36 protein-coding genes, 1 pseudogene and 1 riboswitch are annotated in these 50,080 nt (G+C 49.6%); of the genes and pseudogenes, 8 read left to right on the top strand and 29 right to left on the bottom strand.

Going from position 1 to position 50,080, the window contains the following annotated elements; all coding sequences use genetic code 11:
* Positions 1–118: 118 nt before the first annotated feature.
* The 3 genes from OIN60_RS09810 to OIN60_RS09800 form a co-directional block, all read right to left on the bottom strand.
* Positions 119–3,073 (bottom strand): DUF5704 domain-containing protein, encoded by a 2,955-nt coding sequence (locus OIN60_RS09810; protein ID WP_305754696.1) that lies wholly within the window; start codon positions 3,071–3,073, stop codon positions 119–121.
* Positions 3,074–3,077: 4 nt separating this feature from the next.
* Positions 3,078–4,010 carry a copper amine oxidase N-terminal domain-containing protein gene (locus tag OIN60_RS09805; RefSeq protein ID WP_305754695.1) on the bottom strand — a complete coding sequence of 311 codons (933 nt, stop codon included), beginning with the start codon at positions 4,008–4,010 and terminating at the stop codon, positions 3,078–3,080.
* An 82-nt stretch (positions 4,011–4,092) separates the two neighbouring features.
* Positions 4,093–4,335, bottom strand: a complete 243-nt coding sequence (locus tag OIN60_RS09800) for a hypothetical protein (protein WP_305754694.1) — start codon at positions 4,333–4,335, stop codon at positions 4,093–4,095.
* A 294-nt stretch (positions 4,336–4,629) separates the two neighbouring features.
* On the opposite strand from OIN60_RS09800, the gene OIN60_RS09795 reads away from it, so the two are divergent.
* Positions 4,630–4,935 (top strand): hypothetical protein, encoded by a 306-nt coding sequence (locus OIN60_RS09795; RefSeq protein ID WP_305754693.1) that lies wholly within the window; start codon positions 4,630–4,632, stop codon positions 4,933–4,935.
* 303 nt (positions 4,936–5,238) lie between these two features.
* On the opposite strand, the gene OIN60_RS09790 is transcribed toward OIN60_RS09795, so the two are convergent.
* From OIN60_RS09790 to OIN60_RS09705, 18 genes and pseudogenes are all read right to left on the bottom strand, one after another.
* On the bottom strand, positions 5,239–5,799 hold the full coding sequence (locus OIN60_RS09790; RefSeq protein ID WP_305754692.1) for a pyridoxamine 5'-phosphate oxidase family protein: 561 nt from the start codon (positions 5,797–5,799) through the stop codon (positions 5,239–5,241).
* A gap of 187 nt (positions 5,800–5,986) precedes the next feature.
* Positions 5,987–6,940: an EamA family transporter gene (locus OIN60_RS09785; protein WP_305754691.1), complete on the bottom strand. Its 954-nt coding sequence runs from the start codon at positions 6,938–6,940 to the stop codon at positions 5,987–5,989.
* A gap of 120 nt (positions 6,941–7,060) precedes the next feature.
* Positions 7,061–7,171, bottom strand: a riboswitch (purine riboswitch).
* A gap of 127 nt (positions 7,172–7,298) precedes the next feature.
* A complete protein-coding gene (locus OIN60_RS09780; protein ID WP_305754690.1) occupies positions 7,299–7,763 on the bottom strand; it encodes a DoxX family protein in 465 nt (154 codons plus the stop codon).
* Positions 7,764–7,794: 31 nt separating this feature from the next.
* The gene (locus OIN60_RS09775) at positions 7,795–8,397 is read right to left on the bottom strand and encodes a TetR/AcrR family transcriptional regulator (RefSeq protein WP_305754689.1); all 603 of its coding nucleotides are present in this window, start codon (positions 8,395–8,397) and stop codon (positions 7,795–7,797) included.
* A 173-nt stretch (positions 8,398–8,570) separates the two neighbouring features.
* Positions 8,571–9,290, bottom strand: a complete 720-nt coding sequence (locus OIN60_RS09770) for a GntR family transcriptional regulator (RefSeq protein ID WP_305754688.1) — start codon at positions 9,288–9,290, stop codon at positions 8,571–8,573.
* 9 nt (positions 9,291–9,299) lie between these two features.
* Positions 9,300–10,316, bottom strand: a complete 1,017-nt coding sequence (locus OIN60_RS09765) for a sugar kinase (protein WP_305754687.1) — start codon at positions 10,314–10,316, stop codon at positions 9,300–9,302.
* A complete protein-coding gene (gene dagF, locus OIN60_RS09760) occupies positions 10,309–11,064 on the bottom strand; it encodes a 2-dehydro-3-deoxy-phosphogluconate aldolase (RefSeq protein ID WP_305754686.1) in 756 nt (251 codons plus the stop codon). Before dagF ends, OIN60_RS09765 begins: the two co-directional genes overlap by 8 nt.
* A gap of 1 nt (position 11,065) precedes the next feature.
* On the bottom strand, positions 11,066–12,169 hold the full coding sequence (locus OIN60_RS09755; RefSeq protein ID WP_305754685.1) for a DgaE family pyridoxal phosphate-dependent ammonia lyase: 1,104 nt from the start codon (positions 12,167–12,169) through the stop codon (positions 11,066–11,068).
* On the bottom strand, positions 12,147–13,247 hold the full coding sequence (locus tag OIN60_RS09750; protein ID WP_305754684.1) for an amidohydrolase/deacetylase family metallohydrolase: 1,101 nt from the start codon (positions 13,245–13,247) through the stop codon (positions 12,147–12,149). Before OIN60_RS09750 ends, OIN60_RS09755 begins: the two co-directional genes overlap by 23 nt.
* Before the next feature lie 696 nt (positions 13,248–13,943).
* Positions 13,944–15,368, bottom strand: coding sequence for a glycoside hydrolase family 32 protein (locus OIN60_RS09745; RefSeq protein ID WP_305754683.1), 1,425 nt, complete (start codon positions 15,366–15,368; stop codon positions 13,944–13,946).
* Between the two features lie 61 nt (positions 15,369–15,429).
* The gene (locus tag OIN60_RS09740) at positions 15,430–19,362 is read right to left on the bottom strand and encodes a GH32 C-terminal domain-containing protein (RefSeq protein WP_305754682.1); all 3,933 of its coding nucleotides are present in this window, start codon (positions 19,360–19,362) and stop codon (positions 15,430–15,432) included.
* 154 nt (positions 19,363–19,516) lie between these two features.
* Entirely contained in the window at positions 19,517–21,766 is a 2,250-nt protein-coding gene (locus OIN60_RS09735) for a GH32 C-terminal domain-containing protein (protein ID WP_370872456.1), read from the bottom strand.
* Between the two features lie 26 nt (positions 21,767–21,792).
* Positions 21,793–23,289: pseudogene (locus OIN60_RS09730) on the bottom strand (glycoside hydrolase family 32 protein); the annotation flags it as partial.
* 47 nt (positions 23,290–23,336) lie between these two features.
* A complete protein-coding gene (locus OIN60_RS09725; RefSeq protein WP_305754680.1) occupies positions 23,337–24,959 on the bottom strand; it encodes an ABC transporter substrate-binding protein in 1,623 nt (540 codons plus the stop codon).
* Positions 24,960–25,080: 121 nt separating this feature from the next.
* Positions 25,081–25,977 carry a carbohydrate ABC transporter permease gene (locus OIN60_RS09720; RefSeq protein ID WP_305754679.1) on the bottom strand — a complete coding sequence of 299 codons (897 nt, stop codon included), beginning with the start codon at positions 25,975–25,977 and terminating at the stop codon, positions 25,081–25,083.
* A gap of 12 nt (positions 25,978–25,989) precedes the next feature.
* Complete coding sequence (locus tag OIN60_RS09715) at positions 25,990–26,940, bottom strand: ABC transporter permease (protein WP_305754678.1); 951 nt, start codon at positions 26,938–26,940, stop codon at positions 25,990–25,992.
* A gap of 145 nt (positions 26,941–27,085) precedes the next feature.
* The gene (locus OIN60_RS09710) at positions 27,086–28,054 is read right to left on the bottom strand and encodes a LacI family DNA-binding transcriptional regulator (RefSeq protein WP_305754677.1); all 969 of its coding nucleotides are present in this window, start codon (positions 28,052–28,054) and stop codon (positions 27,086–27,088) included.
* 127 nt (positions 28,055–28,181) lie between these two features.
* Entirely contained in the window at positions 28,182–29,078 is an 897-nt protein-coding gene (locus OIN60_RS09705) for a LysR family transcriptional regulator (RefSeq protein ID WP_305754676.1), read from the bottom strand.
* A 130-nt stretch (positions 29,079–29,208) separates the two neighbouring features.
* Here OIN60_RS09705 and OIN60_RS09700 point away from each other — a divergent pair, with 130 nt between their 5' ends.
* On the top strand, positions 29,209–29,895 hold the full coding sequence (locus OIN60_RS09700; RefSeq protein WP_305754675.1) for an O-methyltransferase: 687 nt from the start codon (positions 29,209–29,211) through the stop codon (positions 29,893–29,895).
* A gap of 171 nt (positions 29,896–30,066) precedes the next feature.
* Here the strand turns inward: OIN60_RS09700 and OIN60_RS09695 are convergent, their stop codons facing one another.
* The gene (locus tag OIN60_RS09695) at positions 30,067–30,912 is read right to left on the bottom strand and encodes an aldo/keto reductase (protein WP_305754674.1); all 846 of its coding nucleotides are present in this window, start codon (positions 30,910–30,912) and stop codon (positions 30,067–30,069) included.
* A gap of 191 nt (positions 30,913–31,103) precedes the next feature.
* On the opposite strand from OIN60_RS09695, the gene OIN60_RS09690 reads away from it, so the two are divergent.
* Positions 31,104–31,553 carry a MerR family transcriptional regulator gene (locus OIN60_RS09690; RefSeq protein ID WP_305754673.1) on the top strand — a complete coding sequence of 150 codons (450 nt, stop codon included), beginning with the start codon at positions 31,104–31,106 and terminating at the stop codon, positions 31,551–31,553.
* 132 nt (positions 31,554–31,685) lie between these two features.
* Positions 31,686–32,423: an SDR family oxidoreductase gene (locus OIN60_RS09685; protein WP_305754672.1), complete on the top strand. Its 738-nt coding sequence runs from the start codon at positions 31,686–31,688 to the stop codon at positions 32,421–32,423.
* 177 nt (positions 32,424–32,600) lie between these two features.
* On the opposite strand, the gene OIN60_RS09680 is transcribed toward OIN60_RS09685, so the two are convergent.
* From OIN60_RS09680 to OIN60_RS09670, 3 genes are all read right to left on the bottom strand, one after another.
* Positions 32,601–33,650, bottom strand: coding sequence for a hypothetical protein (locus OIN60_RS09680; protein WP_305754671.1), 1,050 nt, complete (start codon positions 33,648–33,650; stop codon positions 32,601–32,603).
* Positions 33,647–35,488 (bottom strand): HSP90 family protein, encoded by a 1,842-nt coding sequence (locus OIN60_RS09675; RefSeq protein WP_305754670.1) that lies wholly within the window; start codon positions 35,486–35,488, stop codon positions 33,647–33,649. Before OIN60_RS09675 ends, OIN60_RS09680 begins: the two co-directional genes overlap by 4 nt.
* A gap of 407 nt (positions 35,489–35,895) precedes the next feature.
* Positions 35,896–36,663: an exodeoxyribonuclease III gene (locus tag OIN60_RS09670; RefSeq protein WP_305754669.1), complete on the bottom strand. Its 768-nt coding sequence runs from the start codon at positions 36,661–36,663 to the stop codon at positions 35,896–35,898.
* A 150-nt stretch (positions 36,664–36,813) separates the two neighbouring features.
* Here OIN60_RS09670 and OIN60_RS09665 point away from each other — a divergent pair, with 150 nt between their 5' ends.
* Positions 36,814–37,137, top strand: coding sequence for a DUF3817 domain-containing protein (locus OIN60_RS09665; RefSeq protein ID WP_305754668.1), 324 nt, complete (start codon positions 36,814–36,816; stop codon positions 37,135–37,137).
* A 524-nt stretch (positions 37,138–37,661) separates the two neighbouring features.
* Here OIN60_RS09665 and thrC read toward each other — a convergent pair.
* A complete protein-coding gene (gene thrC, locus OIN60_RS09660; RefSeq protein ID WP_305754667.1) occupies positions 37,662–39,056 on the bottom strand; it encodes a threonine synthase in 1,395 nt (464 codons plus the stop codon).
* 238 nt (positions 39,057–39,294) lie between these two features.
* Here thrC and OIN60_RS09655 point away from each other — a divergent pair, with 238 nt between their 5' ends.
* Both OIN60_RS09655 and OIN60_RS09650 read left to right on the top strand, forming a co-directional pair.
* Complete coding sequence (locus OIN60_RS09655) at positions 39,295–40,458, top strand: MFS transporter (RefSeq protein ID WP_305754666.1); 1,164 nt, start codon at positions 39,295–39,297, stop codon at positions 40,456–40,458.
* A 103-nt stretch (positions 40,459–40,561) separates the two neighbouring features.
* Positions 40,562–40,804, top strand: a complete 243-nt coding sequence (locus OIN60_RS09650; protein WP_305754665.1) for a hypothetical protein — start codon at positions 40,562–40,564, stop codon at positions 40,802–40,804.
* A 24-nt stretch (positions 40,805–40,828) separates the two neighbouring features.
* Here the strand turns inward: OIN60_RS09650 and fhuB are convergent, their stop codons facing one another.
* The 3 genes from fhuB to OIN60_RS09635 form a co-directional block, all read right to left on the bottom strand.
* On the bottom strand, positions 40,829–42,883 hold the full coding sequence (gene fhuB, locus OIN60_RS09645; RefSeq protein ID WP_305754664.1) for a Fe(3+)-hydroxamate ABC transporter permease FhuB: 2,055 nt from the start codon (positions 42,881–42,883) through the stop codon (positions 40,829–40,831).
* 32 nt (positions 42,884–42,915) lie between these two features.
* Positions 42,916–43,926, bottom strand: a complete 1,011-nt coding sequence (locus tag OIN60_RS09640; protein WP_305754663.1) for an ABC transporter substrate-binding protein — start codon at positions 43,924–43,926, stop codon at positions 42,916–42,918.
* 204 nt (positions 43,927–44,130) lie between these two features.
* Entirely contained in the window at positions 44,131–47,277 is a 3,147-nt protein-coding gene (locus OIN60_RS09635; RefSeq protein ID WP_305754662.1) for an alpha-amylase family protein, read from the bottom strand.
* Between the two features lie 175 nt (positions 47,278–47,452).
* Here OIN60_RS09635 and OIN60_RS09630 point away from each other — a divergent pair, with 175 nt between their 5' ends.
* The gene (locus tag OIN60_RS09630; RefSeq protein ID WP_305754661.1) at positions 47,453–49,822 is read left to right on the top strand and encodes a helix-turn-helix domain-containing protein; all 2,370 of its coding nucleotides are present in this window, start codon (positions 47,453–47,455) and stop codon (positions 49,820–49,822) included.
* Positions 49,823–50,080: the final 258 nt, after the last annotated feature.

The raw sequence follows: 50,080 nt of genomic DNA, 5'->3' as shown, positions 1-50,080 counted from the left end.
CAACCTTCAATTCAGACAGGAACTTCCCCTGTCAACTTGGATGTAAAGTTAGACATCGATTGTACTGATGTCCTCCGGCTTTGTCAGACGTTACCGCCTGGGTTGAGCCGGAAACAAGTCACACTTCCCCATACCACTTTTGAATGGAGGCCGCCGCTCTGCCTGGATCAACTGTTTTCGGAATATTGGATGTTGGTCCGATTAAAGTCCGTACCCGCTGCGTGAGATCCAGCAAACCGTATGAGCCGATAGTATTCTTCTTTCCTGCTTGTTTCATGAAATCGGTAAAACCATATGTCGCCACATATTCCGCTGTATTGGTCAGTTCAGTCAAAGGTATGTTCCGCATCCTGCTATTCAGAACCATACTGCGGGTTACGGTGTCCAGGCTCGAACCGATCTTCACAAATTTTTGCCCTGTCGTCTGATTGTGATAATACAGATCGACTTTCTGACGCTTGGTTCCGTCCTTATCCACGAAGTAGAATGTCGGCACAATTTTCACGTGGTCTTTCGGACCGAAATTATTCCCTTTCGTCTTAAAGTCAAATTTAAAGGAGTAGCCAGTCTTGATAGCCACATTCTTATAACCGCTGTTCGGGTGGCTGCCCGGCAGGATCGGAAGCATAAATGGCGGCTTATTCCCACGAGGCGTACCGTCTATAGAGTTCGGCCCAACCCAATAAGCTGCACCGGTAGGCTCTGAGCTGCCTTTCTTCGTGCGGAAGACCGTCTCCCAATCATAGTCCATAATGTCCGTGACCTTGAAGTCATACAAGCGTCCGATCACTTCCACCGGCACCGTGTTGATGGCCACATGGTTGGACAAATCGAAGTTGGCCATCTTCTCCCAGGTGAAATTTTCAGGTGCATTCTCCGCTATCGAGCGGAAGTGAACCGTGTACTTCCCTTCATCGACCCATACCGGCATCCGGAACGTGGTCTGAAGCTGTGTCACTGGAATATCGATCCAGGTTTTGGCCGGAATGTATTTGCCCATATCTTCGTTGTAAACATCGAACTCGAACAGTACCTGCTTGTATGCCGTGTATTTCGCATAGTCCCGGTTGCCGTATCCTCTAATATCCCGGTGCTGCCCGCTCGTCGGAATGGTAACGGTGAAAGGTCTGTCCAGAACCAGGGCCGCGGTGCCTGCAGTCGGGTACACCTTCTGGTTATGCTCCTTGTCATTACTCACGCTTGGATACATGACCACCGGCGTATGGACCGTTACACTGTTCAAGTCATCGACCGGCTGCCGCTCGTTTGCCGGATTGCCCAGGCTGCCGTCGAGCGGAGAATACTCAATCGTGCCCGAGCTCTCGTTATCCGCCTTGTTGGTCTTGCTGATCGGAATGACATTGCCCGGACGGTACAGGGCGTTTTCGTCAATACTGAGCGGCGTTTTGATGGCTCCAGGATCCTTGGTCTTGGTTTTGACGATGGAACCGTCCATCACGGTTTCTCCGTTGAAGATGAGCTTGTCGTTACGTACATCCAGCTCCGGCGTCTCTTCCTCCGCATAGCTTTCAAGATCCTCATCCGGAACATCCGGCTCGCTGCTGCCGCCGTTAATCGTCTCATTTGGAGCGGAAGCCGATACCGGTGACGGCTCCAGCAGATTCTCCACTTCCGTTTCCACATCCATCGTCGGCACGTTGTAGGAGCTGCCTGGCTCGATGACGATGCCGTTGCCCTGGAAAGCGTAATTATAGAGCTTGGCATTGTCGATTTTAAACACCTGCAGGCCAGGAATCGTCCAGTAGGAATAATTACGGACGATATCATACGACTTGACGACCTCAACGTTTTTGGACTGATTTCTTGGTACCGTATACGAGGTGCCGTCTGGCCTCTCTCTTTCTTCTTGCTCGATCCATTTCAGTCTGTATGTTTTGCTCACGGGAACCGTAAACGTACACGTGCCGGTGAACTTCTCGAATTTGTTGTTGTACAGGTATTCCTTCGCCCAGACGTTGCCGTATAAGCTTTCCGAGGTCGGAATGCCCTTGGCCACTTCAAACTTTTCGGATCCCCGCGCATCCGCCTTGATCTTCCCGACCGCGCTGCTGTTCATCAGGCTGCCGGTTTTGACGGCTGCAGACTGCGGCGGCGTACAGACCACCGATGGCTCCGCTGGTTCCGGCTCCGGAAGCGGAGGACACTGCGGACCCGTTTCGGTGCCGGTTCCTTGGCCTGGCTCCATGCATGCCGTCTTGTAATACAGATAAGCAGTGTAGCTCTCGAATGAAGCATCATATGTGAAGCTCGGGGCATTTCCCTGCTGAATGGTGCCTCCTGGGGCTGACCCGGTCGTACTTTTCTTATACCCGACGTATGTAAAGGCCGGATTGGTTGGCGGCGTGAAGTCGTAGGCTTGGCCAACCACCATGGACTCTTGCCGTGGCGGGAAAATGCTAGCCAGGGATTTTCCATCCTCCGTGAAGTATTTCACGGTCAGGCTGGTATCCAACTCGATTTTGAACAGGATCGGAACGTATATCCTGTACGCTACCGTACTTTCAGCACAGGTAGGGCATTGTTCATCTTTTACATTCTTAGGTTCTGGAGCATCTAAAAGCATATTGACCGTGATCGGAATGGTTGTAGTATTTGTACCAACCCCTTGCTTTTGAAATGGCCTAATATCGGCATCGGTTGTCCCGCTGCTAATATGATTTCTGAATTCTTCAAACGTATCTGAACGGGATTCTTCAAAATACTCTACCGGATCTCCAGGATAGTTATAGATCCGTGCCTCTACGTTTTTAATTGTCCGGTTCGGGAATTGAAACTTATAGGTGAACTTGGCATCGCCGCGCATTCCCTTGTTCGGCTGCCGCCCTCCGTCCGTCCAGACCAACTCCCCGCCCTGTCCGTCCGTACTCCCCCACATTTCGTAGGACATCATCCCGACAAAGTATCTGTAATTTTTGTCCTTATAGTATTTCAGTGGCGTGATCTCCGTCGCCGCCTGCACTACATCGTTCTGGAAAAGGGGCAACTGCAGAAAGAATAGCAGCCCCACCAATGATGCGGTAACAATGCGTTTCAGCTTGCGTGTCGCTCCCATGAGCTTAGTTTCCTTTCCATGGGTTAGTCATGAGAGGAATGTAGTCTGTAGATGCTCCATCGAATCCGATATACTCAATATCTTGTATAGTCAGATTCTTTTGATCCACAATTCCATGAAGGATTTTATCTGCACTAGACCTTATTTGATAAAAACAATACTTCGTACCATCACCATTATTCACGGTCATAGAATCCATTGGATTCCGGTAACGAATGTCCTTTTTCTTTGTCAGGTAGTACAAATTCCCTGCTCCCGAAGTAGTCTTTGCTCTAACTTTGAGGTACGTATTCGTTGTTTTCGGGTCTGTATACAGTTCAATACTGTAAACATCACGAACGAACGTAGCTGGTAGGTCACTTTGCTTAAAAACAATGGCCTTTTCATAAGGCTTCTCTTCCATATTTTCAAGTAAATATGGTTTGTCCGTGAACCATTTCCGGTACGGATCAAGGCTCACCGGCTTTAATCCGGATTCCTCCAGCGTCGGAACATCCTTCGAGCCAATCCAGACCCACCGGCTAAGCTTGTCCCATTCTACCGGCTGGCCAAGTCCTTCGCTGACCAGGCGCAGCGGTACGAACGTCCGGTTCTGCTTCAGAAGAATCTGCGTGTCATACGTCTTCGTCTCACCATCAATGGTGGCCGTGTTCTGCCCTACGGTCATGTTCACCGTATGAGCATTATTTTTGATGGACACGGACAACCTGCCGCCGGATTTGGTCCAGCCTACTTTTGCGCCCAGGGCTTCACTGACGAAGCGGATCGGGACCATCACCCGGTCACTGTCATCCTGGAACGGCTTCGCATCCGGAAATGAAATCTTTCTGGCGTTCCACAGCACTTCAATGTCTTGTTTGCTGCTTACGGCCTGGATTGGTGTGGCCATTCCAAACAACAAAGCGGCTGCCGTCATGGATAATAGAATTTTTTTCATAGATTACTTCCCCTTTTCTCAATTATTAAACAGGTTGAACTATCGTTCTTAGGAGTAATTACACCTAAAGAATGACAATTCTTCAAAGTATATCGGTTTTCTGTTTGTGATTTGTGATCTCAGACTGTATAAGAAGCTTTTTCTTCTCTATGTGCATATCAACCATCATCTGCAGCAGCTCTGCCCGGTCTTGTTCAAGCAGTTCCATAAGAAATCGATTCGGACGCTCCTCCTGGATCTCAATAAGTGTATTCAGCACTTTCGTAATCTCGGTTTCAATTTGCCCAATCTCCCGCATCGTGTGATCCAACAAAGCTTTCATCATGTGAAATCCACTCTTTCAGTGAGACAGATCCGTACTCCAGGTATCTGCGGACTGAGATCAGCGACACTTAACGCTTTTATGTCACTCCTGCCCTGCCCAGAAACACAAAAAACACCGTTCATCAGCCATTGATATAAGCTGGTTGAACGGTGCCTCCGTCACATCACATATTTTTACAGTTAGAATACCATAGTGCTGTGAATCAGACAAGCTGTTTCTGCAGAATCATGCGCTCTAAGGTTTCATACGTATTCTTTTTGTTATCATTCAGCATTTTTGAGAAAGAAGCTTCCATTGAGCGAAAGCACTCCAAATGCGTCAGTTACGGTGGTGGCGGAAAAAATCCTCAAGCTTCAAAACATCAATTCAGGAGCCGAATATTTAGAAGCGTCCAAAAAAATACTGATGAAGTCAGAGCATCCCTATGAGTTTGAGCCTACTACGCCTGTAACTGTAGGGGGCAGGACTTTCGACGTGATGAAGGCGTCTATTGATTTGGGGGCAATGAAAGCCTTACGCAATATTATTACAGCATCCTTTTGGATAATTATACTTTTAATATCATCACTACCTCTTATGATGACGAAAGTCAGGCAGTAGTCCAAAAGATTATCGACTCGGTTACATTTAAATAGAAAAGCTGCAGAGCTCAAAAAAACAGGTCCTTCTGGCAAAGACCTGTCTTTAGCTTTATACGATTATTGAGGACTGGAAAATGGGTATAAGTGACACACAACCTGCCGTTCCGGAGCCGCTTCGGCAAATACAGGCTGCACCCTGCTGCAAATATCCATCGCCGCTTCCGGAAAATCGCGTCTATGTCAGTCATATAATTATGGCCATGCAAGCTAGACCCGAATGGAGGTGATTCTTTGAAAAAGACAATGGCTGCAGTGCCGTTTGTTATGTTCCTATACGTTTCCCTAGAGACGTCGGCAATTGGTCGAGGCTGCTCATGTTCTTTTCCTGCCTGTAACTGCGCAAGCCTTCTTCGCCTTTTTGCTCCGCCCACCGCCTAAGCGTGTCCCTCTCTTTTTCGAACGACATGAACGGAACTGAATAACCGCAGGATGTCTGGACTTGGTGAATATCGACCGCAATGATCTGCCGGACTCCAGGCAGCGGATCAAACATTCCGTAAAACTCCTCCCACTCGCTGTCCTCCGGGAGAATTACTGTTCCGGTTCCGTACAGGCGCAAGATATTCGGTGGCCCCTGAAATGCGCAAAACATGATTGTGATTCGACCGTTCTCTTCAAGATGGGCGCTGGTCTCATTACCGCTGCCGGTCAAATCCAAATACGCAACTTTAGACTCGGACAAAATCCGAAAACTGTCATATCCCTTCGGCGACAGACTGACATGCCCATCCCGCGACAGGGGTGCCGTTCCGACAAAGAACAGGTGCTGATTTCGGATAAAGGCCATGTGGTCTGGAAGCATGGCCGGGAATTGTTTTCCCAATTGAATCCCCTCCACAAAAATTTGTATTTTGATTCGAATGACGCGTGAACACCACTTCGGCAGCGCAAACTATGGCATTCGGGACGGATCACTTGTGGCGGCGATTTCGCGCTTAGCTATACGATCATTGTATTCGAAGCCGCTGCATTAATTAAATATATTCTTAACTTGCATAGATACACTCAGGTTATGAATAAATCGTCTTTGACCGCGAAAGCCGGTATTTGTACAGCTCGGGCAGAGCTACTCCCATAAGCACGATGATCACGCCGATCCATTGCAGTCCGCTTACATGCTCGTGAAGCACGATGGCGGACATTAGCACCGCCACTGGAAGCTCGGCCGCGCCGATGATGCCTGCCATGTCCCCGCCGATATGAGGTACGCCGATCGTAAACAGCACGGGAGGAATGAATGCTCCGAAGAAGCCAAGCAACAGGCCAAATACGAGCAGTTGGCTCCAAATCAATCCGTTAAAGAGGAACGTTGGCGGAAACAAAATGCACAGCAGGATCAAGCCACCCGTTACCATCCAGGCGCTTCTGTATGCCGGGTGCGCAGCCGGTACGGCTTTGCCGCTAAACAGGACGAACAGCGAATAGCTTACCGCCGACATGAGACCCAGCGCGATGCCCCATACGCTGAATTCGCTAAGTCCATGCTCCAGGAAACCTGCGGCAAGCAGCGTACCGCCGAACAGGACTAGCAGCGTCAGCAACGTTACTTTATCAGGCCGCTGTCGCTTGCCCACCGCCTGGATCAGTACGCTGATCCAGGTAAACTGGAACAACAAAATGATGGCAAGTGATGCCGGAATGTATCGGAGTGATTGATAATACACGAGTCCGGTGATGACAGTTGGCGTGCCCGCAGCCATCAGGAGCAGGCGGTGTTTCCATGTCAGCCGCTGGATGGCTTGAATCGGGGCGGCCGCGCCTTGACCTTTGCCTGCTTCGTGCGCTTTGCGGCGCTGTTGGAATTTGGTATATAGGGCAAGCATCCATGACAGGATAAATCCCGTCAGGAGCTGGCTGCCAACAACCTCGCCCAGCTGATAGCCCTGCCCGTAAGCCAGAACCACGATTGTCGATAATATGCCGTAACTCATGGCTCCCGTGAGAACGGCCACATAATATTTCATTGCTGTAATAACCTCCTGCTAATCAAGAATTCGTTGACATGTCGTACATATCGTCTATGCCTCGGTCACATGACGAACCGAACGCAAAAAATCCTAACTCCGTCACCTGATACGAGCATAAAGCTCGTTTCACGGCTCCGTAGTTAGGAAGTTAAGGCTCCCTGTAGAAACCCTCGCCCTTGTACACGCATTTGCCTGCGAGGTTATACGAATGGATTATAGAATAGTGCGTTTCCGCAGCGTAATGTTCATGGACAACGCTTCATATATTACATGGCAGGTAAGATGCTGTCAACTCTCTTTTTTAGCATAGTGAGTATAAAAATAATATTTATCATCCGATAATCTACCGCCCTTTTTATTTTTGCCATACAGATCGATGACGGAGATAAAAAATCAGGATGGCAAGGGTTGCGGACACAAAAACGATTTGCATCAAGGTTCGGGGAAATAAAGCATCTTCCGGTTTCGTCGCAAGGCCTGAAAGGGCATAGTGAACGTTAGCCGGGAACATGAGGATCAACAGAAGCGTCAGCCCTCCGGCTGCCCAAGGAACAGTGAGCCGAAACAGCAAACCTGCGGCTCCTGCCAGCTCCAGGAGACCTGTGAGCGTCACGATGAAACCGGGATATGGCAAGAAAGGTGGTACCATGTCAATCATTTGTTCCCGCATATAGACGAAATGAACCGTGCCTGTCAACAAAAACATAGCTGCAACTCCGCCCCGGAGCGCAACGGGCCAGGAACGTAAACGCTGAACTCCAAAGCGCCCCGCCACAAGAATGATAATCGTGACACCAATAAGAACAATTAATGGTTCCATTGTGTGACCTCCGTTAAGCAGCGCATCACCGTTAAGAGCAGCTGCCTTGATTTAAAATTTGGCGAATAACCCCCGATAAATCTTGCGCATTAAAACTCGTCTGTGTGTGCGGAATACTTGAACGCATTCTTAATCCGAAGGTCATAAGCGTGAACATGTCTGCTTTTCTGTTCGCATTCACCGTTTCAGGAATAACTCCGTACTTCTGGCCTGTTTCAATCCACATCCTGGATAAATGCACGGAACGCTCGTAATACTGCTTCAATGCTTCCGCGACCAAGGGGTCTTCTTCTCTTCCAAGTAAGTACAGCAATACCTTATTCGTTACGTCATTCGGATTTTCATATGCAATGATGCTTTCCTGAATCTTCTGCATCGGCTCGTCGAAATTTCGGCGACCATGCTCGACCGCATCCATGAAATTTTCGTTTGTTTCTTCGAGACGTTCCTGCAGCACCCAGACAAAAATTTCATTTTTGCTTTTTACATAATGAAAAATGGCACCTTTGGACAGCCCAGACCTATTCACGATGTCCTTCATTGTGATGGAATTACAGCCCTTTTCCGTTATTAATTCTTTGGTCGTATCCATCAACCTTCTTACCGTTTGCTGCCTGCGTTCCTCTTGTTTCAAAGCGTCCCTCCATGTGGATTTGATATTTGTATTTTTCTATTATAAATACCGACCATCGGTTTGTAAATGATTATAACTGCATTCAAGCACGAAAAGACGGCTCCCCTGGTTTATAACCAAGGAGGCCGCCTTTTCACAGGCTTTGCCAAATCAGAAAAACAAACTGCCGATCATCAAGGGGCATCATAGCTCACAAGATAAGGCTGGAGCTCTGTATTGTAATGACCAATGCTGTATTCAATGACACTACCGTCCGCACTATAGGAATACCGGACACGCCTAAGTGTAGCGGCCCCTTCCGGGAGGCCAAGCAGACGTCCGGTTTCGGCACTTGCCGTGCCAACGGTAAACGCATCGCGAAATCGGTCCAGACTGATATCATTTTCTTCGATCAAATCGTACAGTGATTGCATATCCGCACTTTCATCCCCTGTTACAGCAACAGCCGAGGGAATGAGGTAATGCACATAATGAATATACGGCTTACCATCAAGCAGGTACAGCCGCTCGATCCGCAGGCAGCGCTCCCCGAACAACTGAAAAGGCTCGGATAACGCATCATTATTCACCATTTCCGAACCAAGCAGCTTCTTCTCAATCCGATGGCCTTCGTCGACCAGAATTTCCGTAAACCGTTTCCCTTTGGACAACCGGGACAAGGAACGATTGCGGAGAACTGTCGTGCCTACACCGCTTCGTTTTTCCAGATAACCTTCCTGACATAATTCCTGCACCGCATTGCGGACGGTCACTTTGCTGACGCCGAACTCTTTTTCAAGCTGCGGCTCGGACGGAATAATCGTGCCCAAGGGATAAATGCCGTGCAATATCCGGTCTTTCAGAATTTTTTTGATTTGCAAATATAACGGCCCATTTTTGCGCGTAATGGACAATCCGCGTCACTACCTTTCTACATCAGGCATCATTTGGGTCATGGCCTTCATCACTTCGGCCTCGGATGCATTCGGCGTATCGCCAGACACGGTATGCGCCAGCGCCGCGGCCGCAGCGGCAAAATCAACCGTCCGCTTCGCGGAAAAATTCCAGATTTCGCCGTGAATAATGCCGCTCGCATATGCATCTCCCGCTCCTATACGATCATACACCATAAAGTTAAGCGTGTCCGAAAATTCAAATTGTCCTTTTTTATAGATATACCCCTGCAGCGAATGGCTGTTATCCCGATTGATGGACCGATGCGTCCCGGCAACCACCGCAATGCCAAACTTGCTGGCAACCTGCGGGATCAAGTCCAGCAACTGCTCCTTCCGCTCTGTGGCCTGTGTTTCCAACCCGAGAATATGCAGCGCATCCTTTTCATTCATCATGACGATATCGGCAAGGTCCAACATTTCCTCATAATGCGGTTTGGCCACTGCATATCCGCCGTCTCCCCACAGAGCAGGCCGGAAATTGCAGTCGAACACGACCTTGCCACCCGCCTGCTTCACTGCTGCGGCCAGCCTTTTCATATGCCCGCGCACCGTGTCGTTCATCGCTAGTGTAATTCCGCAGAAGTGCATGATATCCACATTACCCGCAATCTCTACAGGATCGTAGCTGTCCAGCGGAGCCTGGTTAAAGCTGCTGCCCAGCCGATCCGTATAGGTAACCCTACTGGGACGCATGCCAAATCCGTTCTCCAGAAAATACATACCAACAAACCGTCCGCCCCGCTGGATGAACGTGGTGGATATACCTAACTTGCGCAAATATGCTATTGCGGCTTCGCCCAGTGGATTGTCAGGCAGCATTGTTACCAGGTATCCGGTATGGCCAAAACGTGCCAGGGCAGATACAATATTCACTCCTGTTCCCGAAAAGGTATACCGGAGCGTATCCGCCTGTGCCAGCGTGTCGTAGCCGGGTACCTGCAGCCGCATCATCACTTCGCCAAATGCGGCCACATGTTTATGCATATTGATCCACCAGCTTTTTCATCGTTTCGTACAGCACCTGTACGTCCTTGACGTTCGTGCTGCCCGTGTCCTTATCGATAATGGAAGAATACACATGCGGGATCACCTGTGGAACACCCGCTTCAAGCGTTATGCGCAGAATGGCTTCGAAATTGTCCAAATCAATGCCGCCTGTTGGTTCCAGAGCAAAGCCTTCCTCACCACATGCCCGTGCCACCGCCCGAAATTCATCCTCAAGCTGAAGTCCTTGCATCGGGAAATATTTCAGTGCATTTCCGCCCATATCGCGCACCAGCGCAATCGCTGCTTTTACAGGTACAATAGCATGCTCAGACAAAGCCGCACTGAACGGACCTGTCGAAATGTTCACGTAACCGGGACGGCCGCATGGAGACACGAGGCTGTTAATCCAGCTATCGCGGGTGTCCAGATTGGCGCAGGTCGCTCCGACGGCTGTGAACACCTGGTTGATATGGGTGCCGCCATAGCTTTTCGCGATTTCCGCCACGACAGCCGCCTGCCGGTTGTCTCCCGCGCCCAGGCCGATGGACACGGCGTCTTCGATAGCCGCTCCATATTCCTTCATGGCAGCGACAGCCGTTGCTGCATCCGGATAATTTTTGGACAATACCCCGACAATGACATGGCCTTCAGCGGCCTCATATACCTCACGGGCGTTCTCGATGCTGCCTGCCAGCACATTCAGCGCCGCACGTTTTTTGTAAAGTCGTTTTTCCATTATCGACATGTTATTTTCCTCCTACTATTTCCTGAATTCTGGATACGATCACCTGGATGTCATCCCCTTGAAAAGAACGCGCATCCAGATCGAAATATCCTTGCCGCACTCCGTAATCGCGTGTATAGATGGCAATCTGCCCTTCGCGTAACTGGTCATTTACCTGTTTGGCATCCATGCCTGCTTCTGCTGCGTTAACCTGGATACGGCCGCGGAAAATCGCTCTGCCCGCCTCATCCTGCACGATGCTCACCCGGACGCCCGGCAGGTCATTCAGTGCCATGAGCGCCTGCAGTGATTCCTTCTCCTGCTCGCTTTTGTCCGCTTTGCGGGTATATTCGTCGAGCGCCTGCAGCAAGCCAAAGGTCGATTCCTTGCCAACCTTCATACTGCGCCCGATGCCGTGCAATTGCACCTTGAGCCATTCAATATATTGACGTTTGCCAGCGACAATGCCGGAGGTCGGTCCTTCAATCGCTTTGGAACCGCTGTAAATGGCCAGGTCGGACACTTTCACATATTTATAAATATCCTCTTCCGCCGCCGCATCAACAATGAGCGGCACCTCGCGCCGCTGGGCAATTTCCCAAGCTTCCTCTACGGAGATCATGTTCTTCTGCACACTGTGATGGGATTTTACATACAAAATAGCCGCCGTCTGCTCGTTTATGGCGTCCTCGACATGTTCTTTTTTGCCCTCATTGGCATAGCCTACCTCGACGAGCTTGCCTCCGCCCAAATACACCATGGTCTCTACAGGAGCACCGTACTGCACGTTATGTCCCTTCAGGATAATAATCTCGTTCTTGGCAATCGGGTCCTGATGAAGCCGCTCGCTCAGGCGCTTGTTGCCCTGGGTCACGATCGCTGCTACCGACAGGGCAATGCCGCTGGAAGCCGAGTTGACAACAACCGCAGCCTCCGAGCCCATTATACCTGCAATATGGTCGCCGGCTTTATTCACCAGGTCAGCAATCTCCACATACTGCTGCCCGCCAGTTTTCATCGCCTCCATCACCGTATCGGTAGGCGCAGAGACGCCCAGGATGCTCATGCGGCCGCTGGCGTTAATCACCCGCTTCAATCCGTATTTAGCAAGTAAAGAATGATCCATGAATGACAGCTCCTTTAGCTTCGATATATTGATCCGCAGTCCGTTCCTCGCCCTCGGAATCGACAAACACAATCGGCTCCTGCTTGACGGCAAACAGCGTCAGGTTGGCATCGTCTCCCACCTGAATCCGGCCGAGCTCAGGCTTGCCAAGCCAGTCCGCAGCTTTGACGGTGACTGCCTGAATAACCTCTTCCAGGCTGTAGCCCAGGTATAAAAACTTGGACAACACGTTCGCCATGCTGTAGACTGGTCCGTTCAGACGGTTGCCCCGGTAAATGTCGGTGCTGATCGTGTCAGGCTGAATGCCGTTTCGCTTGGCATGCTCGGCAACCTTGAATGAGAAGCTCGCCGAACCGTGGCCGACATCCAGATGCACTCCTCTATTGACCGCATCGACCAGCACGGGCAGCGGTTTACCTGTTTCATCGAACAAATTGTTCGGCTTGCCGTTCAGATAGTGGGTCACCACGTCCCCTTTGGCGAGCAAAGGGATCACCTCTTCGATTTGCGGAGGAGCCGAGCCGATATGCACCATCAGCGGCAGACCGGTATCCTCCGACAGCTCACGTGCAAGCTGCAACGGCCGTATCCCGCTCTCCTTCACCACGCTGCGGCTGATACGCGCCTTCAGGCCGACAATGAAATCCGGATACAGAGTGACAGCCTCCTTGACCCGATCCTTATCAATCCACTCCAACTGTGACAGCTCATCCACCCGCTGCAAGCCGATATGCGATATGTTCAGAAATGCATAACAACGAGTATTCGCGCTAGCCGCACTTGTTTTCAGATCCCCGATCCGGTCGGCGCCACAGCTTCCTGCATCAATGATCGTTGTAACCCCTTGCTTGACGCCAATCTCGTCGATCTCATCTCCATACGGGTCAAACTCCGGAAAAGCATGCACATGCATATCGATCCAGCCGCTGGATACGTACAGCCCGGTTCCATCAAAACCATCGCTTCCCGGCAGTGAACCGGCTTGAGCAATCTCTGCAATTTTCCCGTTCTCGACAGCAATGTCGGCAGACTGTCCATCGACGAATTTCACATTGCGTATGACCAAGCGTTCAGACATGTACTCCTTCCTTCCCGAACGGCGTTCCATCCTTCCTAAGCGATAGCTTGTTTCGCTCCCTCTCTTACCGGAGCAGCCGCTCTTTATAAGATCACAATACCACATCTTGAGCAATAAAAGAATATAACGTTATAATGTTTTAGTGAAAAAATTATTATATGGTTATTGAGCTGTTTCTCTTTAATCTTCGAACAAGCAGCAGTTAAAGTCCTTGGGATATAAAATCATCCTGCTGGACTTTGAAGAAATTTTCATGAATATCCAAATGGTCGACGGGATTATCGTCAAAGCAACGATGGACTGAGGCAGCTTCCAAGCTGATGATCGAATCCATTGAATCCGACAGCCAGCGCACCAGTTAATTTCCAAATAAACTTCAGACTCCCAGACTGAGGTGGCTGTCTATTGGGTTCGTGTCTTGATGCCCCTGCACGCTGCTTTGTACGATTATCCCTCTCGCTCAGGGAATAGGTGGGGCTAGGATAGGCATTCGTCTGTTTCTCTGTTTCTCTGTTTCTGATCAAACGGGATAATCATGCAAAGCGTCCGGACTTGCGAGTGTTGATTCATCTACCGCCCAACCCACCAGCCTGCCAAGCCGTCAAGAATTGATTTCTAGGTTGAGCCAAACTTCAAACAGATCATTCAAAAAAATCGAGCAGGGGATTCATTGATCCCCTACTCATTTTTTTTGTTTTATCCTCTGCCCTCGATTCGCACATCGCTAAACTCAGCATAGCCTTGACTGACAAACAAACCAAGTTTCCCATGCGGGATATCATACATTCTGGCACTCATCGCTATGTTCGCATCCACGTAAATCTCACAAATCGATCCGTCCATAAACACTTTGATTTCGTAAGGACGATCGGGAAATAGATCAATCGGACGTTCCAGCTCCACCTCATAAGGGAACGTCTTCCCGCCCTCTTCCGACTGCATGATCTTTCCGCGGAAGGTAAGGCGATTCCGCTGCGGTTCCAGGGTAAAGTAATAGGCCTCATCTAACGTATCTTCCGTACGCAGCATGAACCCGACCCCTTGCGTTTGCTCGGAAAATGAGACGCTGGCGGAAATCTTGCACTGATCAGGCAGCTCCTCCCGGCTCGTGCAGCCGGCAAAAGCATGCGGCGACATACAGGAGAACGTGTGATCCGTAATGAGCCAATTTCCCGTAATGCCCTGGTAATGTACGGGCTGCGGCTGCGAAAATGCCGCATCAACCGTATCCGGCACTTTTACGCCGAGCGTGCCATCAGGACGCTGAACGATTTCATGGACGATCAGATTCCCTCCCCAATCCCAGGTATTGTAGTCCTTGCCTCGGGATTTCGGCGGATTCCAACCGAATAAATCGTCGTTTTTCGTGGGATTCCAACCGAACAGATAACGTCCTCGCCCGTCTGACGCGGATTTGGCCGCATAGAAAGCCCGCCCGTCGAAGGTATCCTCTTTCGGGGTAAGCCAAGGGCCAATCAGGCTGCGGCTCATTCGGTAAAAGGTCGCAAAACGTTCCGTATAGGAGGAATAGATCAAATACCACCAATCCCCGATCCGGAACAAGTCGGGACATTCATGGGCCCCCACGTGCAAATTCGGCGCGTACAACGGCTCGCGGTACTCCCAGGTTTTAAGGTCTTTGGATGACAGCAGCGCGGTGCACCCTTTTCGCTTGGTTGGCCCTTTCGCCATCGCGGCAAGCAACATCCAGTATTGGCCTTCCTCTTCATTCCAGAACACGAAAGGATCGCGCCAATCAGACAGCTCATAGATGCGGTCGTCAGCGGCAAAGGTATCTTCAGGAATAGGCTCCCAGGTCTTCAAGTCACTGCTGATCGCATGGCAGACGAGCTGCTTGCCTGGAGGAAATATGCAGTAGAACATATGATAGATACCGTCCACTTTCAGAATATGGCCGGTGCCGCCTTCGATTTTGCAGGCTCCTTCTGCCTGGTAATTCACGAAATCCTTCGTTCCGACCAGATGCCAGCCATGGTCAAGATCATCCCGGTAGTTCTCCCGCCAGCCGTGCAGATAGAATAGTTTAAATTCCCCGTCTTCATAATAGGGAATCACATCCCCTACCCAGGCGTTCTCCGGCCGATAGAAAAATTCCCTCATCCTGATTCCCCCTAAAGATTTACGTGGCTTAGCGTTCATTCAACAAAACAGTTGGAACGTTCTACTTCTTGACCTGTACCGGTACGTTAAAATCATCGACGTTAAGATGTCCGAAACCGCCTGTAGACTTGTCAACCACCTTAATGAAAAGCTCCTCGCCGATATAATCCGAAGCATCCCAAATTTTCCGCTGGTATTCCTCATAATTGGTCGCTGTCTCTTTAAACAACTCTTTGCCGTCTGACGCCCGGGCCAACGCTACATACAAGCGGTCTATATCCCGGCCGCCGCTGATCAGAAAGTCGACCCTGCCGTTCCCCCCGAGGACGAAATTTTGCGATCTCAGCGTCCCCGTCAAGCTGTCGCCCCCGGCTTGCTCGTTGAAGCCCCACAAATGATAGCCCCCTGGAATTTTTTGCGACGGGTTAAAGTAAATGTTACCCCAGAAGAACTTGGTGTCGGTCACGTGGACATCTTGGAAAGCGTCTCCTTCCGTAATCCAGCCGGTTAAGTCGCCCGTAGCAAAGTCATGGTTAGGCAGATTCGTAGTATCGGTATACACAGAATCATCCCAGTTCTCAGGCACATCGACCGGAGCAGCCGGTTCACCGCTTAAAGCATTCATCTCCCATACCTTCATCGACTTGATGGTAATATCGTTGTCGGCCCAGACTTGCAAGCCCAAGGAATCGTATCTGCCTACGTAAACTCGGGTTGTCAGCTTTTTCTTGTAATTAGCAAAAGCTTCAATGACCGAGCGATCGAGGAAAATATGGAGTTTCAGATTCTCTCCGTTTAGATCAACGTATCCGCCTTGAATGCCGTCCACGCGCACATCCGGGTCGATACTGCTCTTGGTGCGATCCACATTAAAGGTACCGTTTGTTTTGTCGTAGTAAATCAGTGTTTCCTCCTGTCCATTGTCGGAGCGCCGCACCTTGATTCCGAATTTCTGAGCCTCACGCGGATCCATTTCCATCACAATTTCCAACATGTCGCCTTTGACATTCCGGATCAATTGATTAGCGGACTCCATATTTTTCTCTGAAAAATCAACCAGTTTATTTCCTCGCAGACTCTGCAATTCTTGAATCGGCTCAACGCGCAATTCATCATGCTCATCCAGGCTTAGTGAAACTGGCAGAGCCAGATTATGAGCCCATCCGGATTGATATTCTGCTTGCGGTGTTCTTACATTTTGTACCATGGAGAATACGACCGTTCTGCCGTCAGGCGTGACCAGACCGCTCTCTGCGGTTAGATAACCATCACCTACATCCATTTTGGAGGGGGCCTCTTGATCAGGGATAAACTTGAAATTCTCCCGATCCCAGGTCCCAATCCAATAAAAGACCTCAACATCTCTTTGTACATCGTTCCCCGGCGGTACATGCTCCGGTTTTTCATGCGGATTAATCATGAATATATGTTTTTGTTGGCCCTTGCTATCCTTGCCTAACGGCAATAATACCGGCAGTTCCCAGACCGTGCCCAACTCCGGATAGAGGGTTCTGTTGCTAACATATAAAGGCCCCTTATACTCCCAGTTGTACATATCGTCGGATACATACACTAATGCCGTGCCGCTGCTGAAGTCCTGAAGGCCGGAAGTCACTAATTGATACCACTTATCCGTCTCTTCATCGTACCAAACGAACGGATCGCGAAACTCGTTATGGATGCCGATCCCGTTCTGTTCCGTCACCGGTTCGGGATATTTCACCCATTGCTCCAAATCGGGATCGGATAAATCGGCTGGAGTTGCAACTGCTGTTCGTTGGTTCGGCGACTCGGAGTCGTTGCCGGCGGTATAGAACAGTACGGGATTGCCGTTTCGATCATACGCCGCGCCACCTGACCACGCGCCGTCCGGGTCAAGAGTGCCCGCTTCGGGCGCAAGGGCCGGCCTTACATTTTCCCAGTGCACCATATCGTCGCTTACCCAATGCCCCCAATGGATTTGATGCCAGTATGGCCCCTGCGGGTTATGCTGATAAAACAAATGGTATTTGCCGTTATAATAAATGGGCGCATGCGCTTCATTCATCCAGTTTTGTGGGGGCATTGCATGATACTGGGGACGGTGCTGATCTCCGTCAAACACACTTGGGTCCTCATCAATATCCCCATTCGGAATTTCCGGAACCGAACCGCCGTGGAGCGCCTTTACGCTCTCATACTCAGCTAGTACCTCTTCGCTCGTAAGGGCTTTGTTGTGCAGCTTCACTTCATCGATGAGTCCACTGAACATATTGAAGGAAAACAGTCCTGCCAGCTCAACCGGTTTATTATTTTTTCCGATGATCAGGCTTTCCGTGGATGGTGTGATTGGGACATTAACGGGGGTAGCTTGGGAAGCCACTTCCTCACCATTTAGATATAACTTGATCATTCCATCTTTTTTATCGAAAGTAGCGGTAACATAATTCCACTTGTATTTTTCCAATGGGTGATCCTTTACCCACACCTGAATCCACTGCCCGCCAATCCCGGCCTGCATCGACCATGTACCGTGCCGGTACATTCCAAGAGCGAAGCCTTCCACTTTATCCTGATCGGATTGGTTCACAATGGCGGACAGTTTGTTTCCGTCCCCCCATTCATAGCTGCGAGGAGCGACCCAGGCTTCGATGGTTAACGCATCGTTTACAGGCACGGTATCCTTGGCGTTGACCTCAATATAGTTCGAATATCCATCGAACAACAAGGCCCCGCCTTTCACCCCGCGGGGAGTCCATCTCGGATCCCTGGAGTCCATATATCTGGCGTTGTTAAATACATAGTTCACATCATGCTCAAGCTTGCGTACTTCATCCGATGTTTTCTTTCCTGCGCCTTCATTAAGATCCAAGTAAAATATAGTACCCGCACCACGTACTTGGAAACCGTCAACGGAAATGCCGGCTTGATCAGACTGATCAACGACCTTTACATAGAGTTCCTTGTTGTAGTACTCCGGCACAGTCCATGTGATTTTCTCATTTGCACTGACATTCCCCGTTTTCTTAAGCAACGTATTGCTGACGGCATCGTAAAGTTCGACGTAGGCGTCCTCCGGTTTTAAAATGTCCAAAATAGTAAAGTTAATGGTTCCACTTCCCTGGAGTGTGAAAGTATTGGAGGTGATGGAGCCCTGAGCTTCCAAGACAGATTTAGCATAGAAGTTTCCGTCTTTGCTTGCATGAGCTTCATCGGTTACTTGAAAAGCATCTCCCTCAACCGTCCAGCCATCGAAATTTCCCGTTTCAAAACTGGCATTCGTGATTTCAGCTGGGATAATGTTTTCAGCCACGACCCCTTCCACCGGTACAATCTCATTAAACGTGCTGAAGGCATCCGCAAAAATCAGGCCCCAATCCGAGGTTGCATGATCGACGATCTCAAGATAGAGTTTTTTGCCGATGTGCTTGGACAGATCAGCTTTATACTGCACCATATTAGCCAATCTCAAGCCCTGTGCGGGATCCGGGAACCCGGACTCGTTAAATTCGCTATTGCCGTACCGAGCAATCATCTTTCCCGTATCTGCTTCGATAACGCTCACATAAACTTGATCCGTATGTTTGCCTCCGCCCAGTCTAAAGGTAATCCACCCCGTTCCCCCCAGCTCAAAAGTGCTGGAACGAAGAATGCCTGTCGCAGATTCCGCATATTTCCACCCATTTAGATGATAAGTACCTTCCTGATTATAGGGGATTTCTTCCGCCCACCAGGTTGTTTCGTCCGAGACGCTATCCGGACCGAACGCTTCGCCTTCGACAATGGTCCATCCCGTCAAATCTCCGGTTTCAAATCCCGAATTCTCGATTTGATATACTGCTTGATATACTGCATCCGTAACCGTCGTATTCACTTCAGCCAAAGACGCGGGCGTTTCCACCCCATTGGAATCGGAATAGGCCGCGGCCGGAATCACGGGAGCAATAAGCTGAAGAACCAGAGTCCATATAATCGCCTTGCCAAACACGTGTCCTCTCTTTTTTTCTTTTCTCATTCACGATCCTCCTTCGTGATTTCCCAATTTAGAAAAACATCGCTATCTGACTTCGCAATGCTCCCTTTGTACAAGGATGATAATCATGATGAAAAAGGAGAATAATAGAGCGTTTTCACAATGTAAGGCGATAGGGAGTGCCTAAGCGCTCACTTTACCAAATGGCTTGCATCTCCCATATATCCAGGGATTTAACCGTTAGTTCCCCGTCTCCCCAAATCTCAAGCCCTAAAGCATCCTTACGGCTCGGGTATACCCGGGTCGTCAGGCTTTTCAAACCGTTGGCATAAGCTTCGACCATGGAGCGGTCCAAATAAAGGTGAAGCTTCAGATTCTCGTCTGGCAGCTCCAGCTTGCCGCCCTGGATCCCTCCGCATCTTTCTCCCGGATGCAGCGTCGTTTTCGTCCGGTCGACCAAGAGCATCGATTGAATCGCATCATAATACAGCAGCGTTTCTTCTTTCCCGTCCGGTGTACACCGGACCTTGATTCCGAATTGTCGGGCGCTGCCCGGCTCGATTTCCAATTGAATCTCAAGCATGTCGCCTTGAACCTCCCGGAGCCGTACATTCGTCTCGGCCAGTGACTTGTTCCGAAGCGATAGCCGCTTCTCCCCCCGCAGCGATTGCAGTTCCTCAATTGGTTCGATTCCCAGTCGTCCGTCATCCCGCAAATAGACGCTTAGCGGCAAGCCGCCGTTATGGGCCCAACCCGATTTATATTCCAGCTCGGGTGTTCGCTCCCCTTGGGCGATCGTAAAGATGATCTTTCTGCCGGTTCTCGGATCCACCATTCCGCTCGGGCCGGTAAAATGGAAATCCCCGACATCAATCAGTTGCGGCTCCTCTTGATCGGGAATGAATGACAGATTTTCCTTGTCAAGCTGTCCGATCCAATAGAACACCTCGACATCCGCCCCTTTTCCCACAGGGCTGACCAGCAGAAGATGTTTGTTCCCCCCCTGCTTGTCGCTGCCAAGCGGAAGCAGCACGGGAAGCTCCCAGATCGGGCCAAGATAAGGGAACTTCTGAAGATCCGCTTTAAAAAGGGAGCCTTTATAGGTCCAATTCAGCATATCCTTGGACGCAAATGCCAGCGCCGCGCCTCCTTCGCCTTCCATCCCCGACCCGACCAAAGCATACCAGCCGTCATCGTCCTTCCAAACAAAGGGATCTCGGAAATCGCCAAATGCACCCATGCCCTTCTTCTGCACGATGAGCGGCTCCGGATGTTTGACCCAGTGAACCAGATCCGGGTCTCCATCCCGGGTATATGTGCTGCGGGCAAGCGCAACGCTCTGATTCGGCGAAGCGCTGTCATTGCCTGCCGTAAAGAACAAGACAGGCAGACCGTCCGCATCATAGGTTGCGCTTCCCGACCAGATCCCGTCCGGTGCAAGCCGATCTTTCTCCGGCGCCAGCGCCACGGGGAGGTCGCGCCAATGCACCAGATCTTCACTTACCCAATGCCCCCAATGGATCTGATGAAAGAAAGGCCCTAGCGGGTTATGCTGATAGAACAAATGATATTTCCCATCAAAATAGATCGGCGCATGAGGTTCATTCATCCAATGGGCCGGCGGGCTGACATGATATTGGGGTCTATGCCGGTCCGACAGCAGGGGCGCCCGGTCCAGCTTGATCTCATCATATTTTAAGGACGGTCGGACACCTCCATGGGCGGAGTCCAGTACATGCCGATAAGCAGCGGCCACCTCTTCCGCGTTCAGGGCACGATTATAGATCTTGAGATCATCGATGATACCGCTAAACATATGCAGGCTGAACACCTTTGCCAGACGGCTGCTGTGATTGTTCTTTCCGATGAGCAGATCGCTGTCCACTGCCTCGGTCAAGCGAGAACCGCGTGGCAAAGTAGTCGAAGCGATTTCACTGCCGTTCAAATAAAGCTTCATTTCTCCCTGGTTCCCATCGAACACCGCACTTACATAAGACCATTCATTTTTGGACAATTCACAGCCGTCCGGTGACCAAATCTCCGCCCAAGCCCCTCCTTCAAGCCCAACCTGGAAAGACCATGATCCGTGGCGAAACATACCCAGCAAATAACCCTGCTTACGGTCCATGTTGTAGCGGTTCACGATGGAAGCCAATTTACCACCCTCCCCCCATTCGTAGGAGCGGGGCGCTACCCATACTCCGATGCTGAGCGTTGTCAGAAACCCAGGCTCTCCACTCGAATTTCCCGTATTGACCCGATGGGCTACGAATGTCGAGTACCCATCGAACAGGAGCCCGCTGCCCAATATTCCCTGTCTCCACTGCGGATCTCGCGGTTCCGTAAACTCCGCTTGCTTAAATACGTATTGAATATCATCCCGGGTTTGGGATACGCTCTCCAAAGCTTTTCCTCCGGTTCCTTCATCGAAAGCCCAATACATCATGAGCCCCCGATTGTCGGGTACTTGGTTCACGCGTCATTCCCCCTTGAAGCCTGCTCGACGGCACCATTAGAAATAGGAACGGATTTAAGAGTATGAATATGAAGTGAGTTCAATACAACCTGCCCCGAATTCGTACTTATCCAAACATTCTCGATCGGAGCATCCGGGAATATTTGATCCGTCAGTACAATCAGGCCGTCATTCCCATACACTTCAACCGCATTGCGGTCCAGCCAGATATGCAACTTGATCTTTCCATCCTCCGGAACCAGGCTTGCACCGTGATTGCATGCAAACTCCGGATGAAAGTCAGTCAGACCCGATTTGGAACGGTCGATAGATAGCCGTTGGCACACAGGATCATATCCAATAATCATCTCGTTTTGCCCGGAGGACTTGAATTTAATATGCGTCTCGTTCCCGGACCGGATATCGATATCCGCTTCGATCTCGAGCAGACCATCGTTCGTCTGCTGTGTGAACGGTACGTCCTGCGTCACCGTAACATCATTCCAGCTCATCGATGTTTTTCGCAGCCGTTCAACTTCCCGGACAGGCATTTGGGTCAGAACTATGCCTTCGTCCCGGCTGGTCAATGACAAGGCACGGGGCAGAGTCATGGCGCCTCTCCAGTCTCCGGTTGGCGTCTCGTTGGCATATTTCCAGTTGCTCATCCATCCGATCATCACGCGCCGCCCGTCTCGCTCCGGTATATCCGACCAAGAGACACCCGCATAATTATCCCTGCCATGATCCAGCCAAAGGATATGATCGGCCGAGTTGTCATTGATGAACGTATTTCCGTCGAACTCTCCGATAAAATATTGTGTGCGCGAGCCTTCAGGACATTCGGGATTATCCCCAATGCTTATGATAAGCACCCATTTGGAGTGCCCGCTGTCATCGATCGGTAATTCAAAAAGGTCCGGGCATTCCCAAACGCCGTCATGCGAGCCTTCCCCTTTGCCGAATTCTCCTGTTAGCGACCATTCACGCAAATTTTTCGACCCATAAAAACGAGCATGGTCTCCCGCCACAAGCACCATAACCCACCGCTCACTCTGCGGATGCCAGAACACTTTCGGATCACGGAAGTCGATCAGATCATCCTCGGCGAGAACCGGGTTCCCCTCATATTTGTGCCAAGTTCGGCCTTTGTCGCTGCTGTAAGCCAAGCTTTGCCGCTGGCGCGGCTGTCCTGTCTTCGGGCAGGTGTCCGCATGGGTAAAGATGGCGACCAATCCATGGGAACCTTTGAACAGTCCGCTGCTGTTATTCCAGTCCACCACGCAGCAGCCGGAGAAAATGGCCCCATGTTCATCCGGGAATAAAGCGATCGGCATATGCTCCCAATGGATCAAATCCGGACTCACCGCATGCCCCCAATGCATGGGCCCCCAATTGTTGCCGTGAGGATGATGCTGATAAAACAGATGATATTCTCCCTCGTAATAGACTAATCCGTTCGGATCATTCATCCAATGAGATGGAGGCGAAAAATGAAAGCCGGGTCTGAATCTCTCATAAAATACATCTAGCACAATTTCTCCCACCAATCGTTTGAGTTTATTTATTTTTGTAAATTTGCATGATAACGGTCCAATCCTGTTTGATAGATTTCCATCAATTCGTTCAGGCCCATCTTCTCCAGTGTCTTCACATATTTTTCCCACTGTTCATCCACGCCGCCATTAACTATGAATTTACCTCGTTGGGCATTTACATATTTGATCAATTCCGGCTCAATTCTATTGATTTTATCCAGTTCCTCCTTTTCAAAGAAGATATTAGGATAGCTCTCCTTCTCCATAAATGGATTGTAATATTGCTCCAAATCTTTAACACGCTGTTGGGCCCGCGGCTCCAGATCAACAACTTTTCCAAGATCTTCGATGGTAATAACGCCAGGGCCGCCTGCGCCTGGAGCCACTTTTTGCCGGAATTCACCTGCAGAGGTTCCATCAGGAAGTGGCAGGTTCACCAGCTTGCTATTTTCGTCTTTCTTGAATACAACATCCAGCGGACCCCAGTGGATCTGAGCCGCCATATAGGGTTCATACTGCTGATCGATCCAGCGCATCGTGATTTCGGGATAGCGGTTCGCTTTTGTTATCACAAAGGCGCCGCGTCCCGGTCCCCCTCCATTGCTGCGGCCGATCAATTGGTCACCGTTCGGTCCTTTAAGCGGAGACAGTAAAGCATAATCTCGGCTTCGTTCCGGTCCGACAACCTCTTCGGCTTCCCACCAAATGTAAGAGCCAAGTGTTTCGTCCTTCGTTTTGCCTTTTGCCAGATACTGAGCAGCGTCCTGGGTGAAAGATTCGGGGTCAATCAGGCCCTGCTTATACCATTTTTCGTGAAAATACTTCAAAGCTTCCTTGTACTGGGGTTGCGTCGCGGTAAAGATCACTTTTTCGTCGCGGACGATCCGATGCTCCATGTTATCCGGTAGTCCGAAAGCACCGAGTATACCGCCAATGTCCATACACCATTGCATGTGCATGAAGCTTAACGGAATTTCATCGGCCTTGCCGTTGCCATTCGGATCCTGCGTTTTAAAGGAAATTAAGGCTTCCGTGTATTCATCGAGCGTTTGCGGCATTTTCAGACCGAGCTTATCGAGCCACTTTTTATTGATGACATGAAAGAAAGGGTTGGTTCCCAGGTTATTCTCTTCCCACGACGGTAACCCATAAATGTGCCCATCGGGCGCTGTGATCGCTAACTTGATGTCAGGCCTGCGCTCCAAAAGCGCTTTCAAATTAGGCGCGTACTGATCGATCAAATCCTCCAGTGGAATGATCGTCCCGTCTTTACCGTAATTGATGAGCTCGTAATCCGAAAATCCGGCTGCGTAAAAAGCGTCCGGCAAATTTCCGCTGGCCAGCAGCAAATTTTTCTTCTCTGCGTAGTCTGTGTCCGGAATGTTCTCCCATTCGATCTTTACATTGGTTTGCTCCCCCAGCCGTTTGAAAATCTCCATTTCGGAATACTCCGGCGCCAACGCTGCTTTTGGGGATACCATCTTTAACGTCACTGTTTCTTTAACAATCGGCAGACCGGTTTTGTTGAAATTCGTATCCTGCTTCGGATTTTTCACCTGATTTTTGGAGCCGTCTTCTCCCGAACATCCGCTCAGCGCAAGGGCTCCGGCCAGCACGAGAATTCCTGCGCTTTTGAATAAAGATTTCATCGTACCTAACCTCCCTATAGTTCATCCCAGAAAAATCACAATTTTTATTTCCCAATCCGGCTTTGTCTGGATCAGAATAGCTGACTGCCGTATATCCCCTCCCTTCAAGAAATCGTCAGTATCAGCCCTTGATCGAGCCAATCATTACCCCTTTGACAAAGTACTTTTGCAGAAATGGATATAAAATCAACAGTGGCAGGCTGGACACGATAATAACACCGTACTTGATAAGTTCAGTAACCCTCATCTTCGCTGCATAGGATTCCACATCCACCATCATTCCGGAGTTGACCTGATTTTGGACGAGAATGTTGCGCAGCACCAATTGAAGAGGATACTTGCTCTCGTCATTCAAATAGATCAAAGCATCGAAAAAGCCATTCCAAAAGCCGACGACATGATACAACACCATGACTGCAATAATGGACTTGGACAGAGGCAAAACAATACTCCAAAAAAATCTGGTGTTGGAGCAACCGTCGATTGAAGCGGCTTCCCACATTTCATCCGGAATGGACGACTGAAAGAATGTCCGAACGATGATAACATTGAATATACCGCCAGCCCCAGGAATAACCAGTGCCCAAATCGTATTTAACATGTGCAGATCCTTGATCAGCAAATACGTGGGAATCAATCCACCGCTAAAAAACATGGGGATCAATAAAAACCACATCATTACTGATCTCCCGACCAGATCCTTGCGGGCTAACGGATAGGACGCAAATACGGTAACAGCTACTCCGATCAAGGTTCCCAAACTCGCATAAAAAAGGGAATTTGCATATCCGATCCAAATAGAGGAGTCATTAAAAATTCGTAGATAGCCATCGAGTGTAACCCCCCTCGGATATAACCATACTTCTCCTGAATAAATCAGATTGGGATCACTGAATGAAGCAATCCATACAAAATACAGCGGAAATAAGATGAGCAGCATGACTACGGTCAACACGAAATAGTTAATGGCGTCAAACCAGGCGTCTCCTCTGCTTTTTCTCTTCAAAAGATTGTTCAAAGTAATTCCCCCTTACCACAGACTGGTTTCCGTCAATTTTTTGGCGATCCGGTTAACAGTGACAATCAGGATGATGTTGATAACGGAATTAAACAATCCAACCGCCGTTGAAAAGCTGTATTGCGCCTTCTGAATCCCTAATTCGTATACGTAGGTTGGAATAATATTGGAGGTGGCATAGTTCAGATCACTTTGCATCAAAAAAGCCTTCTCGAAACCAATGCCCATAATGTTTCCGAGTGCGAGGATCAGCAGAATGATAATCGTTGGAAGAATGCCGGGAATATCCACATGCCACACTCGCTTCCATTTACTCGCACCATCCATGATGGCGGCTTCATGCAGTTCGGGATTGACCCCTGCAAGCGCTGCCAAGTAAATAATCGTGGAGAATCCGGTCTCTTGCCATATCCCTGATAAAATATATAAAGGACGGAACCAGCCTTCATCAGCCATAAACAGAATGGGTTCTCCCCCGAACCAGGTAATCATGTGGTTTACGAGCCCGCTATTTGGCGATAAAAAAACATGGAGCATACCGACAAGCACAACGGTAGAGATAAAATGGGGTGCATAAATGACCGTCTGAATAAATTTCTTGTATCGCTTGCCTAACATTTGATTCAACATAACCGCTATGATAATCGGAGCCGGGAAGCTGAACACAAGTGACAGGAAACTGAGCGTCAGCGTATTGAACATGATCGTCCAGAAGTTATAAGAATCGAAAAAATCAATAAAATGCTGAAAGCCTACCCATTCGCTGCCCCATATCCCCTTACTCGGTGAAAAATCCTTAAATGCAATTTGCACTCCGTACATCGGGTAGTACTTGAATACGAGATAAATCAAAACAATCGGCAGCAGAAACAGATACAGCTCATAGTTGCGTTTGATTCGGTCCCAAGTTTTACGATTTTCTTTGATAACGAGTTGATATTCTCCGGAATCTCTTGGATTCATCCTAATACTCCCTTTCTTATATAATTTTTGTAATTGAAACGCTTCCATTTTATTTGAAACGTTTCCAATTTAGTTTAAGAAAAACGCCAACCGCAAGTTCACTGGTGCAGCGACTAAAGCGGTTGATGTTTTTCAAATTAAATGATCAAGTGGTTTCACCTCGTCTAAATATGACCGGAAGACGATAAACTTCCCGTTCCAAGGTTTCTCCTTCTATCTTTTTGTAGAGCAGTCTGATCGTCATACGAGCCATCTCCTCTACAGGTTGCCTGATCGTTGACAATACCGGATGAAAATAGGAATGATCCTGAATACCGTCATATCCGATAACCTTTACATCCTCTGGAACACGAATCCCCTGCCTGCCTGCCTTATCTATATACTTGGCGGCGAACATATCAGTAATGGCAAAAATACCGTCCACATCTTGATACTTATCCAGAAACTCATCAAAATAGGCGTCGTCGTCCAAAACGGGGTCCGGCTTCTCGTATACAACACAGTCGACTCCCATTATTTTCGCCTCATGCATGAAACCTTCTCTCCGATTCATAGTTTCACTGAAAACGGAGGTGACGCTGCCCAAAAAAGCCATTTTTTTTGCACCTGCTTTGACAAGTTCCCTTAACGCCAGACGTCCTCCTTCATAATTATCCGAAGTGACGCATGTGATTTTCTTGTTAAAGTGTCTGTCGATACTGACAATCGGAATGTCATTGCTTACGTTATTTTCAATATCGTTGTATGTAATACCAACAATACCTGCCACTTTGTTTTGCTGCAGCATATCGAGATAGTACAATTCCTTTTCAGGTTTGCCGCCGCTATTGCACAGCATAAGCTTAAAGCCTTCCCGGTCCAACTCATCTTCAATGTAATATGCCAGTTCAGAAAAGAAAGGGTGCCAGATACTTGGAAGCAGCAACGCAACCATTTTGGATTTCTGCATTTTGAAGTTGCGGGCAACCTCATTAGGGATATAATTCAATTCTTGTATGGCTTTCTCCACTTTTTTGCGTGTAGCGGGTTTTACAGAGCCCGAATTGTTAATGACTCGGGATACGGTTCCCACAGCTACGCCAGCCAAGTTGGCAACATCTTTAATACTTGACATCTAACCCTCCACTTGTAGCACCTCTTATGACAATCATAATAATACGAAATTGGAAACGTTTCAACAGTTAATTTGGAAACGTTTCATTTTTTTGTGTACGCTAAGAATTCGTCTTTGAAACAATCTTTTACCCTCTAAACGGATGCTCCCGGATCATTTGAATAAAATTCCGGGCCGCTGCCGGCAATTCCTCATTTTTACGGGTACACACAGCGATCGTATTCTTCATTTGTACCCCTTCCACCTCAACCCGGCACAGCTCCCCGCGCTCCACATCATCGCGCACAACCAGTGACGATACAAAGTTCGCCCCGTACCCAGCAATCACCGCTGTTATGGCCTCATGCAGTCCGTTAAATTGCAGGGAAATCGTTGGGGCAGGCGCATTGTATGTACGGCATAGGGAAAATAACCGCTCCCGCGTCGAGCTGCCTTCCTCCCGCATGACAAACGGCTCCTTCATCATCTCGGTCAAAGATACCTTCTGATTGGCATAACGGTGATTGGGCGCCACCACGAACCACAGCTCATCCTGAAAAAGCTCCTCCGCCTGTACCGTATCCGGATATTCCTCAGGTCTTCCCCCGTAAACGGCGATGTCTGCCTCCAGATTCAGAAGCTGCTCCAAAGCGTCGCTGGAGTTCGTCGTGGTGATCTTCATTTCAACCTGTTCATACTGCTTTTTGAATTGGGCAAGCCATGCGGGCATGAGAAAATGTGCAGGCAAATAAGTGGCGGCGATCCGGATCGAGCCAACAGTCCCGCTGCTATACTCCTGCACAAAACGCTCCATCTGCTGTTCGACCGCAAACAGTCTCTTGGCCAGGACCGACAACTGCTCACCGGCATCCGTTAATGCAATCCCTCTTCCCTGAGGCTGGAACAGCGCAAGGGACAGCTCCTTTTCAAATTTCTTGATCTGGGCCGTTATCGCAGGCTGGCTGATATTCAGCATCTCTGAGGCGCGCGTAACGCTGCCTGTGGCGGCAATGACGTGAAAAAGGCGCAATGCGTGTAAATTCATAAAGACAACTCCGTTCTATCAATTTATATATTAAGTTTATGTAAATCACAAAAACATATATTATATTTATGATTTTAACGGAAATATAATGGAACCGAAAGCAAAAATCAAATAAGGAGCAGTGATCGATATGAGCCAGTCAAACACATGGACCAAGGTAGACGAGTATATCGGGGACAAACTGATAACACATGATTCCATTCTGGAACAGGTGCTGGAGGCCAATCGGAAGGCATATCTGCCGGCAATCGAGGTATCTCCAAGCCAGGGAAAGCTGCTGTCCCTGCTGGCACAAATGGCAGGAGCCACACGAATTCTGGAAATCGGCACTTTGGGTGGCTACAGCACCATCTGGATGGCCAGAACGCTTCCTGCTAACGGAAAAATTGTGACACTGGAGCTGGATCCTCACAACGCACAGGTGGCCAGAGCCAATTTTGCCCTTGCGGGCCTGGAGGAAAAGGTGGATTTGCGACTGGGTAATGCTTTAGAGCAGCTCGCTCAGTTGGATCAGGAAGGTACTGAATCCTTTGATCTGATCTTCATTGATGCCGACAAACCTAACAATCCGGCTTATCTGCGGTGGGCACTCCATTTTTCACACCCTGGCACGGTGATTATCGGCGACAATGTCATCCGGGAGGGTGAAATTATAAATAAGCACAGCACTGACCCCAGAATTCATGGGGTGCGGGCCTTCTATGATCTTCTGGCCGAGGAGCCCCGAATCAATGCCACAGCCATCCAGACGGTTGGAAGCAAAGGTTATGACGGCTTTGTGCTGGGCCTTGTAACCAGAACGCAAGGAAGAGAATAGAATCACGCGTTGGATGAGAATGTACCGGGACAAGAAACGATTGACACGCAAGTTCAAGCCCTGATCCCTCATGAGCTGATACTTTATATCTCCACACAAAAAATAGGCCGCTGTTCACAGCAGCCTTCGTCTATACGCCAATCCATCAAGAAAAATGAAATATCTTTGGTTTTATTTGCCAAGATTAATGATGTACTCTACGGTTTGTGGATCATAGTGGGAGAAGAATAAACTTTCACCTGTATCCAGTGCAGCAATTTTTGTCATCTCCTCCTCTGTCAATTTAAAGTCAAATACATTGAAGTTTTCTTCCATTCTATTTTTATTGACCGTTTTTGGAATGACCACTACGTCTCTCTGAATCAAGAATCGCAAAGCAACCTGGGCTGTAGATTTGTTATATTTATGGCCAATTTCTTGTAAGGTTGAGTTCGTGAATAAATTGTTCTTTCCTTCTGCAAAAGGACCCCAGGATTCGATCTGCGTATTGTATTTTTTCATAATTTCATGTGCTTTTGCCTGCTGGTTAAAGACATGGGTTTCCACCTGATTCACAGCCGGTACCACTTCGCTGAACTCCACCAGATCAACATATCTATCCGGATAGAAGTTGCTTAACCCAATGGCTCTGATTTTACCTGCTTTATAAAGCTCTTCCATCGCACGGTACGTTCCATAATAATCATTGAACGGTTGATGGATCAGCACCAAGTCCAGATAATCAAGCTGGAGTTTGTCCATGGATTCCTGAATAGATGCTTTTGCTTTGTCATGACCTGCATTGGAAATCCAAACTTTAGTGGTGATAAAAAATTCTTCTCTGGGCACTCCACTTTTCTTGATCGCACGGCCTACCGCTTCTTCATTTTGGTAGACCTGTGCAGTATCAATGGAACGGTAACCCACACGGATAGCATCAAGCACGCATTTTTCGCATTCCGCCGGATCGTGAATCTGATAAACACCAAAGCCTAAAATCGGCATCTTTACTCCATTATTCAAGGTTACAAATTCCATTTCAATTCCTCCTATAAATACTTAGTCTTTGTTAGTACTACAATTATCATACCTCATTCGTGTTACACGAAGGCAAGCGCCTAATAAAAATTGATTTATAGGCAGACGAGACAAGGTTGCCCTCGCTTAACACCTTCGCGTAACATGAAGGCAAGAGAAAATATATTTGTAAATTCATGTGGAGGGATTTTATGTACACGGTAAAAGAAGTGGCACAAATGCTTGACTTAAGTGAGCATGCAGTTCGTTTTTACACGGATAAGGGATTAATACCAAGCATACTGCGAGATCAAAATAACAACCGCCTATTCAATGAGGAATCCGTCAATTGGCTTATTGGCGTCAAGATATTAAAACAATGCGGGATGTCTATCGAAGATATTAAAACTTATGCAGATCTTTGTTTACAAGGGGATTCTACAATTCAGGAGCGCTACGAGATTATTTTGAAACAAAAAGAACATGCCCTTCTTCAATTGCAGGAAGCCAAAAATACAGTTAATTATTTAGAAGCGAAAACCAACTATTACCTTAACATTATTGAGGGTGTCATTGCTGATAGCTCTAACCCCGCTAAATGGCCTTTAAAATATGAAGTACATGAAGTTTGGGACTCTATCAAGAAAGCAGGCGCCAAATAACGTTACGCGATGCTCCGAGAACAAAGGACTGCTTGAGAGGATTAGGCAATGATTTGGGATGAATCTTCTATCGGCCGCACAGCCGGATGTTCCATAATGAAATCAAGCAAATAACAAAGGAGAGATCAGCAAATGTCCAATGTTAAAGAAAAAGTTGTTGTTATTACAGGTGCAAGCAGCGGTATCGGTGAAGCAACCGCCCGCCTGCTGGCCGAACAGGGAGCTAGCGTCGTCCTGGGAGCAAGACGGGCAGAAAAACTCGAAGCTCTTGTAGCAGAGATTCGTTCCAAAGGCGGCACTGCTGAATATCATGTCCTGGATGTAACCAGCAAGGAGCAGATGGATGAATTTATCAGCTTTGCGAACAACAAATTTGGCAAGGTGGATGTGCTGGTGAATAATGCGGGTGTCATGCCTCTTTCACCGCTGGAAGCCTTGAAAATCGATGAATGGAACCGGATGATTGACGTTAATATTCGCGGGGTGCTGCACGGGATTGCCGCCGGTCTGCCTCTGATGAAGCAGCAGGGCTTCGGCCAGTTTATCAACATCGCCTCCATCGGGGCGTACAACGTAACTCCGACCGCTACGGTATACTGTGCCACCAAATATGCGGTCCGCGCCATTACCGATGGACTGCGGATGGAGGTCGGCGGCGATATTCGCGTCACTCTGATTTCACCAGGAGTCACCGAGTCCGAGCTTGCCGACAGCATTTCGGATGAAGAAGCCCGCCAGTTTATGAAGGAGTATCGCCGGATTGCCATTCCCGCGTCCGCCATTGCCCGCTCCATTCTGTATGCCATGGAGCAGCCTGCCGAGGTTGATGTAAACGAAATTATCGTCAGACCAACAGCGAGCTTAAATTAATCTTTCCGCTAAGGAAGACAGCACCTTCCTTTGAACAACATACCCTCTCTTTCTTTGGTTATGTAGGAATATGCACGCAGCCAGTGGAGAGAACGAAGCAATTCCGGAAAAGTGTCAGCGTTCGTCTTTGCCCCCGAGTTTGAAATTCGGGGGCACTAGCTATTGGACCAAGATTATTTACATGCTGATTATGAAGCTTTCATAATAGCGGTTCCCATTGCGATGATCAAACTTTCTGGCCGCTGCCATGGCCATTTCTCCAAATCGTTCCGCCAACCGTGCAGCGTCCCTTGATTCCTCGACATCGGCGAAGGTTGCCGGCAGTCTGACCTCACAGCTCACCGTCTCAGACGCCAGACGCTTAAACAAGGAGGAGGCATATGCGTTGAACATCATCTGGTCATGCGGATTTTCATGATCCATGGCGAGCGGAACATGCAGTTCAAACAGCTCTAATCCCTTAATAGGATCCGTTTCCGTAAAATAGGCTATATGCTCGCTGACCTGCCGAATGAAATCCCGGTTGCCCTTAATGAGCCTATATCCCTGCCTCTGGTACATAGCCGCTTCTTTCAGACGGCCTGACCGGTACAACGGGAGTAAAACCTGCGGGTATGTCATATGAGGAACTTCGGCACAGCTCATCCACCCTGAAAGAATCGGCTCAGCCGTTTGAATCGCGCGCTCATCGTTCCCTGCCAAGACATAGTATTCAACAAACTGATTCTGCTCGCACGCCACACAGTCGCTCATTTCATCACGGTCCATACCTTTAATGTTCTCCAATAAACGCCCAGCTTCCTCAAGCTCCCCATACTGGATGGCCAAGGTCATCCGGTAATAATCGTATGTACGGTCATTAAAACCTTGCTCGCGGTAGCGCTGCTTCATGTCCTCCAGAAGACCATCGATCTGCTTACGGCTGATTTCCGGAAAACAAGCAACGTTATCCATAATCCATTTGTAGGACCACAGTAAATTGAAGCTGTCGTAGCTGTCCGGTTTTTTGTCGAACTGGCCCAACAGCCAGGAGAAATTCACAAGAGCTTTCATCGGATAACCGTTAAAGGTCGCCGCCTCCACCAGCTCAAGCCGCGCTTCAAAGCCCTGTTCAACATTGCCGGAATTGTCTGCTAATTTAATTGCTTTTTCCAACAACGCGATTTTCGCTCTTCCTCCCGGCAGTTCGTAAGCCTCGAGCATTAAATCATCAAAATCCATGTTCATGGTTGATCCTCGTCTCCCCTGTGTGTATCAGCCGCCAGACCAGCCTGGATTAATCTTAAAACCCCCTGATTCATCACGTCCATCTCTTGCTTGTTCAGAGGATATTGCCCCAGCATCAGTGCGTGTACATACAGCATTTCAACCGTATTCACAAAGATCCTGGAGTTGGCTGGCATGAAGGTGCGGGTGACTACCGGGTTGTCCAGGTTCATGTACAGTGTCGAATATGCCCCTTCAAGCTTGAGGATGGAGCCCAGCGAATTTAACACCGATGACAGCGCATCAGGGCTCACCTCTTCTGCCACTTCCAGGGAACGGAGCTCGGAGGATTCCTTCGATAGGGTAAAAAGGGCTGGAAGCTCTGCAGGCTTAAACCGCTTTAGTTGAATACGGCAGCGGAAACGCCGCAATGCTGCGTCAGCCAAGCGAGTGAGCTCAAAGTACTTCATTCGTTCTTCAGCAGTGATGTCCGTGAACGCCAGCGACACATCCTCGGGAAGAAGACGCTCAGTGCGGATTTCCGGGTTAATGGCAGGCAGACTCTCCATAAGCTCCGCATCATAAATATAACCTCCGTTTACGACCAATAACGACTGTGCCGATGCCACGTGCGTAATCTGACGATACTCGTCCAGTGTCAACGTGAAGTAAATATTCTGATTGTCCTCGAGCAACTCACCCAGCTCACGCCGCCCATAAGTGCTTTCAAACGGAAGCCAGCGATGAATCATACGATAAAAATTCTCGTCTGCTACCGCTAGCGCCTTCATGGACAGTGCGTGCAAACGTATCATATGACGCAGCCGGTCCGGGTCATATTCCGCCATTCTTATCAACTCACCGCGGATGGATTCTCCAAGCTCGGCTCGGACCTCCTCAAGCCTGTCATTTTCGTAGAAGTGTTCACGGGATGCCGTTGGCTGCAATTCATCGCTCCAAATTACGCCTTTCACAAAAAAGGCCCAATCCGGCAATATGTTTTCCGCCTTATCAGACACCAGCATTTGCTTTAAATAGACACGGTGCTTCTTCTTCGCATGCAGGTTGACGGCCTGTGGCAGGACATAGGCGATTCCTCCGGTTCTGCCGGATGAGGTCTGCAGTGGAATGAAGTCGCGAAACCGCTCGCCAAGCAGCCTTTCCCCAAATTGGAGCACCTCGTTACGGTACCCACGAGCAAGCTCGGGCTGTGCGATCCATTCCGGACTTGCCGGGTTCACCACTTTTTCAAATTGACCAGTCCGCAGCGTAATTGGATGGGGCAGCAGTGCACCATAATCGTAGATCCATTTTTCCACGTTCTGCGGCTCGTAATAGATCTCGCAATCAGGCTTGCAGCGTAGATATACCTTCGTTCCCGGTGAAAGCTCCGTTGCAAGCTCACGAATGCTGTATGTTCCATCCGGCTTCCCCTTCCATTCGAGCGAAGGACCTCCTTGAGCGGATTGCGTGAGCATGACGATTTCATCGCTGATCATAAAGCAGGAAAGCAACCCTATCCCGAACCTTCCGATAAAAGAAGTCTCCCCCATAATAAGATCCTTTCCTCTCTTCGAGGATTGTCCGATCATGGCAAGAAACTGATGCACTTCCTCCTTGGTCAGTCCGATACCGTTGTCCTCTATCATTAAGGTCGCTCCGCTTCCCGTACCTGCAAGTTCGATATGAACTCTGCCTTTAAAATCAGGCTCCAGCACCTTGCGGGCGGTTACGGCATCAACGGCATTTTGCAGCAGTTCCCTTAAAAATACTTTAGGGCTGCTGTATAAATGATTGGATAAAATGTTGATCATTCCGCTTAAATCCACTTGAAACCGGTAGTTGTCTGGCTGATTCATGTTACTCACTCCAATCCTCAAGTATATTTCCTCTGCTGCTAAATACCTCCAATTAAAAGTATAACGAGACAAATTAACCCGAACAATAGGACCCGTTTAACACAATAAAAGCAGGCCCTCCTGCTTATGAAGCGGCCTGCTTTCGTTTACTTTTTTGCGAAAACATGAAAATAAACCTTCATGATTCATCCTCTAAAACGGCATAGTAAATAATAGCTCATAAGGGAACCGGCAGCACAAGCATAGACATCGGCCCAACGATCCTGTAAATGTCGAAAAATGCGAGAAATATACCGGGATCCAAACAAGGGTGGAGACCACATCGATCAGGGGCATGAGCAGATTTGCACGTGTTAAATATTTGGTGAAAATACTCGAATATTGTCGATATTTTGCATATTTGAATCCTAGGAGGGTATGGCCTTCAGCTCCAAAAGCACAGGACAATGATCGCTTCCCATGATATGACAATCAACCTGAGCAGCCTTTAACAGCAGCTCAAGCCGGGAGGATACGAGAAAATAATCGATCCGCCAGCCGATATTCCGTTCCCTTACCTTGGACATGTACGACCACCAACTATACACTTCTTCACGGTCGGGATAGAAATAGCGGAACGTGTCCATAAATCCGGATTTCAGCAATTTTGTAAACTTGTCTCTCTCTTCCAGGGTAAAGCCGGAATTGCCCCTATTGGACTTCGCATTTTTCAAATCAATCTCCTGGTGGGCAACATTCAAATCACCGCAGACGATCACTGGCTTGTCCTGATCGAGCCGTACAAGATAGTCCCTGAACTGCTCCTCCCATTCCAGCCGAAGCTCCAATCTGGACAAATCGCGGCGTGCATTGGGACTATATACATTAACAAGATAAAAACCGTCATACTCCAGTGTAATCACGCGTCCCTCAGGATCGGAATCCGCTTCCCCCAATCCATACGTGACCATCAGCGGTTTGATTTTCGTGAATACGGCAGTGCCGGAATATCCTTTCTTCAACGCGTAGTTCCAGTACGAATAAACTTCGCTCCCCAAATCAAGACTGATTTGCCCTTCTTGCAGCTTCGTCTCCTGCACGCAAAAAATATCCGCCCCTGAGGCATGAAAATAATCCGTAAAGCCTTTATTTACACAGGCTCTCAATCCGTTCACATTCCAAGATACCAGCTTCATGTTCTATTCTCCTTACCTGTTTCCTGTGAACCAGTGTAGCAAGCAAATTTGAAATATTCAATTTTTCGTAACTTCCCGGGCGTCCGCGGCTCCTTGGTTTGAGCTATATTAATTACAAAAACATGCAGTATACATAAGGAGGGTGTTCTCTTGTCAGGACGTATCTTGCAGTTGCTGCGCATCGTCGGAAATTTTGAAGCGGTGTCGTATCTACTGCTCGTTTTTATTGCAATGCCTCTGAAATATTTGGCGGACAAGCCTGCCATGGTGAGCGTTGTTGGTATGGCGCACGGAATTCTATTCGTCTTATATGTGGTCGCCATTCTGGCAGCGCTGCTGATCCGGAAATTGACGCTCAAGCAGGCCATCATCGGTTTTATCGCTTCGCTGCTGCCTTTCGGCCCTTTCGTATTCGACCGCAAAGTGCTGAACAAAAACAACATTCCTACTCGACCTGCTAATCCAAAAGCGTGAGCTCCTATTCAATTCTGCGTTAAGGGGACCGGGGAAGCTATTCCCCGCTCTCTCAAAACAACATAAAAACGGGCCAAGTCCATTGAATGCGACCCGCCCGTTAAAGCTCATCCATATTCATATACTGCTGCATTGCCCGCAAGAATAGTACCTCCTGTTATTAAATGAGTTCAATATCCCAATAATGAATGCGCTTACAAATTGTTCTAAAGCAAATCGTTCACCAACTGGATCCACCCCCATATCGAGAGATACAACGGGATACTGAGCATTGTTGCCCACAGCAGACCCAACCGAAAATCTCCTTCATGTCTCATGGGATTTCCTCCTCACGATTTATCATTTTTTGATACCGCTTTCTTCATATTATATACCCATCTGTTGAAGTTATCACTCCTTTTTTATTGTTTTGGATATATGCATATCCAAAGGATAACTTTTCGTAGGCAAGCCCGTCCAAAAGAAAAAGCAGACACAAGATGACTTTCATTCCTTGGTCTGCTTTCCCGGATGAAACGAAGGCCTTACAGTTTGTAGAAAGCCTCCAGCTCCCGTACAATTTCAGCTTTATCGTGCTCAACAACCTTCTGATGCTGAGGCAATGTAAAGAGATGCTCAATCTGCGGCGGGAATTGCTGGGTAATACCCACGAGCCGGATCGCTTCATCAAATTTCGCCGGATGCGCCGTCGCAAAGGTCACCGTTACTTCCCCTTCACTAGCTTGTGCCTTGCAAGCCGCAATTCCACAGGCTGTGTGCGGATCGAGGAGATAGTCATAGGTTTTTTTATACTCTTCGATGACCTCCAGACATTGCTCATTGCTGGCTCCGTAGGCGGCAAAATCCTGCTGTACCTTGGCCAAATCCTCCTGGCTGACTGTAATTTTTCCGTTTTGCTGCAAGTCCTGCATATATGCGGATACCTTCGCTGTATCCTCACCCAGGAAGTAGTAAAGGTAACGTTCAAAATTGCTGGCCACCTGGATATCCATCGACGGGCTGTGTGTGCTTTTGAATTCACCCGGCTTATATTCTCCCGTCTTCACAAAGCGTTCCAGAATGTTGTTTTCATTCGTCGCAATGATCAGCTTATTGACCGGAAGCCCCATCCGCTTAGCTAGATAACCGGAGAAAATATTGCCAAAGTTGCCGGATGGCACGCAGAAATTAATTTTCGGAAGCTGGTCTCCTTTGTTGATTTGCAGATATGCATAAAAATAGTATACGGTTTGGGCCAGGATCCGAACAAAGTTAATAGAGTTAATGGCACGCAAATGGTATTTGCCCTTGAAGTCCAGATCCGCGAACAGCTCCTTAATCACCCTTTGGCAGTCGTCAAAGTTGCCTTTGACGGACAGGTTCAGCACATTCTCATCATCAACCGTCGTCATTTGCAGCTCCTGCACCTTGCTCACCTTCTGGTGCGGGTGCAGAATACAGATCTTGATGCCTTCCTTGCCGCGCACTCCCTGAATGGCAGCCGCGCCCGTATCACCGGAGGTTGCTCCGAGAATGTGAATGATCTTGTTCTGTTTCTTCGATATATAGGAATAGAACTCACCCATAAACTGCAGGGCGACATCCTTGAATGCAAAAGTAGGGCCATGGAACAATTCCAGAATGTATAAGGAATCATTCAATTGATGAACAGGTGTTACTTCGGGCGTCCGGAAGCTGGAATAACTTCTGCTGACCAGTTGCCGCAGCTCCTCGATCGGGATTTCATCATTGATATACAATGAGAAAATTTCCAGAAACAGCTCCTCGTAGCTCAGCGTCTTCCATTTCTGCAGTGTTGCCTCCGCAACAACCGGAATTTCAGCCGGAACCATCAGTCCCCCATCGTCGGCCAGACCCATGAGCACTGTATCTATGAAGCCTTTGGCCTCCACACGTCCTCTTGTGCTAATATATTGCATTCTCCATTTCCCCCATTAACGAAAAAATTAAAATCCAGACGTTTTTGTTATTGTTTATATTAACCTGACACGAGGCTGTAACCAAGCATTATTTTTGTTTTCGCAAATTATACCTGCGTGGAAAAGCTGTCCATCCTAATTTCAAGAAGCGCATCCTTTCTTAAAATGATACAATGGCAAGGCTGAATGCCGAGTTAAAATCCATATGAATCCAGATAGGAGAGGTATACATAGAGCCATGAGTCCATCCTCTGCATTAAGAACTTATAATTTTTTGTATTTTGCTCTGCTGGCGATGTTCCTTCCCTTTCTTCCGGTGTATCTGGACGAACAGGGGGTAAACACGACACAGGTTGGTATAATTGTGGGCAGCGGGGGCGTAGTTACCCTCATCTCACAACCCCTGTGGGGAATGATCAGCGACCGTACGAAAACCATTCGTAAAGTGATGCTGCTCCTGATTGTCTGCACCTCTGTCACCGGTTATCTTCTCTATGGCACCGCAAGCTACGGGTTGCTGATTCTGTTTGCCATGCTGGTTTACTTTTTCCTAATGCCGATAGATCCGCTCATTGAAAGCCTCAATTTCCGTGTCGCCGAGTCCACGGGTTCCAGCTACGGCTCTTTCCGTACTTACGGCGCGCTGGGATATGCCGTGATGTCGCTTGCGGCAGGCTACATACTGTCTCTGCTTGGTGCAGATAGTATGGCCTATGTTTTTGCCGGTCTAGGTGCTGTCTGTCTTCTGATTTGTCTGCGTATGCCGGATGCGCCTGTTACAGGCAAGCCGGTAACACTGGACAGTCTCAAAGGCTTTCTCAAAAACAAAAAAACGCTGCTGTTTCTCGTGCTCGTATTCATCAGCTCGGTTCCTGCACGCCTGAATGATACTTTTCTCGGCGTATACATCCGTGAGCTGGGCGGCAGCGCCGAGTTGATCGGATTGGCTTGGTTTCTGGCCGCAGGCAGCGAGATCGCCGTATTCGCCCTCAGCTTCTGGTGGCTTCGTAAGGGCAAGGAGCTGATCATCGTGACCATTGCCGGTGCTTTTTATTTTATACGCTTCTTTCTGACCGCCTGGATCACTGATCCTCATTGGCTTGCCTACTTGCAGATTCTGCAGATCGCGACGTTCCCGGTATTCTACTCCGCCGCCATTCAGTACATTTACAGCATCGTACCCGAAGAGTGGCGCGCAACCGGGCAAACCGTGCTGGCTCTTCTGTTCTTTGGCATATCAGGCATTGTCGCCTCCTATGCTGGCGGTGCACTCTATGATGCCTTTGGAGGCAGGGTAATGTACTTATCCGTATCTATCATGTCCTTGGCAGGCGTAGTCTTCGGATTGGTTCTATGGCGTGTATATGGCAGCAGGCACAAAAACAGTGTACACACTTCCTGACAGGTGGACGGACGGCGGGCAAATGGACGGTTCGCATTAAGCTGACAGGGGCCAGAGGCCGGGTCTCCCTGCCCGCGCTGATCATCCGTTATGGCATTCTCTATTGGATCATGGCGGAATCTGCCTTGGGCTTCCGGTATTATCCCTTCGAGTCTCCAATCTGTCCTTCATCATGGCCGCTTTTGTGGTATTCATAGCTATAATGATGTTCATCGTGCATATCATGACTCGTATTCTGAAAAAAGACCCGCTCCTGTGCTACGAGAAGCTGAGCAGAACCTCCCATGTCATCACCTGGCCGGACAAACACCGGGACAATAAAAGCCTGCAGACTACACCGATGTAGTTTGCAGGCTTTTTGCCATTACCGCTATGTCCTTCTTGGCATTCTGGATGAGCGCCACATCAGGAACAACAGATAAGGAGCCCCTAGCAGAGCGGTTACAATGCCAGCCGGCAGTTCCTTGGGCACAATGACGATTCTGCCGAGCAGATCTGCGCCAGCCAGCAGCACGCCGCCAATGAGGGCGGCGAGCACCATGTTCTGCCGGTGATTCGTACCTGTAAGCAGACGCGCAGCATGAGGGGCAAGCAAGCCGATAAAACCGACCGCGCCTACGTTGGAGGCCGCGATGGAAGCCAGCAGCACGGCAATCACGGCAGTATACAGCCGGGTATTGCGGACATTCAGGCCGACTCCAGCCGCACTTTCGTCACCGAATGCAAGCAGGTCGACTCTGCGGCCAAACCACCAGGCTAGCGGAAGCAGCAGGATCAGGGCAGGCGTGATCTGCAGCACCTCCGCCCAGCCGCGGCCGTAAGTGCTTCCGGCCATCCACATCAAGGCGGGAGCTACGGCCAGCTTGGCATGAATAATCATGAGATTGATCAACGCTGAGCCTGCGGCGGCTACGGCAATCCCGACAAGCGTCAAAATAGTCGGGTTCAGCCCCCTTCTCCAAGAGGCTGCATAGACTAGCGCTGCGGCGGCAAGACCACCGATCATGGCTCCCGCCGGCACCCAACTGATAGACAACTGCGGCAGCAGGATCATCAGGAAGAGAGCGCCCGCTCCCGCGCCGCTCGTGACGCCCACAATCTGCGGGTCACCAAGTGGATTGCGGACAGCGCTTTGCAGCAGGCTACCGCTAACCGCCAGCGCCACCCCTGACATTCCTGCCGTAAGCAGACGCGGCAGACGGAATTCCATCAATATCTGCCTGTACATGTCCTCCCCCCCGCCCGAAAATACCGCAAGTATCTCCGTAAACGGAATGGGGAGCGTTCCAATCATCAGACTGAGCGTCCATACGGCAAGAAGCAAGAAGCTGAACAGGATAACCCACAAACGGTAAGATCCAAATCTGAGCCTACCGCCTGCAGCCATCGAGGTTGTCATCCCTCCTTCGACCCTGCGGGAGACACGCAGGGCAAGCCAGATCAGCCAGGGCCCGCCGATCATAGCGGTAATCGCGCCTGCCGGCAGCTCGCCATACGAATTGACGAACAGGCGGGCAAGTGTATCGGAGCCTGTCAGAATGGCCGCCCCCCATACCGCGGCAAGCGGCACAAGACCCGCATGTTTGGTAACCCCCGTCAAACGAACCAAATGAGGTGCCATCAGGCCGATAAAGCCGATAGGCCCCACGACACTGACGGTAACACAGGCCAGCAAAACAGCCGCCGCCATGGCAGCGGCTCTCGCCAGACCTACACGCTGACCCAGCGAACGCGCGGTCTCTTCTGAAAGCATCAACATATCCAACTGACGGGCAAAAAACAAAGCGGCGACCAGTCCCGCAACAATCCAGGGCCAGGCGAAAACCACACCTTTCCAGTCATTCTGAACTAGCGAGCCTGAGCCCCACAGAAATATACCCTGGGTGGTCTGCTCATTCAGCAGCACCAGCGCGCTTGTGATGGAGGAAAGGACAAGCGTCACAATCATCCCTGACAACGCAATACGCAGCGGCGTGCCTTTAGATCCGCCTGCCAACCCATGCACGGCCAATGCGGCCAACGCCCCCCCGATAACAGCAAAGAGAAGGGAATAACGTCCCTGCATGACCGGCCAGAAGATCATCCCGGATACAACCGCAAGATAAGCACCCGCATTGACGCCGAGGGTTGTTCCAGAAGCAAGCGGATTGCGGGTGACCGTCTGCATTAACACGCCGGCTACAGCAAGCGCCGCACCGGACAGCAACCCCATCACGGTCCGCGGCAGACGCACACTCCGGATGAGATGATGATCAGGCAAATCCTGCGGAGCCGTAATGGCTTGAATGACGGTGGCCAGTGAAATGTCCGCCAGACCTTGGGTGAGGCTGATAAACGAAATAACGAGCATGGCGGCAAGACCCGCTACCAGCATCCCGATGGTTCGCATGCCTGTCCCGGCGCGGGCGGCTTGTTCCGGCTGCAAGGGTGTGAGATTTCTATTGAAGATGCCCATGGTTACTTGGTCAGCAGGTCGGCAGCTTTCTCAGCCATAACCTTGGCCGACAACGGGCCTCCGTACGGCCAGGTATCACCGCCCAGGGCATAAACACGGTTTTCTTTTACAAAATTCAGCCCGTTCCAGACCGGGTTATCCTTCAACTGATTCTCAATGACATTGTCATCATCCTGGATGATATGAATGAAATTGGCATCCTGCAGCGCAGGCAGCGCTTCAACGTCTGTGGTCGTAAATCCGTAAAGCTCAAACTGTTTCGGTTGGTACGCATTCTTTAGACCGATACGCTCCAATGTTTTGACAGCGAGGGCATTATCCGTTGATAAACGGAACGTTACAGCGTTCTGGTTGGTAAAGGCCATGGCAAGAACAAACGGCTTCTGATCTGCACCGGCTTCCGTGATCTGCTTCTTGGCCGTTTCATACGTTTGCTGCAGATCATCCAGCACAGCCTGTGCTTCAGTATTCTTGTCCAGCACATCGGCAATGGTCAGGAACGTCTTTTCCATGTCTTCATACTGGTCACCCTGTCCTTCTTCCGGGTAAGGATTGAACAGCAATGTAGGCGCAATTGCTTTTAAAGCGTCGTAGTTTGCCTCATGCAAGGATTTCAGGCCCAGAATCAAATCCGGCTTCAGGGAAGCGATTAATTCCATATTGGGAGCGCTGCGGTCGCCGATATCCGTAACATCCCCGCCGATTTCCAGCGGAACGTTAACCCACTTTTTCATGCCTTCGATATCGGTAATGCCCACCGGCTGCATGCCGAGCGCCAATACATCCTCTGCAGCAGTCCAATCCAGCACAACCACGCGCTCAGGCACACCAGTCACCGAGATTTCTCCCATAGCGTCCTTGAAGGTCCTCGTTTCCTGAGCCTGAGAGGTGCCGTTCGACCCTTCTGCAGCGTTCCCTCCTCCTTCAGTGGCTGTGTTCTGAGCGCCGCAAGCAGATAGAATGACAGCAAACAATAGAATGATCAAAAAAGCAGAAGATTTTACAATATGCAATGAAACTTCCCCCTTAAGATATATGTAAGTAAGATACTATTGTAATTAAATGATAAAGATTATCATTATCACATATCCGCTTTATGATAATCGTTCTCACTAAGGGTGTCAATTCATTTTTGCTATTTTATAATAGAAGAATTTATGAAATGAAAACAGGCTTCTGACAGCCGTTAAGCCAGCAGAAGCCCGATTTCTACGTTCTCAGGATGTTGTGTGCAGCATGCTTTTCACTTGAGCGTCACGGTACACACTCAACAATGAACCTTCCAGGTCAGCGGCGAACAGCATAGCTCGATCGGCTTTCAGGTTAAAACTGTACAGCACTCCGCTTTCCTCATCCTTCACCTCGATTTCACTCTCCTCTGCGGTCTCGGATATGAAGATATACAGGCTGCCCTCTCGGAAACGCAGTCTTGTACCGTATAAGCCCGGATGATCTCCGCCCTTCACCCACGTCAAAGCAGGCTTGGCCACATCTGCTTCCTGTAAAGCCGTCTCATAGAGAGATTTCAGCACGTCCGTCCGTTCATTCAATTCCAGCGGAACCGGACACCACATGATTTTGCCCTTGCCATGACCGAAAGTCTGTACCTCGCATCCCTTGCGTACTCCGTTTTCCTGTGCCGGAACCTCCTTATTGAGCTCACCGATTTTCTTGCCGCTGAAGGAAGCGATATACCGGTAGCCGTTGATGAACACGGTCTCTTCCCTTGCAACATTAGCCAGCTTCTGTGATCCGGCGATGGTTTCCGCTCTTGACGTAGGCTTCCAGTACTCATCCAGTCCAAGCGGACCGGTGAACAGCAATGTGCCTCCTTCCTGTTCGATATGCCCCAGCAATGTATCCAAGGCATCATCACTGAAGTTATGGGCACTCGGCACAATAATCAGCTTAGGCTGTTCCGTCGCTAGCGAAGCCAAATGGTACTCACTCAATGCGCGTATCGGCTGTCTGAGCTCATATCCCATCACCCTCGTGAGCCGGGCGGTCGCCTCACAGGCAAAACGGCGGCTGGAGAAATCATTGGAATAAGGGAAAACGACGGCAACATCCTCAAGTCTCCGTTCCTCAAACAAACCCGCAATGCTCTGCATAAAAGCGCCAAAGTCATAGGATACATCCGCCTCCGGTTTTTGCGTACCATCCGCACGCAGCGCCCCGATGTTCGATTCGCACACATTGTCCATGTAGTAGTTGGTGTTCCACAGCCAATGAATGGCCCCCGCCCCTCCTGAGGCGAAAGCATAGGCGTATTTGCGTTCCAGCAAATTGCGCAGCTCTTCTTCCGTACGCTTGGCCCGATTATCCGGCTGCTCCACATACATAATTCCCGTTTCCTGTACCAGCAGCGGCTTGTCCGGGCTTTTGCCAAAAATACCGTCCCACAGCAGACTGTCATTCAGCCACCAGGTGTGCACGTTGGTGTAGTCTACACTTTCCGCATAAAACAGCGGCGACGGACGCGGCCCTCTGCCAAGCGCTTCGTCCTGGCCAACCGTAACGAGGTGCCGGGGCTGAATCGAACGGATCGTGGCGCGCAGCTCTTCCGCCCAGCGGTTGTGCATGTCCATGCCGAACAGCGTATAGTCGAGCCAGCGCGTGTTTTTCTTCAGTTTCTTGACATCCTCAATATCAAAAGCGATGTCCGTCTGCTCCGGCAAAGTGACAGCATCGAAGTCAGGCAGCTCCGTGCTGGTCATATTCCAGCGGTCCTGCAGCGCCTCAATCGATCCGTGCCTTTGCTGCAGCCACTTGACATATTCGGCCTTCTCGAAGGCATCACCAAGCGTACGCGGACCCGTGAAAATACGCATAGGATCAAACAAAGAAGGTTCGTTGATCAGATCCCACTGCACATTGACTGTATCCTTATGCCTGGAGACGACAGAGGCGATAAACCTCTTCTGCGCCTGCACACTTCTCGGGTCCAAATACGGATTAAGTCCTTCCCATGCGGCCGGGGCAAAAGCGAAAAACGTAAAGGTAACCTCTAGCTCGTGTTTGGCGGCGGTAAGAATAAATGCGTCAATCGCACGCAAAATTTCCTCCGAGGCGTGCCCATCTTCGAACATCAGATGGCGCCAGGCGCTCCACAGCCCCGTACGAATCCAGTTGATGCCTGCCTCCTTCATCGTCTGCATATCCCGATCCCAAAGGGCGGCGTTCGGCAGATGCACAAATTTTCTGCCGACATCTGAGGTCATGTAAGTCATGCCAACCACAGGGAATGGCTTGTCCGCCTTTTTGAAGTAATCGCGCTCTGCACTCAAGAAGTCCCCCTGCTCCAGCAGTTCCTTATCATATCCCCAATAGCCCTGCCGCAGTGTTCTGCGCTCGCCGGACTCGGAAATAGCCGTACAGGTGATTTGATATAAGCCTGGGGTTACATCCACAGGAATGTTGAAGGTGGCGTACTGTATTTCTTCTGTCGCTTGTATTTCCAGCGTTTTATGCCACAAAGGCTCGTTGTCGCCCTGTCGGGTTACAAAAAGCTCCATGCTCCATTGGGTACTACTGGATTTGCTTAGGCCAGACGCTGGCACCGGGGTGATTTTTTGGATTTGCAGCGTCATATGCGCCCGTTCCGCTTCATAATATACCGCATAGCTTGGCTTCAGCCAGATTTCGGTCACTCCTGCGGAGCAATAAGCCGCCCATTCCTGCAGTGCTTTCAGTCCCTCTTCTGTCCAGAAGCCCTCTTGCAGCTGTTGATTCACAAATAGCCAGCGTCCCCCGGCGTAATGTCCACGCACATATTCCAGCAGCACAACAGGCGCGGAGACTTCTCTTCCTTCTGCCGAAACTCCGCACAGCAGCGGCGTAATGCGTGCATTCATCGGACCTGAGGAGCCTGTTGCCTGCTGGAGCTGGTCCCTTTCCCGGGTTACATGCAGAATCAAACCGTAGGTCGGTTCGACCGAAAACAGATGCTCTCTTCCCTCCAGAAGAGGAAGATCCGGATTATGGCGGAAGGATGCCGCACGGCTGCCGTCCACGGCTAACGCCTCATGAATACCCAGCTCCTGATGATAGGCTGTCTGCTCGCCTTTGATGCTCCACGCCCCTTGCTCCAGAGAGACCGGTTGTTTGAACGGAGCGCCGCCTATACAGATCAGCCCCCCGCCATTGAGCAGAAAGGATTTAATCTCAGGCCATGCCTGCTTCGGGAAATAAGAGCCGTGCAAGTGAATCAGGCAGTCTGCCGAGCCACTTTGCAGCGCGGCGGGAAGCCCCTCTGCATCAACCAATGTATACGTATTCCGCAGTTCCTCGAACAGCTCCCCCTCCGGTCTGGCTCCTTCGTAAGGAAAAGACGGGTCATAAAAGACAATCGCATTTTCGGTCATGTTTTACATCTCCCAAGTTTGAAAGTTTGTTATATATTCAATTTCGCAGATTCTAACTATTTCCTTCCCCCTCGGTAAATTTTATTGCATAATTAGGTTAACAACATATAAAACGCTTTCAAACCTTACATTTGATGTGATTACGGAAAAGATAAAGATTGGAGGCAGGGACATCATGAGCAGAATTCCTAAGCTGCCGAAATTCAATTCAGGCAGAATGAACTGGAATGATTTCAAATCCAAGCTGTTGCTGAGGTATACCTTGTCTTATATTCTTATTTTTCTGATTCCGCTCACTGGTGTGACGGTACTCGTCTACAATAGCGCAATTACCAGCCTGCGCTCTGAAATCGAGCAGTCTAACGTCAATCAGCTAAATCAGGTGCGTTTGACCATTGACAGTCGTATGGCGGAGCTACAGGATATTGCCGGACGCATCGCCTATGACGAGCATCTGACCCCTTACATGGTGCGCCACCCTTATTATAGCCGCGAAGCCATCAATGCTCTGGCCAATTACAGAGCCAACAGTCAAATCCTTGACGATCTGTTCCTTTATTTTCGCGGCGACCCTGTCATTTATTCCTCTGCCGGTCATACGAATCTCGAAGTTGTTTTTAACCAGAAGTACCAGTTCAGCAAGTGGAGCCCGGAAGATCTGCGCAATGACCTGAACGAAGTGACTCATCCGCTTATGCGCCCTGCTGAACGGGTCAGCGTGAATTCACGGCAGGAATCGATCCTCTCGCTCCTTATTCCGATCAAACCGAATGACCCCTATCCTTATGCCACCGTCATGTATCTGATGGAGGAATCCAAGCTTACGGGTGTGATGGATTCCATTCTGAATAACTTTTCCGGGAACAGCTATATTTTCAATGAAAAAGGACGGGTTTTGACGTCCAACAATCACGGGGGAGCTATCCCTGAAGACGAATTAGATAAGCTCGTCGCATTGGGTCCCGGCATTCACAGTCTGACGCTGAATGAGGAACAGCAATCCGTTGTGGCCGTGCAATCCGAGGAAAATGGCTGGACCTACATGACCACCATGCCAAGCAGCCAGTTTTTCAGCCGGATCGTTCATGTGCAGACTCTGATTCTGATCGTATTCGCCGCCGTAGCGCTGACGGGAGTCACCGCCGCCATTATGCTTGCAAGACGGCAGTATCACCCCATTCAGGACCTGCTTGAATTTGCAAGAGTGAAAACCGGCACCAAATCCCTCGATACGGTTAGATCCGGCGGGGAGTGGGAATGGATTCGCCAAACCATTCATGACTACAGCGTGCGCATTGATATTCAGGAGCCCTATGTGCGCAACCACTTCCTGCTGACCCTGCTCAAGCACAGAAATCCGAGTGCCGAAGGACTGGATACCATTATCCGCTCCATGGGACTGCAGTTCCCGCAGACGAAGAGCAGCTATTTTGTCATGCTGCTCACCTGGGACGAATTCCCGGCAGCCTCCAAGTCGGGACTGGACCGTAGAATGATTTACAAGCTGTACAGCGACCTGGAGCTTCCGGAATTGAAAGCCCATGTGTATGGCATTGAATTTTCACCTGCCGATCCCTTCGCGCTGATCGTCAGCATTGCGGAAGATGAAGGAACCTCGCTGCACGAAAGAATCCAGAATACCGCCGATTCGATGCGGGCAAGGGTAGTTGAATCCTTCTCCCTTCATCCGTCCATCGGGGTGGGAACACCGTATGATTCTCTGGGTGAAATAAACCAGTCGTTTATTGAAGCGGCCACCGCTCTGGAATTCCGTATGCTCGGAGGCCAGGGAAGCATTACGTTCTTTGAAAACCTGACCAGTTCGTCACCCGAAGCTTTCTGGGTTTCCAAAAAATCGCTGCTCAAGCTGGAGCAGAGCCTTAAACAAGGAAACGAATCCGTCGCCGTGCAGATGATCAATTCCATCATCGCGGACATCCGCAATCAGCCGGTATCGGCGGCGCTGCTGCGCTGCATCTGCTTTGACCTGCTGAATTCCCTGCTCAAAATCGCATCCGAGTCCGGCATGACCAGTGTCATCCGCGATATTCCCAGGTTCACCTCCTTCGAAACGCTTGAAGAACTGGAAAGCACCCTGGAAATGCTGGCGATGCAGATTTGCGCCCAGATCGAACGCAAGGCGGAACAGCAGCAAAGCTCGCTGGTGGACGATATTGTCAGCTATGTCGACCGGCAGTTCGCCGATTACACGCTGAGTCTGGAGCAGCTGGCATTAAAGTATTCCATATCCACTTCCTATTTGAGCCGCTGCTTTAAAGAAAAAACAGGCTCCACCTTTTCGCAGTACATTTGGCATTTGCGCATGAATGAAGTGATCCGGCTGCTGCTCACTACCAATGATCCTCTAAAGGACATTATCGAGCGGGTCGGCTACCTGGACACTCCGAATTTCATCCGCAAGTTCAAGAAAGAAACCGGCTGCACGCCGGGCCAATACCGGAAGCTGTATGCTGACACACAACCGGGCACGAATTTGAATACGGATCACACCGTCCCAGGCTCCGTGCATTTAGGTACAAAATAGGGGAATCGATGACATCGAGCGTCTCAAAAGGTTCACTGACTCAAGGGAACCTCTTTGCATTTGGGGTACTCCTTTCGTGCGCTGTGAGGCGCTCCGAGAACGAAGCATTCCTACAATCGCTGTTGACCCTTCGGCTAGAGTAAAGGGCAGGGATTCCTGCCCCTCCTCATCAAACCGTACGTGAGGTTTTCCCTCATACGGCTTTCCGATGCTCGTCATTCATGGGCATGCAGATTACAAAAGCGTTCTAAGTCCATG

This window comes from Paenibacillus zeirhizosphaerae, assembly GCF_030705605.1.
GTDB lineage: Bacteria > Bacillota > Bacilli > Paenibacillales > Paenibacillaceae > Paenibacillus > Paenibacillus zeirhizosphaerae.
This window is presented reverse-complemented; position numbering and strand designations above follow the sequence as displayed.

Bases quoted from the DNA above. Each gene is read 5' to 3' on its own strand.
- OIN60_RS09810 (WP_305754696.1), bottom strand. From the start codon at position 3,073: ATGGGAGCGACACGCAAGCTGAAACGCATTGTTACCGCATCATTGGTG.
- OIN60_RS09805 (WP_305754695.1), bottom strand. From the start codon at position 4,010: ATGAAAAAAATTCTATTATCCATGACGGCAGCCGCTTTGTTGTTTGGA.
- OIN60_RS09800 (WP_305754694.1), bottom strand. From the start codon at position 4,335: ATGATGAAAGCTTTGTTGGATCACACGATGCGGGAGATTGGGCAAATT.
- OIN60_RS09785 (WP_305754691.1), bottom strand. From the start codon at position 6,940: ATGAAATATTATGTGGCCGTTCTCACGGGAGCCATGAGTTACGGCATA.
- OIN60_RS09780 (WP_305754690.1), bottom strand. From the start codon at position 7,763: ATGGAACCATTAATTGTTCTTATTGGTGTCACGATTATCATTCTTGTG.
- OIN60_RS09765 (WP_305754687.1), bottom strand. From the start codon at position 10,316: ATGCATAAACATGTGGCCGCATTTGGCGAAGTGATGATGCGGCTGCAG.
- dagF (WP_305754686.1), bottom strand. From the start codon at position 11,064: ATGTCGATAATGGAAAAACGACTTTACAAAAAACGTGCGGCGCTGAAT.
- OIN60_RS09755 (WP_305754685.1), bottom strand. From the start codon at position 12,169: ATGGATCATTCTTTACTTGCTAAATACGGATTGAAGCGGGTGATTAAC.
- OIN60_RS09750 (WP_305754684.1), bottom strand. From the start codon at position 13,247: ATGTCTGAACGCTTGGTCATACGCAATGTGAAATTCGTCGATGGACAG.
- OIN60_RS09745 (WP_305754683.1), bottom strand. From the start codon at position 15,368: ATGAGGGAATTTTTCTATCGGCCGGAGAACGCCTGGGTAGGGGATGTG.
- OIN60_RS09740 (WP_305754682.1), bottom strand. From the start codon at position 19,362: ATGAGAAAAGAAAAAAAGAGAGGACACGTGTTTGGCAAGGCGATTATA.
- OIN60_RS09735 (WP_370872456.1), bottom strand. From the start codon at position 21,766: ATGATGTATTGGGCTTTCGATGAAGGAACCGGAGGAAAAGCTTTGGAG.
- OIN60_RS09725 (WP_305754680.1), bottom strand. From the start codon at position 24,959: ATGAAATCTTTATTCAAAAGCGCAGGAATTCTCGTGCTGGCCGGAGCC.
- OIN60_RS09715 (WP_305754678.1), bottom strand. From the start codon at position 26,940: ATGAATCCAAGAGATTCCGGAGAATATCAACTCGTTATCAAAGAAAAT.
- OIN60_RS09710 (WP_305754677.1), bottom strand. From the start codon at position 28,054: ATGTCAAGTATTAAAGATGTTGCCAACTTGGCTGGCGTAGCTGTGGGA.
- OIN60_RS09705 (WP_305754676.1), bottom strand. From the start codon at position 29,078: ATGAATTTACACGCATTGCGCCTTTTTCACGTCATTGCCGCCACAGGC.
- OIN60_RS09700 (WP_305754675.1), top strand. From the start codon at position 29,209: ATGAGCCAGTCAAACACATGGACCAAGGTAGACGAGTATATCGGGGAC.
- OIN60_RS09695 (WP_305754674.1), bottom strand. From the start codon at position 30,912: ATGGAATTTGTAACCTTGAATAATGGAGTAAAGATGCCGATTTTAGGC.
- OIN60_RS09690 (WP_305754673.1), top strand. From the start codon at position 31,104: ATGTACACGGTAAAAGAAGTGGCACAAATGCTTGACTTAAGTGAGCAT.
- OIN60_RS09685 (WP_305754672.1), top strand. From the start codon at position 31,686: ATGTCCAATGTTAAAGAAAAAGTTGTTGTTATTACAGGTGCAAGCAGC.
- OIN60_RS09680 (WP_305754671.1), bottom strand. From the start codon at position 33,650: ATGAACATGGATTTTGATGATTTAATGCTCGAGGCTTACGAACTGCCG.
- OIN60_RS09675 (WP_305754670.1), bottom strand. From the start codon at position 35,488: ATGAATCAGCCAGACAACTACCGGTTTCAAGTGGATTTAAGCGGAATG.
- OIN60_RS09670 (WP_305754669.1), bottom strand. From the start codon at position 36,663: ATGAAGCTGGTATCTTGGAATGTGAACGGATTGAGAGCCTGTGTAAAT.
- thrC (WP_305754667.1), bottom strand. From the start codon at position 39,056: ATGCAATATATTAGCACAAGAGGACGTGTGGAGGCCAAAGGCTTCATA.
- OIN60_RS09655 (WP_305754666.1), top strand. From the start codon at position 39,295: ATGAGTCCATCCTCTGCATTAAGAACTTATAATTTTTTGTATTTTGCT.
- OIN60_RS09635 (WP_305754662.1), bottom strand. From the start codon at position 47,277: ATGACCGAAAATGCGATTGTCTTTTATGACCCGTCTTTTCCTTACGAA.
- OIN60_RS09630 (WP_305754661.1), top strand. From the start codon at position 47,453: ATGAGCAGAATTCCTAAGCTGCCGAAATTCAATTCAGGCAGAATGAAC.